This window comes from Photobacterium profundum (genome assembly GCF_003026285.1).
Classification (GTDB): Bacteria; Pseudomonadota; Gammaproteobacteria; order Enterobacterales; family Vibrionaceae; genus Photobacterium; species Photobacterium profundum.
Genome location: NZ_PYOD01000004.1, coordinates 346,030 through 403,700, shown reverse-complemented (window position 1 = coordinate 403,700; position 57,671 = coordinate 346,030). Strand labels below are relative to the sequence as shown.

The following is a 57,671-nucleotide window of genomic DNA, read 5'->3' as shown; positions in this document are numbered from 1 at the left end:
TTTCATACGGGCTTTCACCTCATCACGCAGAAGCTTTTCTAAAAGCTCAACGGCAAGGTTTTTCTCTTTCATGTTACGAACATCTTCCAAAAATCCTTCCGATAATAAGCCTATATTTGGCTTATCCAAGCCAACCATATTGAAGATATCATCAACACCATTAGCAATTACTGCATTATCAAGGATTTGCTTCAGAGCTGTATTACGCTCTTCATCAGTACGTTTTTTATCTACCGTAGAGTGCTTGATAAACGCTGTTTTGATTGCTGAGTAGAACGCTATTTCGTTCTTATAGCCTTGTGTTTCATCCATAGTATTACACAGTGAATAGGCTTTCGTTAACGCAGCCATCACATCAAGAAAACGGCGTTTACCATCACGTTGTTCTTTACCGTTACTTTGGGGAGTGGCTAAACCAGACAGATGATTCACGGCTCCCGGAAGTAATCGTAGTGCTTCCGTTTCAAAGTCAGGTCGATAATTGAAAACATTTCCATCAACGGGGGTTGCGAACATACCACGAATGATGTCGACCTTCTCCATAAGCACTGCGAACGCTTCTGCCGTATCAACCGTTGGTTGACCTTTACCTTGGCTGTTGGTGTAGGTTTTAAGCGCATTCTTAAGCTCATTGGCAATACCGATATAATCGACGACTAGACCACCCGGCTTATCTTTAAACACGCGGTTAACACGGGCTATTGCCTGCATCAGGTTGTGGCCTTTCATCGGCTTATCGACATACATTGTATGGCAGCATGGCGCATCAAAGCCTGTTAACCACATATCTCGAACAATGACCAATTGCAGCTCATCATCGGTATCTTTATAGCGTTTCTCAAAGAGTTTCTTTGTTTTCTTATCGTGGATATGAGGCTGCATTTTCTCTTTGTCGGAAGCAGAGCCTGTCATCACAATTTTTATCGCGCCTTTATCGGTATCTGGATGATGCCACTCCGGTTTAATTGCAACGATTGCGTTGTAGAGGTCAACACAAATCTCGCGGCTCATTGCCACAACCATGGCCTTACCCGGAAACGTACTTGTACGAGTCGTAAAGTGCTCAACAAGATCTTTAGCCACTTGCTCGATACGTGGCTCTGCACCAACAAGCTTCTCTAACGTTGCCCACTGAGATTTAACCTTTTCACGATCGGCAGTTTCTTCGTCTTCACCAATCTCTTCTTCAACTTGGTAGTTGAGTTGTTCAATCTCATCTTGGTTAATATCGAGCTTGGCAAGACGTGATTCATAATAAATAGGAACGGTAGCACCATCGTCGACAGCATCTTGAATGTCATAGATAGATACGTATTCACCAAAGACACCACGAGTATCTTTGTCATCCATAGCTATAGGTGTACCTGTAAACCCGATAAATGAGGCGTTAGGTAAAGCGTCACGCATATACTTGGAGTAGCCGAATACGAACTTGTGACCCGTTATCGTGCCATTTTTATCCTTTATCTCAACCATCTTCGACTTATTACCGTACTGGCTACGGTGCGCTTCATCGGATACGACGACGATATTGCTTCGCTCCGATAATCTTGGGTGTTCAGTTTCTTCGTCTAGCAAAGCGAATTTTTGAATCGTCGTAAAGATGATGCCGCCGGATTGACGATTCAATAGCAGTTCACGTAAGGCGTCACGGTCATCCGCTTGTTGCGGGATCTGCTTTAAGGTCTCTTGCGCCATGCCGAAGGTGTTATAGAGTTGCCCGTCCAGATCATTTCGATCTGTCACCACCACAATAGTTGGGTTATTCATTGTGGCTTGCTGTAATAACTTACTCGCATAACAAACCATAGAGATGCTTTTACCACTACCTTGGGTATGCCAAACAACTCCCGCTTTACCACTACCTTGTTTGATCTTTCCTAATGCAGGAGTCGTCGTTTCTAGGAAGTTACCTGATGTGTTTGATGCTCGAACGGTGGCTTCTACTGCCGCTCGCACTGCATGAAACTGATGGTAACCTGCAATTTTCTTTATGATTTTGTCGTTATCAGTCTCGAACAACACAAAATATCGAATGTAATCGAGCAGTAGATCTTGCTTGAAAAAGCCACGAACCATGGTCTCAAGCTGAAACTCTAGTAATGGCTTATCATCTTCAGCAGATATGGTTTTCCAAGGGAGGAAACGTTCTTTATTTGCTGTTAACGATCCCACACGCGCTGTCCAACCATCGCTAACTATCAACGCTTCATTGAATGCGAATAGATCGGATATTTCATCTTTATAGGTTTGCAGCTGGTTGTATGCGTTCCAAATATCAGCATGTTCATCCGCTGGATTCTTCAGCTCAATTACCGCAATAGGCAGACCGTTAATAAATACCACCACATCAGGGCGACGGTTGCCTTTGGTTCCCGTTATAGTAAATTGGTTGACGACCAAGAACTCATTGTTTTCTGGGATAGCAAAATCAATTATATGAGCATGGGTGTGCTTAGAAATGGTACATCCATCTTCATCAACGCTGGTGTACTCAACAGGTACACCTTCAATCAAGTACTTATGAAAGACTCGGTTGTTCTTGATGAGGATTGGTGTTTCTAGTGTTGAAATCGTATTAACTACCTGAGCTAACGCCTCTGCGCTAAGCTCAGGGTTAATGATTTCTAGCTGGCTCATTAAGCGCTGCTTGAGAACAACTTGATGATAATCTTCACGCTCTGGGGTATTACCATCAGGCGCAATATCGTAGCCGTTTTTGTATTGATAACCTTGCTCAATAAACCATCGAAGGCATTCTTGTTCTAATCGATCTTCGGTGATCATCTAGTGCTCCCCAAACTGAATTTTTTATTAGCTACATCAATAGAAAGTAATAATATCTTTTCAAGCATGGAGTGATCCTGCTCTACAACTTCGTACCAGATAGGTTTGATATTTATGCTTAATAATCGTCCCATTTTTTCGGCTTTACTTTCTTGGTCGCAGTTTGCCAAAAGAGCATAGTGACACGGTATTTCAAAATGACCTTGTTCAACTACGGATTGAAACAATTCTAAAGTCCGATCCTGTTCTAACGAACAGCCAATGAAAACCAGAGAATAGCTGATATATATTTGCCTTAGTGAACGAGGCAATTGTTTTTTGAAGTCAATATCAGTATCACCATAGGCATCTCTGTATTGTGAATTAGTAAACACATATGATTGAGCTTGCTCTGAGTCACCATGCAATTTCATCAAGCATTGCTCACCTTTAAGCAGTTGACTGACGAACCCATTTTGTTCTTGTTTACCATACATATAACCAGTTAGAGGTTTACCATTAATTAATTCAAATTTCTTTTCGATAAGACGATCAAAATTTGTCGTCACCACACAAGATTTAGATAACTGAGGTAAAAGGTCTATAATTGGAGGAAAAATTGGTTTGTCGTCTTCTTGAGCGGCTTTAAGGCGAAATTCTGTCTGGACGAAATTTTTAAATAAATGTTCATTGTACTGATAAAGTGTTTCCGCAACCGCTAGATAATGATAGTTATCTAAATCATCTTTTATTTGAGCAGAAACATCTCCTCCCATTTGTTTAGCTAAACGCTCTAAAGCATTCCCCCACAAAGGGTATCCCGCAGGTAGGGAGACTCCGGCACCAATAAATGGAGCAACGCGTTGGCGTTTTATCGCATCGACAAAATCTAAAAACATTGGCAATTGTTCAGATTTTTTTAAGAAATCTAATGCATCTCTATGTTTTTCTTCGAGCTTAATACCATTCCATTTTGATAATTCATCAAAATAGGTATCACGCTCTACCCAGTAAAGTATATCGCTAACATCATACTGAAATTTAGTATCTGAATCGGATAAACTCGTGATATTGACTTTTGGGCCTTCAGTCGACACTTCAACCGAAGCACTCAAGTTCAACTCTTCATTAAATTCTGCATTTTCTTGGAGCTTTGTATCTAAATATTGCTCCACTTTCTCTATGATATGGCGACTATCATGCAATGGCTTATTCATCTATAGAATCCCCAGAGTTTCTAACTCGATTTCGCCGGAAAGCAATTTAGGAAGCAGGGTATCTCTCAACTTAGATAGCTCAATGTTTTGTTGCTTATAGTTAGATACAGTTACGAAGAAAGATGTAAATATTTCTTCAAGTTTTTGACACAGCTCATCACTAGGAACAACAACCATTAGGCGTTCAAAATCTCGTGGATAAATGTGAGGCTGAGCCGCCCCCGTTTGCATATCGTAAATCTTTTTCTGGTTGAATTTGAGAGCTACATATTGCAAGAAAAACAAAGGAGTGGCTGCTTTACTAATATAAGAGGAGTCTGAAGCCCAAATGCTTTCATAGTATAAATTGATAAACCCAGCATTCGCACCGGATGCACTGATTGTTATTGCAGGGCCTTCAACATTATGGGTATTATGAAAATATGCTGGTTTCAAGCCACCCGCAACAACAGGAACATCACCTTCCACAATTGTTTTTTTCGTAATATTTTTACCTTTGGTAATTTTTACCCAATCAGAGAATGCCTTAACTTCCCACCCCTCAGGAATTACCCCAAACTCAGATTCAACTAGCTTTTCAGGGAAAAGCGAGGCAGTGGCTTCGTCCATTCCTTCTAGTTGCTCGCCGTTCATCTTCGCTTTCACCGGATCGAAATCGACAAACCATGATTTGAAGATGGCTTGTGTTATTTCTTCTAATGTTTGGTTTAACTTAGTGTTTACCCTAATCTTCTTGATAATAGGATAATATCCATTAACTACTTCGACTTGCTTCTCATAGCTTGGTAAATTTAAAGGCAGAGAGCACAAAACCGAATTATTTAAATTCGGCATCGTCGCCCCAATAGCGTGGGTTTTAAGCCAAGCTAAACTTTTAGCGGAACTAACAGCCAAGTGCAAATACTCAGGTACAACTAGATCTTTCTTCAATACTCTCAAGTAAATAAGACCTGTGCCAGCAATGCTGCCTTCCTCTTTATCTCCGACCAAAGCAGAACGACCGCATGCTTGTGCCCCTCTTCTAGCAAAAACAATGTCCCCTTTCTGTAATCGATACCGCTTTAGGTCTTGAGCTTTTTCCAAAGTAATATGATTAAAAGTGGTAGGGTTTAACCCATCAGAAAATATTGCTTCTGCTGGAATTACACGTACTCCTTCATCAATGTATTCATGCTTGTGTAAGGCACTTCCAAAAGGGCCTGTGAATATTTTTATGTATCCCTTTGTTAGCAGGTCACCTAAAGAATTACAGTTCATAGCCTAACCCTAGCAAGTTCTTCTTAATGTCAGCTTCTAGCGTCGCTGATTCCACGAATTGCTCACTCAACTTAGCGGTTAACGTTGCCATTTTCTCGCCAAAGGGCACACCATCGTCTTCTTCCTCAGCCGCGCCGACATAACGGCCCGGAGTTAGAACAAAGTCATGTTTGGTGATTTCTTCTAAAGTTGCAGATTTACAGAAGCCAGCTTGGTCTTCATAAGCGACACCATGAATTTCTTCGCCAGTTTTCCAAGCATGGAATAGATCGGCAACTCTCTTGACGTCATCAAAGCTGAAATCACGCAATACGCGGTCTTTCATGTAACCAAGGTTACGTGCATCAATAAATAACACTTCGCCTTTACGGCCACGTAGCTTACGACCTGCTTTATCGACACGAGGTTTTTTGTTCTTGGTTAGGAACCAGATACATGCTGGAATTTGGGTGTTAGTGAATAACTGACCCGGTAGCGCCACCATACATTCGATTAAATCGTTCTCGATTAACGCCTGTCGTATTGTACCTTCGTTATTGGTGGTTGAACTCATTGAGCCATTAGCCAATAGCAGCGCCTGAGATCCTTCTGGTGCTAGGTGATGAAGCATGTGTTGCATCCACGCAAAGTTGGCGTTGCCCGCTGGCGGTTGACCATACTTAAAGCGAGGATCGTTATCATCAACACCCGTATTCCACTCTTTCATGTTGAACGGTGGGTTAGCCATGATGAAATCAGCTCGTAAATCAGGGTGCTGCACGTTGGTGTAGGTACTTGCAGGCTCTTTACCAAAGTCGTAATCCAAACCACGGATTGCCATGTTCATCGCGGCTAGTTGCCATGTTGTGTGGTTGTATTCCTGACCGTAGATAGAGATCTTCTGCTTCTGCGTAATCGCATCCACTTGCTTCTCGTTAGCGTGACGCTCAATAAACTTTTCTGATTGAACAAAGAAACCACCGGAACCCATTGCTGGGTCATACACACGTCCTTCGAAGGGTTCAATCATTTCTACGATTAGCGTTACGATTGATGCAGGCGTATAGAACTGACCACCTTTTTTACCTTCGGCAAGGGCAAACTGACCAAGCATGTATTCGTATACGTGACCAAGGATGTCTTTACTGTTTAGATCTGCGTGAACAAACGGAATCGTAGCGATCAGGTTGATCAATTCATTCAGCTTAGCTTGGTCAATTTTCAATGATGAGTATGACTTGTTTAGAACACCTTTCAGTTTCGGGTTGTCACGCTCAATGCCTTCTAGAGCATTATCAATCAGGTGTCCAACAGAAGTAATTTTCTTCGTCTTACCGTCGACATCCAATTCAGCACCACCGATTACTAGTGGGCCATTGTCTTGCAGGAACTGCCAGCGTGACTCAATAGGTAACCAGAACACGTTTTTCTCTGTGTAGAAGTCACGCTGTTCAAGTTCAATCTTAATTTCTTCTAAAAGCTCTTCTTCGCTGAAATCAACGGGATCTAGGTAGTATTCGTGCTCTGGGTTTGCGAGGTCTGCTTTGATTTCGTCTTGGCGTAGTTTGAATGCATCTGAAACGTATTTTACGAAGATAAGACCAAGTACGGCATGTTTATATTGTGCTGCGTCGAGAGTTGAACGCAGTTTGTCGGCTGCATTCCAAAGCTTGCCTTCAAGCTCTTTCAAGAACTGTTGTTCTGTTTGATTCATTTGAGGTTTTCTTGATCTAGAAATATTCCGTCAATCATACCAAACCAACAGCGACTGTTCTTGATTTATACCTTACTTAATAGTGATTTTTATGAAGTGAGGAGCACATTATGGAAGCATGGAATAAAGGAAAACGAGTTGGGCAGAAGAAAGTCTTCAAACTTGAAGACATTTGGCGCATTCGTATTCGGCTAGAACTCGAAGAGCGTTTGTTTGAGTTGGCTCTGTTTAATTTAGCCATTGATTGCAAACTTCGTTCTTGTGATTTACGCAACCTGAAAGTCCAAGATGTCAGCCGCAGTGGTTACGTGATGCCGAGAACCATCGTCAAACAGCAAAAGACTCAGCAAACACTTTCACAGTGGATCATCAAAAATGCATTGGCACCAACAGACTTCCTATTCCCAAGCTCACGCCGTGAAGGGCAGCCAATCTCACATTACTACACCACTATAGTAAACCGATGGGTGACTGATATTGGTTTAGATAAAACACAATACGGTACGCATTCACTGCGTCGTACTAAAGCTTCTTTGATCTACGCCAAAACCAAGAACTTACGCGCTATCCAGCTTCTTCTCGGTCATGCTAAGCTCGAAAGCACTATCGAGTATCTCGGTGTCGAAATCGAGGATGCTCTGAGGATTTCCGAGAATTGTGAGACGTAATTTTTCATATAAGTACTCTATATGAAAAAGCCCCGCTAAATAAATAGCGAGGCCATATAGGGTGGCCAAGACGACTGTGGGACAAAGCACCAATCCAGAAGCGAGACCAATCTTTCGGTTTATCAACTAGTTAATCTAGAACTAGCTAATTAAATTCTGTATTCTTATCAGGATTATAGCAAGGCTAACCATTAGGAGCAACTCTTGAAAGTTGATACTGGCATTTTAAACTCAAACTTAACAGTTCCCGAAGCATTCTTTTTAGGTGCATGGTTTAACATGACCCATGAACTGAGTTTAGATAGTGAGAGAGCTAGTTTCCTTCATGCAATTAATGGTTGTCAAGAATTACTGATACTTCTTGACTTTGGGGAAGCATACGGTGGAGCCAATAAGCGTTATGTCGTGGCTACTGAATTGCATGAAATCTTACAAGTAGATCCTATTGTTAAGACTCCTGAATTTGAAAAGTTGACTCAGAAGATGTTAGCTTTAACGATCCCTAATGAGCAAGGAGAAAGCGAAGCTTCAGTTAATAAGTCAACAGAGTTAATGCGTTCACACATTGAAGAGTACCTAACTCATTTAAATGAGCATTATATAAAAGTTGGACTTAACCACCTTGAAAGCTTGTTATTTCCAGAAGTACCAGTTGATAGCAACGACCATCTTAAAAAGATACTGACTGCCACAGAGTCGATTGTTTCTGGGCTAATCGCTTCTGGGTTAAGCATGAACGAACTTCACAATTACTATCGACATGTGCTTACTAAATTTGTTGATAACGAGCCCTTCTCAGCTCGCTATCAATATCTTAAGGCTGTCTTATTAGAACATAGTAAATACTACTTGATTGAGCTGACTGTTACCAACCGAGAGCTTACTGAGCGTTTGGCACAAGGAACTGAATGGATCTTTGGTTCATTAACATTAAAACGAACTGAAGAAAATGACAAAAACCTGATAGCTTCGGTGACAATAAACGCGAAATCACGTATTTCTGCGGGCATGCAAGCCAATGAACTACTAGGTGAAGTTCTTGATGCACTTAGTTTTGCAATACCAAATATTAATCTTTCAATAAATAAATCATTTAAGTCAACGGACCTCTCCACAGGTATAGAAAAATCCATTCGTCTTCATTCCCCAGTGCCTAACCATATACATAAAATGAATTATGAGGAGCTTGAACGATTTATCTCATCTCTAAATAACTCAATTACTGATACTAAATTAGCTGGGGCATACCGTCAGTTACGAATCAATGCTTCTGCTGATAATATTGAATCTAGATTTGTCGGAAACTGGACAGCCTTAGAAGCCCTAACACGAGATGTGCCTTTGAAGACGAATCGACCGGGAGATGATGAGAGAGTGATTCTCGCGGCAGTATCACCAATTGCAATAGACTATGTAATAAAAAGACTAAGAACATTTAAAATAACATTGGTCAATGTAAACAAAACTGCCTTTGCTATCGAAGGTGGAGATAACTTTCATATCGATGATGCTAACGTCGAGAATATGTTTTCCGTTCTAAGTTGCCCACTAAAGGCTAATGCTATTTTACAAAGTCTCGATAACTTTCCATTCTTCAAGTATCGCTTGAGTTTGTTTACAAAACTTTGCCAAAACTCTTTAGAGCTAGCCAAAAACATTGAGAAACATGAGCAGCGAGTATCATTGCAAATTAAGCGCCTTTACAGAGCGAGAAATCTTCTTGTTCATGATGGAGGGCGAGTAAAAAACCTCGAATTACTTTGTGCATACTCAGAGCATTATTTGAAATGTAATTTAACTGCGATCACCGCTATCATATCCTCCAAGCCGACGATCACAAATAGTCAAGTTGCTTTATTACGACTTGCAGATACACTCACGGATACAAAATTGAGTTTAAACCCAGCGATTAAAGCCCTAAGAAAGAAACAAAAGCAAGGTGCTAAAAGTCCAGAGAAACAATATCAAGATCAAAATTATAATAACGCTGAAGAACTCAAGGAACTAATCAGGTTATTTGATCAACCATCATAACGGGCTAATGATGGTTCCAAAGTCAACCTTATAAGCCCCTTCTGAGGCGCTTTTTGTCCCTGAGGGAGTCTTGATTCCGGGCACGTGACACATCTCTTGGCAGATATGTGCTGGGTGGGAACTCCATCTGCACCACTGTAAAAAGTTATATCTACTTAATAAAAGTTATATTTGCCCTACTCAGTACCATAAAAAGTTAAATTTCTGCCGATTATTTAACTTTTTTGCGTTCTGCTATGTATCGATATAAGAAAATTCGCAGAACCAAAACGAAGCTCTCTGAAACGTTTGAGGGCACAAACGTTTTAGAGTTGCCACTCTAAGGTGCTTTTGTCCCTTTGTGGCCCTCCCCCCTCCAAAAGTCAAACGCTGTACTTCTCACTTATCGAGAAAGATCTCCGTCTGGTTTTCCAAACTGAATCTATTCATCAGAGGATCAAGCCAGCGGAGCTATCAACAAGGATCTGGACAAAATATACAGGGAAGTTCTAGACGATCGGATAACCTCAAGTTACTCCAAACCACGTGAATCGCCCTCCAATGGATGACTAGTTTCGATCACCGTCACTCACTAGTTATAATTACTACCTCCAGATAGAATACGATCAATCCGCTCTTTCATTAGTTGGTAATTTTCCTCCACAGACCGACCACACTTTTCTGATGTATCAATCTCTACAATGGGAATATCAAACCACTGAAAGACCTTTTTGTAGGCTGTTTCTACACAATTATTTTGCGTTACCGCATCACCGTACCACTGTACTGGGCCATCTCTGGCTTCTATTCTTTTGTTGATAGTTTCAGCATCAGCCTTTACAAAGACGATAACTTCTGGAAGAAGAATATTTTGGGTAGTGTTAAGTGTATCAACTATATTCTTGACGATACTTTCACTTAGAAGAGCTGTCTGGTACGCCAAGGTTGAAAAAAAATACCTATCTAGTATGACATCTCCTGATTCTAATGCCCCTGCGACCTCATGACTCTTTAAGTAGTTGTTCATCAGGAAAAAGAGCAAAGCGCTCTCCTTTGATTGGTAGGAGTCAATAACCTTTCTCAGCCCCAGAGCTTCTTCCACTACCGCAGAATGAACAACGGATTTTCTCTCTTTTGCGTAGAGTGAACTCAATGTTGTTTTCCCGCAAGCATCTAGCCCTTCATAGACGATAAATTTATTCATTTGTTCCTCATTTTTTTATATTTTGATGTGAAAAAATTTTAGTACTAAGTGGCGTAACATAAGTTGTGCCCCAAACATCTTTTTGTATATTGGTTTTCACTAAAGCTCTACAACATCGACATTGACTGTTTGATACCTTGAAGCAAAGGTTTTAGGATTAAACTCTATTTGGGAAAGAGCTTTGTTTACACCACATGAATTAATGCTTTCACTGTATTTATATCCGGCTTTATTGGAGGAATTCTGGTAAAAACAGCCTTGAGGATTAATCATCAAATATGATTCCGTCATAGTAGAATTAGACTCTGGGAATAGAGGTAACCCCAACCCGCTGTGCCTTAAAACGAACTTGTCGAACTGTGTCTTAGAAATAAGTAATTCATCATTACCATATGGCATGACATGCAAAATTTTCCATTTGTAGGGGGCTAGATCAGTAATAAGCTCAGAAAAGTCTTCGTCTAAATTAAGACTATTCACTACAGTATTTATCTTTGTTTTAATGCCCCTTTGGGACTGCGTAAGGTTCGCTAATGCCAGTTTCAGGTCATCAGCACCGAAAGAGTTTCCTTTCCTGTCTTTTCTTCCTATTTTATTCCGTGTGTCTAAGCTCTGACTGTCAAAGCTGATTCCAATCATATCTAGCGAGTTATTAGGCAAAGCCAGCTTACCGTTAATTAGATAATGCCCGTTTGTTATAGTTGAAGTTTTAAAGCCTTTTTGTTTCGCCAGAGTCAAAGCGGTAACGAAGGTATCTCCAAGCATCATTGGCTCGCCACCTGCAAAGTTAAGGCGGACACTCTCGTAACCAAGTTCCTCTTTCAAGGTCGAAGTACCTTTGATGAAGTAGTCAGCTAGGTTATCTAATAACTTAACTATTTCTTTCTCGGAACGATGGAGTTCATTCGGGCGACCCCATTTTGCGAAGCAGTATTTACAACCATAATTGCAGACTTCAGTCACGTGCCAATTGATTACCAGTTCTATTGTTTTGTCAGTCTGGATTTTTGTCATGCCATCTCTCCTTTTTGTTAATGACAACGACATTATGATTGAAGGATTAGCGATATTTGGGTATATCTAGAGACAATCGGAGACAAATGAAAATTGTAATGAACAAAAAAAACCAGAAAATTGAAGAATTTAAAGTTCTATTAAAATTCATGGATTGGTCTTCTAAGCAATTCTCAGATATATATCTGAATGAAAACTCTCTCTATGACTTAGATGAAAGTGAGTATAAAAAGCACCATAACAAAGTGAAAGGCCAGCTAAAAAGAGCTTCTAACACTGAAAAATCCACGGCAATTTTCATTACTTACATCAATTTCATTAAAAGCTCAGATGAGTTTGCGATGAAAAGTAAAGAGCACAGCTTTAAAACTTTTTCGTCTGAATTCTTGGCCTCGATTGAGACAGTGGTATCAAAGAAGCAGCTTAAAAAAGTGGATACCATATATTATGAAGGCCATGGAAATTCTTCATGGTCTGCAAAAGAAATGGAGGACGTTTTAGGTTGCGCATTACAACACGCAGAAACGATCGGTTCCTCTTCACATGACTTTCAAGTTGTCAAACTCTGTGATGACGGCATGCATGCTGATTACCTAGTATTTTGGGCTGGAGATATTGGATTTGCAGGTGGTTCCGGCACTTGGGGGCCTGCTTATTGTCTAGTAAAAAGAAATCATTGGGGAAATTACAATATTGCAGCACCGGGAAGAGCTTTTTATGAACACTTAAAGATAATTGAAACTGTGGAGTTCATAGAATCCATATTGCACATTAGTGGGGTGACTTATGGGCCAACCTGTCATCAACGAAGTCCAAGTTACAAGCTCGAATTGCAGTTCCGGGTCGTTGATAGTTTCGTTGGGACTGTAGATTTGGAGCTTGTTGATAAGAAGGAAATTGGCTACGAAGATGCGTCTTAACATCACATCTTTACCGCAAGTGCAAACTCGCTTTTGCCCCAGAGTAGCGGCTAACGCCTAACAAAAAGTAGCCTCCCTCTCACATCGACTTAATTAGGCAAATATTTTGAGGGAAACTTATATATGATAGATAAACGGTAAGTATTGGATTTACTTTTACTAGAAGGCAAAGTCTATGACTACAGCTTACATCTCAAAATATGATTCTGTAATGGATCTTGTTTCTATCGACAAAAGCCATAGCGTAGCAACTGATAAGTGCAGCATCCACATCCTAGAATACTCCAGACTGCGAATCATAGGGGTCTTTTACTCAGACAACTCCACCCTCGGCATAGACCAAGTAATTTTAGGCTGTCCGTTTAAATCAGAAAAAGTGAAAGAGTTTTCATTTAATAGTTGCGTTGTTGGGAAGTATATAGAATCAAATATTTTCAAAGAATTAAAGCATGCACAAATATTTACTCGTGATGAGTATGGAGTTATCCAAAGCGAAATGCTAACCCCTTTTCTCCAAGCTCAAAACATCGATATATCCCAATATTTTTTAGGTTTCGATAAATGGGTTGACGGTGTGTGCCTAGATGTTGGTGAAAGCCCTACACTTGAGGCTCTTTTCCACAATGATTAGATTAAAACCTCACTCTCTGAGTAGCTTCTGTTCCCAAACGTGGTGCTGCGATACTATGTTCACCAAGAGGCTCTCTCATCATCTGGCACAATAAACAATCATTAATAAGGCATTGGTTATATGAAAACAATTCTCATGCGGAACTTGGTTGTATTCTTGATAACCTTTAGTCTTCCATTGTTTTCTCAGGATACGATAAACAATGGAAAATCAATCGCAGATAACTGTCGTGAAGTAGGTAAAATAGCACAGTCTTTCATGACTTTTCGACAAATGGGAATGGAATACAACGCGATGGAAGAAACCCTAAAGGCGACCACAAAAAGTATTGATGAGTACATCCGTGGTAAAGTTATTTTTGAGGACGTATTTGAATACCCAATAGTTCAAGGTAAAGAAGAAAAACAACAAATTACTGTGCATTATTCAGAATATAAAGCAGGCGAGTGTTTAATGGGTTATATCAAGTAACATCATCCAATTCTTGTCACTAAGGTGTGATATAAACTGCTCTGCTAATTTGCTTTTGTCCTCAAGCTGCCAACTAAAACGCAGGTACTGCCGCAGCATCATACTTATTTTGTTGTAGACCCTAGCTCAACTAGAAGTTGGCTGTACTCATCAGCATGGCTGCCTTTGAAGTTTGCCATTGTCGGTTTAGTAAGAACTCCCCGAGAGCCTGTAATGTGACTTTTTATTACTTTCTTTGGCCTTTCACTCCAAGTTAGGTTGAAGGCAGCTAGCTTAGGAAAGAAATACATTTCTGAGTATTCTGGTATATTGTCATGGATCCACCAAGCTAATGCTTGCCAATGGTTGGTCCGTTCGTAGTATGGAATAAACGAGTTCACTACGATACAAGCGGTAGCCCCTAAACAACCATCTTTATCCCGGTAATCCCAGATATGCTTTCCATAGTTCCTATCATTGCTGGCACAATTGTATTGGTTGCCATTTTCGGCACCTTTAGCATTCACTAAAGGAGACCGATAACCAGAGCGTATCGAAACCCGCCCAAATACTCTTTCAATAGGCTCAAGTAATTGAGAACATAAGTGTCTTCCTGCTTCAATTGCAACATCTGGATGGTCGGGTATGTTGGGGATTCTCTCTATCTGAGAAATTTCAGAATATAGAAAGTCTCGCATGAAATAGTTTTCTGAAAGTTGAACCCGCCCCAGATCTTCTAGCTTTTTGACTGACGTTGGTGATTTCATTATTGCCCTCCTAAAGCTATGAGTTTAGACTCATTTCAAAGGCAAAGCCCAGTATAGATTAGATTTTATCCAAGCCGTGGGATGGGTTTTCTGAGTCGCTTTTGTCCCAACACAACTTAAACATCCCTAGAAAACAAAGGATGTAACATCTAACTGCGTTCCTCTAACTCTTAGTAAGTGGCTGTCACCATGAGCCTCAACAGCTATGACACTTTGCTCTAAAAATAGCTTGTCCAAAGAGGTTAGTTTCATTAACTCCGTAATCTTGAAGGAAATAGATAGCGGCCTTTCTACCAATGTACCAGTAATGGTGAGTTGGTTTGAGTTGTTAATACGTTCTATTCTTTTAACTTTTACATAGCCTATGTGCTTGATGGTCGGGGATGAGGAACTGATCTCCTCTCTAGTTTGTGGCGCGAAGGATTTCGACTTTTGATAGTTTATCGATGTGTTGACAATTGTTACGTAGTAATTTTTTGAGCTTTTAGCAATTCTATACCACGCAGAGGTAGCACTCCGATCAGCACTGCGTAATTTACGAACAAGCTTGGCGCTATCTTCTATGAACTTATATTTTTGACCATCGATATCCATAGTAAATACACATAGGTCTTCTTCTGTACTGATGGTAAAACTGATGTTCTTGTTTTTTTGGTCAATTAGGCGCTGTATCGGCTCTCTTACATCGTTCTGTCTAAGTGTTGGCTTAATGTGTTGTTGGCGAGCGTCTCGTTTTACTCTACCAAACATAATCCAGTCAGATAGGCCAGATGTAACTGCGATTTCTGCCTTATTATCTCCTACGGGGCGGCCATATAACAATAAAGACTCTATACCTTTACGTTTAAACTTCTTTTGCTTCATCAAAGCTGGCTTAACATCAATTTCAAATGTATCAGAGGTACCAGTAGCTTCAGCTTGCACTGTATATCCTTCTTGGGTATCAGAGCTTACTATGTCCTTGATGAGTAGAGGTTCCCAGCCAACATTCTCTAACATCGGCTTTTTATTGCTCTTTGACTGCGGAGCCATCATTGTAGTCGTGCATGGATGTTTAGGCCAAGGCGGTCCCAGCGAGTCAAAAAACACTCGAGCACCATTTGGATGTTCGTAATAGTAAACGCTAGCACCGCACTTTGGGCAAGTCGCATTCGGTATAGTAAATGCTTTTGATGTGCCATAGTAAGCGCTACTTGAAACAAAGCCTTTAGGCCGTTTGAGTTTAACTACCTTAGCTTTGACTGTATCAGTTTGCTTTCCATTCTTAATCGGCACGATACGGCCATCAATAGTTCTGAATACAGTAGACATTTTCACCCTAAACCCATGATGATTATTTGTAAGAAAAAGAGTAACTAAGCTTCGGCTCGTAATTGTTGTCTTAAATCACAATTAACTTAAAATCTTCGATGATATACAACAGAGAAAGTGACTAGATGGAAAAACTCCGACCACCTGAACTGGGTGATTTAGAATCATTAAAACTAACGCGCTTTTGTCCCGCTGCGGGTCAGAAATCCCGGAATTGTAAGATGGATAGTCCCAATAATGACTTCATAAAGAGGAATCATGGAAATTCAGAAAGCCGTCAAGGAATTGCTCAAAATTGTCGAAGCACTTCAAAGCCAATATGACAAAAAGAAGTTTACTTTAGATGGACGATTGGTTGGAGATTTAGGTGAGATCCTCGTTGAGCAAGACTATGATCTCGATTTATACAGCGGCCTTGCAAAACATCATGATGGAGAAACACCCGATGGCCGAAAGGTACAAATCAAGACTACGATGAAGAATTCTCTTACTTTTCCTGTAGATCACATCCCACATTACTATATCGGGATCAAGATTCATTCCGATGGTGCCTACGACGAAATCTTCAACGGCCCCGGTTCTATTGCTTGGGAGGCAATCAAGAACAGAAAACCGACTAAAACAAATCTCCATTCAATCACGCTTTCAGCACTTAAAAAGTTAAACGAAAAGGTTTCTGATCAAGATAGAATTCCGAAGAAAACAAAATCTAAAAGTTAGTGAATTGAACTTTTCCTCTCACCCTATAAGGTGCTTTTGTCCCAAAAGATGACTAATGATAAACTCAGCGTTAATGCAACTTCTAGTGATGTAATACCTAAAGTTAAATGGATATGATAGAACAACACAATACATATAGCTGGCACAATATCCAGCATTTGGCAGAAGAATATTTCCAATTTTGGAGCACTAAAGAAGATCTTCGCTGGTGTCGCCAAGTGTGGGCTAATTTAAATGAAGTGAACTTTTTCGATGAACTTCCTTATCCAGAAAATCACACATACGAAGCTATAGTTCCTTTCCTAGCATTAATTTATCAGCATTTTTCTTTCGATGGGGCTTGGGATGAACATTCTCTTTTTACTAAGTTAAGCAAAGAAAAACTGACTAAAATGCTTTGTACCCTCCCCTTGAATAGTGAAGAGCTATTCAATGAGCTTGCCGAAGAGCTAAAAAGTCATGTGGATAGTTTGGCTCCCGAATTATGGCTCAGTTATGAAGAAGGTAGCGGGGAAGAGGTATATACCCAACGTTCACGAGCAAACAGATACGAATTTCTTTTAAAATGTACCCATGATCTCTACCTTTGTCCCAACTTTCATGATGTCTGCCTTTCAATGTATGGCTACAAAGGACGCTCTGGAAAGCTAAGTTTCGCTGCTATCTCTGAAATATTCAATCTAGAAGGGCTTATCGTTCCACTTCGACCAGACTAGCCAAAATCAGGTCACTTAAATCTAAATCGCTTTTGTCCCTGAGGGGACCAGCATATAGGCCTCTGGATTTGTGATAACCAAGCGATTCTGGATTAAATGTTATTAAATAAACAAATCTGACTTCTCATAAGGCTTTGTCATGAAGAGCAGTCTATCTAATGTAGAATAACCTTCTAGTACACCAGTTGAAGCGTCTACTATCGTTACAGAATTTGACGTTGTGCCTATATATGCGTCAAAAGTTTTACCAAACATACTAAAGTTAACTATTACTACCTCGTAATCGTCATCTAGAAAGAAGTCATTTAGATCCCTGAGGTTAGCCAGTTCTATGTCGTACATCTTCACGGAATACATGGTAGCCATTTTAAGGCACATATTAGCCACCGTCATCGTTTCTCGTAACTCACAGCCGTTAGAATAGTCAGTTATCATTTAGAAAAACCTCTTTTTGTGCCTCCAAATAGGCACATATGAACTGATCGTATAGGACATTAACCAACATTCAAATACGTATTGAAGAAGCAGAGCTTTAAATTTTTGGTTTTATGCCGCTTCTGCCCTTTAGATAGATATTAAAAACTTTTATTTAATAACCGAGCGAGTAACTTACTCTGCCCCTTAAGTCGCACACAATGCATCCATTGACTACCAACACACCTCCATCTAATTTCTGATTTCAGTTATGTTATTTTCAAGTCAAATAAAAGGAAATAACAATGAAAATAACGCGCAACGAAACACAATGGCAGACCTTAATACAAAATCAACAAACCAGTGGATTAACTATTTCAAAGCAGATTGCTGAAAAACCGAATAATATTGACGCATTACTGCCATGGAAGATTAAGCATAGCTAGGTGTCGTTGCCCAGACTCTTACCTTCAGTTTTGGATGTCGCTCAAGTTGTTCATCTATCAATTGTTTATCAACCATAAGTGATACCTAGAATAAGTACGGTTCTTCAATATACACCATGAATGTTTATTAATTTAAACTCTCTGAGATAACTATGATCTAAGAGAAAGCGATTGAATGCAGCTCCAAAATGAACATTTATACTCTTCAAGAAACCAAAAATGCCGATATTACCCGCTGTCTAAAAGCCCCAAGCCGAAGTTCATCAAACGCACCAAGTGCTCCATCAATATTCTCAGTGCTGCTTATCGTGCCATTCCATACCAGCTTAGAACCTACTTCTTCTCGCTCTTCTAGTAACCCTTTTTCGACCAGACAGTTGCGCTTAGTGTCTGACTCGACTTCTGCAAATTTTTTCCACCTTGCATATATACACGACTCAGGAATATCTTGTTCAATCCTCTCAGCAAACTCAATCAGACTTTGCTCTGCAAAAGTGAATAACCACGCTTGTTGGGTTGTCGTGCCATTCACTCGAAGTATTCGCCCAAGCACTTGTCTGAAGTACAGTTCGGTTTTGACCGAGCTCATATGGCAACATACTTGAAGGCGCGGAATATCTGTCCCTTCACTAATCATCCCTACGCTAACAATCCACTGAGTTTCACTTTGTCTGTAACGTTCAATCTCAGTTAAAGGTTCTTCATGCCGATAGGTCACTATTGAGACCGATTGAGCGTACTTTTCAGAAAGTACCTTTTTAATTGTTTGTGCATGCAGGACTGATGCAGCAACAACTAATCCTCCAGCTCCGGGGGATAGAGAGCGGATTTCTGCGAGTTTTTTGCAACCCAATCCAAGTAAGTGTTCCATTGCATCCTCATTATGAATGACGCTTTGATAAGAGGTCTTAGTCTGCTTAATCATTTCCAATATTGAGGAAAAAGACTCCATCTTCTCATCGTTACTTACGGTCAAATGTTCGTTATCAACCAAAACAATCTTTGGGGCTCTGCAAACCTTATCGCTAATTGCTTGCTTCAGCGTGTATTGATAATCAACTAAAAGCATCCCGTCTGGATCGCTGTACTCACCCAACACTATCGGTAAAGAGTCCGAACGCCAGGGGGTTCCTGACATTGCAAGGGTATATGTGGCGAGTCCTTGAATCTTAGTAAGGACTTGTTGCCCCCAAACATTCGCATTTTCAACCTCTGTACCAGAGCAATGGTGTATCTCATCAAAGACTACAAATACTCGATGATTTCGCAGTGTCAGCCAAAATTCTTCATTCAGGAATTGAATCGACTGATAAGTGAGAGATCGCCCAATAGAACCTAATCCACCATTAAAGGTACAATTAAGAGTTTGTGAAAAGGTTTTCTTTATTCCGCTTGAAACCGTTAAAGAGGGTGAGAAACACAATACAAGGTCGATCTTGTTCTCTTGAAGTAGCCTTAAAGCGACCGTCGCAGCAAACACGGTTTTTCCCGCACCTGGGGTGGCTTGGCAGAAGAAGTGCTGCTGGCTTGAACTGTATTTCTGCAACGCCTTTTCTGAGCATTCTACCTGCCACTGTCTTAGCACGACCGGTTATCCTCAGAGAGTGTTTTGAGAACATTAGTTAATACATTCACTCTTCCCAGTAACTGCGCTGATTGTTCTTTTGCTTGCTCAAGAAGTGGAATTAACCTCGGTTCTAATTCTGGAAAGCGACCACAGAGAGATTGATACTCATTAATCTCCCCAAAAACAATCTCTAGCTCGCCTTTGTATTGATTGCGTTCATACCTTAATACAGAGTAATCAGACGCGGCGGAAAGGGTAACGTTAGTATTTTCTGACGCAGTATCGACTTGAAGACCTCTAAATAAGTCTGTTTGAAAGTATCGTTTCTGTTGCCCCTTCCCTTCAACCCGAAGCCAATTGTTCTTCACCAAACGCAGGAGTTGTCGGTAAACCTTACGACGAGCATCATCCAGATCAACGTAAGAATTATCAATTGAAACAAATGCATCTCTTAGCTCAACAACTAAAAATCCATCCATCTCTTTTTCAATCAACAACTTGTGCATTTCATCACTGATTTTTATAAAACGCTTCATGTACCACTTATACTACTCAAATACTAAGGATTGCTTAGTATACAGAAATCAGTAAAACTAAGAAAATCTTAGTTACCGTGAGATCAGAGATATGAAGATCAAGTGTCATTCGATAACCCAATTCCAGTGCGGCTCAAAGAAGCTCGCAAAAAAGCAAAGCTCTCTCAAAAAGCGTTGGGAGTGCGCATAGGTATGGATGAAAGCTCTGCAAGCCCTAGAATGAATCAATATGAGAAGAGTAAACATACTCCAGACGTACGCACCTTAAAGCTATTGGCCGACGAATTAGGCGTGCCTTTAAGTTATTTTTTCTGTGAAGATGAAACCTCTGCAGAAATAGCGTGTTTAGTGGCTCAAATGACGGAAAGAGAAAAAAAGGAACTTATCTTGTCATTAATCCAGACCAAAACCTGAAACCTAACAGTATTTTCTATGTCTAGGGCTCGACAGTTCTGGGCATTGATTAACTTGTTGTTCCGAGCTCTACGACACAGAGCAATCATCATGGATGCTGTTTCTTGAATATCTTGATAACCTTGAATTTACCACGTCGGAAGAAACTGAAATGATGATGGAAACCTATGAGTACATCATCAATGAGTAATATCGTTGGAGTGAATGTGCAGCGCCAAAATATGCGGAAGATAAATTCGACCATAACAACGCATTAACGGATGATGACCTAATCGATTATATTCCCGTACATAGAAGGCTCTAAGAAACATGCTAATAATGCCATTGAATACAAAATTGGAGAGATTTTTAGTGAAATAAATAAACAAGATTCAAAGTTGATAATCAAAGGGTGATGCACGGAAAAGATTGATGAATTAAGTTTTCGCTCACAGGAAGAAAAACACAAATTGATCCAGCTATAAGAAGCTATAATCAAAACATGGGGAATGCGGGTCGTAACGGTGGCAAATACACCACGCCATTAATCCGTGCGATGATCTACATAGTACAATCTAAGATTAGTGAATCTATTTACGATAGCGCGACATGCTCAGCAGACTTTCTATGTGAAGCTTATAACTATTTACGTCAAATTGTCGTGACAAATTAAATGGTAATAGGGTAATACTACTCCCTATCAGGATGGTTCATATGGGATGTTCGGACCGGAATAATTGTTGCAGAAAGGTATGAGTAAGGTAATACTTTGCTGTACTACAGGCTTTGTCTTGGTAAAATACCGTACGAAATGGGCGATTTTTATTACTTCAGCTGAAAACCAAGCGCCAAGCAACGTGTAATAAAAATCAATGCACAACCTTATGGTGGTATGCGCCCACCCAAAGCATGCCTGCGATGGCACTGAAAACAATCACAATCACGCCTGAGATCAAAATGGCACGCTGCTTAACGCGTTGGCGTCCAATTTCGAAAGCCTTTTCTACTTCATTAGAGAACGACTCTCTTTCTTGCGCTTCGTGACTGTAACTTTGAACGGTCTTAATGTGTTCAATAGCTTCACCCGCATAACTCCCAACATCGGCCATCGAATCTTGACTCTTGCGTGACAAAGCTCTCACACGGCGTCCGTAAACCAGTATCGGTACAAGAATAAATGGCACCGATGCTAATACAATTAATGTTAGTTTTATGTTGGTTGCAAATAACATGATGATTGCACCTACACACATTAATGCACTGCGCATCGCCATCGAAAATGAAGAACCAATAATGCTCTGTAGCAAGGTAGTATCAGTGGTGATGCGCGACATGATGTCGCCACTACCATTGATTTCAAAATAGCTGGGATGCAAGGTAATGACGTGATTGAACACCGCGAGCCTTATATCAGCACTGACTCGCTCCCCCACTGAAGAGACTAAATAGAACCGAAAGAATGTACCGATTGAAATAAGCACCGTTATCGTAAGAATAAATTGAATAGCACGTTCAAGATCGTGTATCGACTGTTGGATGAACCCTTCATCAATCAGGATTCGCACTCCATGCCCTACAGATAAAGTAAGGGAAGCAGTAAAGATTAGCGCGACGAGTGCAGCCAAGACTTTCCCTTTATAGGGGCGAATAAACATCACTAATTCGAATAAAATACTTAGATTTTTGCCTTTTGCATTTGGCTGAGAACTTGTGATTTGAACTGTTTCATTTGACGTAGGTTGAGTTTGCATAGATACGCCTTTCGTTTTGCCCGCTTCAATTAGGACGGATGTTGGAATTGGATCTTTGGCTTAATCATTAGCAAGCAAAAGTACAATTAATAGGCTTATCATTGGGGTATCAGTAAAAAATAGCAACCTTCACTTCAGCAAAAGGATAAATTACCGATAGATTACGGGAGATAATATAGCCCCAAATTATAATGATAAAATGGAGCTATTTTGTATATTCTAAACGTAAATTTTTTCGCCATATTTAACAATATGGACAGATTTATGCAGCTGTTCTTTAATCACTTCTTTAAACACAGCCTGCTTGTCAGGCTCGCCGTGTATTAAATAAATTTTCTCTAGCTGTTCAAACTCACTCATCCAAGCTAGCAGATCGCTTTGGTCTGCATGCGCTGAGAATCCGCTGAGCATGTGTATTTGGGCATTCACATTAATTTTTTCATGATAAAGCTGAATAGACTCGGCCCCGTCGATCATTTGCCGTCCCAGCGTGCCTTTCACCTGATAACCAACAAAGATAACGCTGTTACGATCATCCCATAAGCGGTGTTTAAAGTGATGTAAAATACGCCCACCAGTACACATTCCGCTACCAGCAATAATAATACAGCCACTTTCCTCATTATTAATGAGCGTGGAATCTTTAGCTTTTAGTGAATATTGCAGATAAGGAAAGTCAAAAACAGTGCCGTCGCGTAACAATAGTTTGTCGGCGGAAGCGTTTAATTCTGCGTGGTAATTGTTATAGATCTGTGTTGCACGTATCGCCATGGGCGAGTCTAAAAACACTTTACAGACGGGTAACTCTTTGTCGTAATACATCTGCTTAATAAGTAGCAGAATCTCCTGCGTCCGTTCAATCGCAAAGGATGGGATCAGTACATTACCTTGGTTTTCTAAGGTATTGATAATAATCTCTTTACACTCGTCGATAGTCTCTTTTAAAGGACGATGTTCACGATCGCCATAAGTCGATTCAATATAAAGTGCATCGGCTTTTTTAACAAAAGAGGGAGATGTCATAATAATATCTCGACGGCTGCCAAGATCACCACTGAACACGAGCGATTTTGTGTACCCCTCTTCGCTTACTTCTATTTGAATAGTTGCAGAGCCAAGAATATGTCCCGCGTTTCTAAAGGTAACCTTAACGCCAGGCACAAGCTGAATGGCTTTATTGTAGTCAGCGTATTGAATGATTAAATCAAACACCGCTTTCGCATCGTCGCTACTATAGATAGGCGGAGGAACCTGTTTTTCGGAACCTGTTCTTTTGGCTTTTTTCAATGCAGTTTTATAATCTTCTTCTGCAATTTTGGCGCTATCCATTAAGATAACCTCAGCCAAATCCATTGTCGCGCGCAAGGCGACAACTTTACCGTCAAATCCTTCTTTAACAAGTTTCGGAACGCGTCCTACATGATCCAAATGAGCATGGGTAAGTAAAACAATATCGACATCTTTAGGATCGAAATCAAAAGGCGCATAGGTCTGCTCTTCATTTTCACCTTGAAAATAGCCGCAATCGACCAGTATATTAGGCCCGTTTTTAAGTTGTAAAAAATGGCAGGAACCAGTAACCGTCTCTGCGGCACCAAATGACTGAATGAAAGTCATAAACACCTCCCTAGTGATTGGATTTTAACTATAGCACTGCTTAAATTCCCAAATATGGGCACATGTCAACTAAACAACATCTCTACCAACTATGCGATAATCTGCTGATATAACACAGGTATGTACCTATACCCTAGTCACCTCAAGATGCAGGATTCAGAGTGAGTTAGATTTTTGGCACAAAACTGTTTGTTTGGGAATAAGTTGAGTTTGTGCAAAACGATATATGCACCTTGAGTCGCTTTTTTGTATCTACGTTAGGAAAATATGTGTGCCTAGCCACCAATAGTGATACTGTACTGTACAGTTTTATATAGGCTAGGTGTTGTTATGCGAGCTTCCACTCAGAAGAAAAGGATCCGAATCATCGAGGTAGCTACAGAACTCTTTATTGAGCAAGGCTACAAAGATACTTCACTGGACCAAATCGTTGCTATTTGTGGCGGTTCGAAGCAGACCTTATATCGCTACTTCTCTAATAAAGAAGGGCTATTTGTAGAGGTCTTAGCACATAACACCAAAACCAGTTTGGAATCAGTTTTCCAACTCGCAGAAAGGCAAAACGAATCACTGCCAGATACTCTTGAAGATTTTGCTAAGAAATACCTACGTGGCATTTGCTCTAACCCAATATTATCGCTCTACCGCATCATTTCGGCAGATTTTAATAAACACGACTCGGTTCCGAACCAGTTCTGGCAAACGGGGCCAATGCGTATTCATCAGTACTTGATTGAATTTCTAAAAACCGATGAAGTCAGCCAACAACTCAAGATTGACGATCCCGACCTCGCCTGTGGGCAGCTTCTTGCGCTTATCAAACTGGATTACCAAAACATGGCGTTAATGGGTTTTAAATTTCTCAGCGACGACCAATTAGACACTCATGCACACAATGCCGTCAGTGCCTTTCTCTCGCTATATCAGCGATAAGCAGAAACGAAAAAGGGAGTGTCATCACTCCCTTTTTAGATCTACTTGGTTCAGAGCCAATCACTTCTAGCATCTCAAGGAAATAAAGATTCCCGACTACGCTCCTTCGTCGCTAGCGGGAATGCCCCCAAAGAATCGTCACGTCTAATTTGCTTCCTGTTTGGCTGCCAATTTCTTACCAATCAATAAAATTGGTGTAAGGGAAAAAATAGAGAAAATAAATATTATGAGCGAGTTGTTTAGTGCTAACGTAGTCGCTTGCTCTTTCACTATCCCGCTAATTTGGCTCATGCCCAACGACGGGGTTGGCAAACGACCATGAGTCAAAATTGCATTGCCAAGGGCATGTTCATAAGCGGCAAAAGTGTGGCTTGATCCATCTAAGGTTCGGCCAATTTCTCCTGAAGCTTGTGCACTATGGTTTTGAATCACACGTGAGAAAAACGCACCACCTATCACTCCCCCCATGGTTCGGAATAAATAAAAATTTGCGATCCCCTCAAGTCGGTCATCGGCCTTAAAGTACATCAATACAGCTATGGTTACGGATACGTTCAGCATACCCACACCGAAGCCGCGCAGCAGCATTGGTAAAGGCAACGATTCAGAACCAACAAAGCTTGGCAACTGACTGAATTCATAAACCGATAGCAAGATCATCAACACTCCAAACGGCACCACAGCATCAGAGAGTGGGCGCCGGAAATAGAACACCAACACACTCACCAACATGCCTACTAACATGGCGTAAAACGATGGTAATTGCGCATAACCAGCATTGAGGTTGTTGTAGTGCATCGCCATTTTTAGGAAGTTACCAAACAGCATTGTACTTGCCATCACGGCAAAACCAGCCAAAAAAGCGTTGTACATGAACACGTTGGTTTTCAACTTACCGTGTAGCTGCATGGATGCGGTATTCAACTTACGCGTTCTCGTCAAAAGATATACTGCGCACAAAACGAGCGCTGCGGCTACAACCGTAAGTTGAGAGAACCAAATCGAATCTAGCCAGTTATAGAAGCTGCCGCGCATCAAGAGATACACAACAAGACTAATAATTACTGCCAGCACTGAGTAAACCACAGTGCTTGATTTTGGTTTGACTGCAATTTGAATTGGCGTTGGTTTAAATAGGCTCACCATAACCAATGCTGAAAAGTACAACCATGCCGACACGACACAAAACACGGACCAATCAAACACTTCCAATAACTCTGCCACCAGCCAAGGATAGGCCCCCATAGGGATCAACGTTGAAAACACTAAGGTCAGGGCAATAATTGCAGGTAGCCAACGCTCCTCAAATTTATCGAGCAAGAAGAAGTTCACAACCACCAGTAGCATGCTCATAAAAAAACCACAGCAAAGCCAAGTGATGGCAAACAACCATTGATTTGGCACTTGCCAGTACAGCACCATATTTACGGTAAGCCCAACGAATAATGACGTCACCAAAGGCAAATACGCACCACACTGACGAACCAGCATCGGAGTTAATATAAAGCCCAGTAGTTGGGTGATCATAAAGCCGATTTTAACCAGCTCGGTTTCGTCCAACGAAAGTCCGGTCGTTGCTGCCATTTCATGAGATAACTCAGTGAACATCACCGAATTAATGCCAAACGCGGCAATCGCAAACAGCGCCAAGATTAACAAAGGAGTGTGTGTTTTCATCGGCCATTACCTTGCTTTGCCGTCTCAATCGACACTTCAGCAGATAGCCCCGGGTAGATGCGTTGTTTCAGCTCCGCCGGAATATCTAGATCAATACGCACAGGCACACGCTGAACAACTTTAACGAAATTACCCGTCGCATTTTGTGGTGGAAGCAAGCTAAATTGCGCCCCTGTTGCCGGCGTAATTGACGTTACTCGGCCATGCAACAACTGATTAGGGAACATGTCTAGTACCACTTCTACATCTTGCCCTTGAGCGACATTTTCTAACTGTGTTTCTTTGAAGTTGGCTTCCACCCAAACGTAGTCTGGCACCATCACAATCAGTCCCATTCCCGGCTGAACAAACTTACCCACTTGCACTTGTCTATCCGCAACAAAGCCAGAAAACGGCGCTTTCACCACGGTTCTTTCTAACGCAATATTAACCAACCGAAGATTCGCTTCAGCTTGCTTTCTTTGCGCCGTCAGTTGTTGCCTTTCCGTCAGCAGTACGTCGTACTGTTTTTGCTCCGCCGCTAACGCCAGCTTGGCCGTTTCTAGCTTACTGCTCGCTTCAATAGAACGTGTTTTTTGCGCTTCAAACTGATTTTTACTCACTAATTGCTTTTGTACAAGGCGCGACAAACGCTTGAGCTCCGCCGCTTGATGTTCGGCATTAGCGCTTGCACTATGAATGGTTTGCTTTGCTTGCTCGATTTTCACCAATTGCATTTCGGTCTTGGTTTGACTGGCTTTTAATGCTGCGTTTGCCACATCCAACACCGACTTTGCAATTTCTTGGTTGGCGATAAAGTCTTCATCATCAATAGAAAACAATGGAGCGCCTTTGCTTACCCACTGATTGTCTTCAACAAAAAGTTGGCTAACCTGACCGCCCACTTCTGGAGAAATCGCTGTCACATCAGAGTGAACGTAAGCATTGTCAGTTGAAACCGTATTAGGCTGGTACAGGGTACAACCGACAGTAAACAACGAACCGATAACGAGCGACAACGCGATGACTTTCTTCTTCATTTTGAAAACCCAAATTAATGACCTGCCACAAACTGTACTGTACGGTACAGTTTTGGTAAAGCGATTTTTTATTTTACCTTAAGGTTTATTCGTGCACTTTTTAATTAGGGGCCGATTAAATTACAATTTAGAAAACATTCTCTACGGCATCGCTATCAAAACGCTAAACTTCAAGAAAACCAATACAAGAAGGTAGGCAAGTCGATGAAAATACCCCAACGAATACGTGGGTTAATACTTACCCTTTTGGCTGTGAATACCGCTCATGCATATGAAGCCGAAAAAGTGACCAGTGGGTTAAACGTACCATGGGGATTGGCCTACATTGACGACAGCACTATGCTCATCACAGAGAGAAATGGAGCAATTAAACACATCAATCTAGTAACAGGTAAGCATCAGACTTTGGCTGAGATTCCAAACGTTTGGGTTAAAGGGCAAGGTGGGCTTCTTGATGTTACTCTCTCCCCTTTCGATGAAACCAAAATATACGTTACTTACAGTAAAAGCATCAATGGGAAAGGCGTCACAACGCTTGCATCGGCGAAGTACCGTAACGAGGCACTCTCAGGTTGGGAGGATGTCTTTGTTTCAATCTCCCAAACCGATACTAGCAGGCATTTCGGCAGTCGAATTACGTTTGATAATAACAGCCTCTATTTCTCGATAGGTGACCGTGGCGAGCGAGAAAATGGTCAGAACACCATGAATCATGCAGGCTCAATCTTACGCTTGAATCCAGACGGCAGCACACCTAAAGACAACCCCTATGTAAACAACAAAGCGATATTGGATGAGATATGGAGCTACGGGCATCGAAACCCTCAGGGCTTATTCTTTGATCATAAGAGTCAGAGACTTTGGTCAATTGAGCACGGGCCGCGTGGAGGTGATGAAATTAACTTAATCAAAAAAGGATCTAATTATGGCTGGCCTATTACTTCTCACGGTAAAGAATATTGGGGACCAGTCAGTGTAGGCGAAGCCACTGAAAGAGAAGGCATCGAATCGCCAGTTAAGGTTTACATACCCTCGATCGCTCCTGGCAGTTTGGTATTGTATCGAGGCGAAAGATTTCCAGAGTTAAAAGGGAAATTATTATCGGGGGCGCTAAAGTTAACCCACATTAATATAGTCACCCTTAATAACGAGGGTAAAGCTATTGCTGAAGATCGGATCCTTTCAGATCTCGGCGAACGTATCAGAGACATTGAAGTATCACCTGAAGGGGAGATCTTCTTCAGTACAGATAATGGTAACCTTTACAAGCTCAAGCGATAAATGAGGTCGAAATCGTGACCTCAACCTTTCGATACTAATGGGAATGAGTCAGCAATGATTTATACCAAGCTAAATAAGTATCTGTTCATTCTTGTTGGTTAAAATAGCTAATAACGTCGTTAGAAATTTTATAATTAGAACCACTAGTTACTTCAATTTCTGCCTTGTTCTTACCCATTTTTCCTGCACAAATTTATGACCATTTACTTATCAATATTGGTATTACTGACTCGGTTCTAAACAGAAATGTGTCACTGCTTATTTATAAGCGAGCTAATTGCGATTTTCTTTTCTTATTAACAACACAGAAATTGCCACGTCTTGTGCGACATTTTGAACACCTTTCACACTCAACTGGCGTTCTGTTACCTTCTTTCCAACGCTTAATTAAATGCGGTTCAGACAGCAAAGGTCGAGAGAGGGCAAAGTATTGAATATTGGTATTATTCGCAATCTCTTCTATCGCATCAATATCCGTTAATCCGCCAACGGTAATAACGGGTACATTCACCTCTTCGCTAATAACATGCCCATATTCATGAAAATAGCCTTCTTGTTGAATGGTATATCCATCAAAAGCCTCACCAATCATGGTATTAGCCTTACCATGGATATTACCTGAGATGATGATTGCATCAACGCCGATCGCTTCTAATTTTTGACAAACGATACGTGTTTCATCAAAAGTTAAGCCACCCGCAAAAAACTCAGATGCCGTCAATTTGACTAATATTGGATACTCATCACCGACAAGCTTTCTTATTTCAACATAGATCTCTAATAACAATCTCATTCGATTATCTAGGCTGCCACCATATTGATCTTCCCTTCGATTGTAATAAGGGCTTAAAAACTGATTAATTAAATAGGTATGTGCTGCGTGTATTTCGACCCCATCAAAACCTGATTCTTGGGCTCTTCGGCTTGCGTGAGCAAATGCCTGAATGATGTAATCTATCTCATCCTTAGTCATCGCTTTGCCTAATGTTTTTGTGCCTTTTTCGCACACTTCACTCGGCGCATAGATCACCCTTTCACCAACATTATGCGTGGTTTTTGTGCCACCATAAGCAAGCTGCATCACTATTTTAGAATCATTAATGTGGACTAACTCGGTCAGCTTTTTGTATTCATCGATAAAGGAATCATTGTACATTCCCATCATGCCTGCATTTGGCTTCTCTTCTTCTACAATATTCGCATAACCCGTTACAATTAGGCCCACTTCCCCTTTAGCAAGCTCTTCATAGATAGCGTATAATTTATCCGTCATATGGCCATCTTCTGTTGCCATATTTTCCCACGTAGCGCTTCGAATAAATCGGTTTTTTAACGTCATGTTGCCAATACGGGTTTCTGTAAACAAAGTGCTCAAGTCCAATCCTCTAAAAATCGTTTTTCGTCTTATTCATCTGCTTTATAACGGAATAAAAAAGAACAGCCATACAATAAGCATGGCTGTTCTTTCTGTGCATTTTTTATGTGCGATGAGCAATAGTAAATATTACCGACAATATCTCATTTTTCTAGAGCAAGATCCTTAATCTGGATTAATATTGTGCCATCAAGACAAGTATTGACGGCACAAACACTTTGTATGTTCAAATGGGTTAATTACTTGCTTGCTCATGATGCTTGGTGAGTTGCTTATATAACATGTCTTTTAATTCCACACGCTTAAGCTTTAGGTCATTCATGTTGTCATCATCAATCGGACTACCTGATATCTCCAGCTGGCGGATATCGTAATCCAGTTGATGATACTGCTGAAGATCGGCTTTGAATGTTGGATCATCGTGGTTGAGCTGAACAATGTCTGCTGTAAGTTCAGGAAAATCTAAGATAAAAGCATGATTTTCATTTAGCATCGGCATTCCCTCTTCTGTCGGATTACTCATTAGTATAGAAGTAATTTGTTGAAAGAAATGTGGCGTAAAACACAAAGCAATCAAGTAAGCAGTAAGCGAAAGTATCTCACGCAGTATTACCAACAAAGGTAATTAGCAAGGCGCTTATTTAAGAAAATCAATTTGCTCTTCATTAAGGTAGCAAAAACTCCCTTTCTATCAGTTTTTATCTAAAAAACTTGGCATAATAAAAAATTGTCCATTCAATATATTCAAGGAAGAACAATGAAAGACGAAACACTCTCGATCCACTTTGGTTATGAAACCGACCCAACAACTAAATCTGTCGCAACGCCAATTTACCAAACTGTCGCTTATGAGTTTGATAACGCTCAACACGGTGCTGACCTTTTTAATCTAGAAGTACCAGGGAACATTTATACTCGTATTATGAACCCAACCAACGATGTGCTGGAAAAGCGTATGGCAGCACTAGAAGGAGGCATTGCTGGATTAGCGGTAAGTGCAGGTAGTGCAGCCATCAATTATGCCATTCTAACGTTGGCACAAATTGGCGATAATATCGTTGCGACACCACAGCTTTACGGTGGCTCTTACACCTTGTTTGCTCATATGTTGCCAAATCAAGGTATTGAAGTACGCTTCGCGAAAGACGATAAACCAGAAAGCTTAGCTGAACTTATCGATGAAAAAACCAAAGCGATATTCTGCGAAAGTATTGGCAACCCCGCGGGTAACATTATTGATTTAGAGCGAGTAGCAGAGCTTGCTCATGCGCAAGGTGTACCTGTTATTGTCGATAACACCGTCGCAACCCCCGTACTATGTAAACCTATCGAATTTGGCGCTGATATCGTTGTGCATTCTTTAACAAAATACGTCGGGGGCCACGGAACAACACTCGGTGGCATGATTATCGACTCAGGTAAATTCCCTTGGGCTGAGCACAAAGATCGTTTCCCTGTTTTTAACCAACCCGAACCGTCTTATCACGGCGTGGTATACACTGAAGCATTTGGTGAAGCAGCCTTCATCGGGCGAGCGCGCACGGTACCATTACGCAATACTGGCTCTGCTCTATCCCCTATGAATGCATTTATGCTAATACAAGGCTTAGAAACCTTATCGCTTCGAATGGAAAGACATACCGAGAATGCCCTTAAAGTCGCAGAATACCTCAATCAGCACGATAAAGTGGAGTGGGTTAATTATGCAGGCCTTCCTGATTCAAAGCATTATTCTTTAGCTAAAAAGTACATGAAAGGTCAGCCATCTGCGATCCTCTCTTTTGGACTAAAAGATGGGTATGAGGCTGGCGTTCGTTTTTATGATGCACTGAATATCTTCAAACGATTGGTCAACATCGGGGATGCAAAATCTTTAGCCTGTCACCCTGCATCAACAACACACAGACAACTCAGTGAGCAAGAACAAAAGCAAGCGGGCGTATCCCCTGAAATGATCCGTCTATCTGTCGGTATAGAACATATCGATGATATTCTTGCTGATTTAGAACAGGCACTTAATGCATAAATCGATTTAGCTTAACTGCTATTCGATACTCCATAAATAAAGGCCTGCCGCTGGTAGGCTTTCTGTTTTATTTTACTCAGAAATAGACAGGTACAGATCCTATATCTAGTATTCAAATATCGCCGATGACACTGCGGCTTCTAAACTAGCTAAGACTCGATGGTATTCGTAAAAATTTGAGTTGCACTGATTGTGATAACAATCACAGGAACACACCACAATATCGTTACTATAAGGCACATCATTTATTGACACTTTTGTTATATCTCCATTGATAACAAAAGGTTTGTTTTAATAGTTATTCTGTAAAAAGCTAGGTAACGAGTACATGACAACAAAAATTATTTTAGATACCGATCCTGGAATTGATGATGCAATGGCAATCTTATTTGCCGAAGCACACCCATCATTAGATTTAATTGCAATTACAACAGTTTATGGCAATGCAACTATCGACAATGCCACCCGTAATGCGCTTTATTTAAAACAGAAATTCAATTTCACAGCAGATATCGCAAAAGGGGCAAGTAAGCCGCTTCATCGCCCACCTGTTGGCGCAACCGTTGTTGTACACGGTGAAACTGGATTTGGCGACCTCACCGCACCTGATGACATTACAGAGCAAGCAGACCCTCGCCCTGCTTACCAATACATAATCGACACAGCTAAAGCTAACCCCGGCGAAATTACATTAGTCACCGTGGGTCCATTAACCAACATTGCCCTAGCACTTGAAGCTGCACCCGAGATTGCAGACTTAGTCAAAGAAGTTGTCGTAATGGGTGGTGCATTTGGAATGAATGATCACCGTGGCAATGTTACTCCGTATGCTGAAGCCAATATCCATGATGATCCCCATGCGGCCGATATTGTATTTTGCGCCTCATGGCCAGTCGTTATTATTGGTTTAGATGTTACTGAACAAAGCTTTTTCACTGGTCAATATCTCAATGAACTACGTGATGATGCCGGCGAAGTGGGTCAATTTATTTGGGATGTAAGCCGTTATTATTTACGTTTCTACTCTCAAAAAGTTGGGCTCAATGGTTGCCATGTTCACGATCCTTCTGCCATCGCGTATGTCATCGATCCCGAATTATTTACATTACGTAAAGGCGCTGTGCGAGTTGTAACAGATGGACCTGCTGAAGGCATGACAATTCAAAAATTTGATAACCGTAAATATATGAATGATGAATGGTCATCAATGCCGAATCAAAAGGTGGGCATTGCCGTTAACGATCAAGCGCTTTTAAAACTGTATCGTGAAAGCTTAATCACATACAGCCAACAATAAAGCGTTATAATAAGCTAATCTAAGCTGATCATCGATCGAATGATTAGCTTATTCCTTTTACCAATACAATAAAGCCTTTCATCACTGCTGATTATATCGGGTATATACACCTTATTTTTATGCAACACTGCCTGCACTTTTAGACACTCAATATTAAAAAATACCTCTTTAGTGGGATAATTATCCAATCAAAACAATAATAATTATCTAAAGACATTAAGTTGGAAAATATATGTTTTTTAATCGTCAGCTCAAAAATGAAAATACGCTTTTAAAGCAAAAGCTTATTACTCAAAACGAACAGCATCAATCAGAAATATACTCACTTACCGAACAACTGAATATAAGTCGAAATGAAACTCAACAATCACAGCAACACAATCAGCTCGATACCGCTGTTATGTCGAGCCATTTACGTGGTGGTTCACTGCTTGAAACCATTCGACAAGGGTTAGCCAGCAGTGCAGAAAATTTAGTTGAGGAAAACGAAGAACTCAAACAACTTGATGAAATGTTTACACAAACTCATGCCGCGCTTTCTCGATTAGAAAACCGTGCTGAAAAAATAAGTACGCAAGCCAGTAACAGTATGAAAGCTGTCGCAACGCTTGATACAACGGCCGCATCTATCGGGCAACTGGTATTAACAATTCAAGAAATATCAGCTCAAACAAACCTACTCGCACTAAACGCTGCCATTGAAGCAGCACGAGCTGGTGAAGCAGGTAGAGGTTTTGCTGTTGTCGCCGACGAAGTTCGTGCATTAGCAGGAAAAGCGCATGATGCCAGTGGAAAAATCGAGCACTTAGTTAACCAAGTATTGAGCCAAACAAATGACATTAAAGCTACGATTACAGAAAATCAACAATGCGCAGAAGAAGTGTCAGCATCATCAGAACAAATTGATGCTGTCGTAACGAATGTACTTTCAAAATCACAACATATGCAGGAAGTCATCAGAATTGCCACAGCCCGCGCTTTTCTTGATACCGTAAAATTAGATCACGCCGTATGGAAGAATAATGTGTACAGCATTATTGAAAAACGGAACTTTAATGCAGCTGTCAACGCGCATACAGAATGTCGATTAGGCAAGTGGTATTTTGAGGGTGATGGCGCGAAACACTATAGCCATTTACCACATTTTAGCTACATAGATGGTCCACATAAATTAGTCCACGATTCTGGACGTTATGCGCTTGAGGCAGGGGTAAAAGACGACCAAAAAACACTGATAACTCACATTAACGCAATGGAAGATGCCAGTGAACAGGTTGCAGCAAACATTGCTCGTCTTTTAGATGATGTAATTAAATATAAGCACTAGCCCCTTAAGTAAATCGATTAAGGCTACATAAGTAGCCTTCCCTATTCTTCAAGTAAACAGGTTAGCGCATCGGCTAGCCACGTTAAAGCAGGGCCTTTGGCTTTTTTCTTCGACATCACACGATCAATGGGAACGCGCCAAGGTTTATGGTCGAAGCTTAAATTCAACCGAGCCATCTTCCCCTCTGCTACTCCCTCATCAGACATATGGCTAGGAATATACCCCCACCCGATACCATTTTTAACTAACTGATTTACCCCATTAAATGTATTACCCCACCATAAGTGCGCCGAAATCATAGGAAAATGAGACAATTCTTGCCCCTCAATACCTTTAATCAACAACTGACGGTAAGGGATTAAATCAGCCGCTTTTACAGTTTCTAACAAAGCTAAAGGGTGCGAAGGGCTAACAACACCATGAAAAGGCAAGCTACCCACGTAACAAAGATCAACATCTTGAGGGAAACCACTGTTTGCGAACATTAACCCTATATCTGCCCTGCCCGAATGCACCAATGCATATACATCAGGCGTAGAAACAGTATAAAAATCTAAGATAGTGGCAGGAAATAATACCGAAAAGTCAGACAAAATTTGCCATAACGCAGGCAATAATAATGCATCGTCTACCGCTAATTTTAATTGGGTTTCATTGTTTTTATTCAACGCATTTGCCGCATTTTCTAATTCATTCGTTTGCTGCAAAATAGCCTGTGCGAATGATAATAAACGTTGCCCCTCAGGCGTCAGTGATGGCTTGCGGGTGCTACGGTCAAAGAGTTGCGTATCTAAATCAATTTCTAGTGTTGCTATTCCTTGGCTAACTGCTGATTGCACCTTCCCAAGTTTACGCGCGCAAGCTGAAAATGAACCCAACTGTGCTGTAACCACAAACATTCTTAGCTGTTCTAAATTCAACATATCACTTTTCCTGATAATAACTAACTATCAATCATCTTATTTATTGATGATTATATACCACATGATTTACCCATAATGTATAGAAGGTTTCAAATGTCATTTAAAGAACGTATTTTCCATAGTGTATTATTCGAAATAATTGCACTACTTTGTTTCATGGTAGCCGCATCTTTTGTAACGACAGCAGACACTAAATCTGTTGCTGGTTTAGCCATCGGGCTTTCTATGATCGCAATGACTTGGAACTATATCTACAACCTTATTTTTGACCGTGTGTACGGTGAAAACCGTGCATCTCGCGGATTAAAGATGCGAATTGGTCATGGTCTTGGTTTCGAATTGGGCTTAGTCTTTGTTAGTTTTCCGCTGATGATGTGGGTACTGCAGCTCGATTTTTGGACGGTATTAATAATGGATGCTGGCGTGGTCATCTTTTTTCTTGTTTATGCTATTGTGTATAACTGGTGTTACGACACTATCCGCTCACGATTCATTCCAATGGTTGCCGCATCGTAATATTTATACGCTTATTCTTTACTCGTCACGTTTGACTATCTAGGATATAGCCTTTACTTATATCCAAAATGGTTAAACGTGTAGGTATGGATAAAACCTTGTTACTCGAACAGATGATTTCCGCATTAGAGGAAACGCATCAAGGTGCTGTTGAAGCGGCATTGCGTGCTTACAATACGGCAACGAATGATGAAAATGTGGCTGAAAATCAATATGACACATTAGCGTTAGAAGCATCGTATTTAGCGCATGGTCAAGCTCAACGAGTAGCAGAATGTGAAGCCGATATTCTTGCCTTCAAGAAGCTTAATATAGCAGATGATACAGAAAAGAAAGTTGTCACTTTAGGGTGTTTAATACAACTTATCGATGAAGATGATAACAACAAATACGTCTTTTTTGCTCCATCTGCTGGCGGTTTAAAAGTTCGCTTTGATGAAAAAGATATTATTGTTGTTACCCCTACATCTCCGTTAGGGGAAGCGTTAATTGGGCGAGAATTACACGACGACGTCGATGTGCATATTGGCAATCAAATCATCAATTATGAAATTGCACTAATTAGCTGATTGATCTTGCCTTCACCGCTCGTGTGCTAGCAATCGCGATTTTCAAACACACTTCATCAGCCGATGCCGATGAAATGTGTTTGTGCTGTATCGGTGAATATATTCTCAAACTACATCTACACCTTTTAATAATCAGATAAGTCATAGATTTTCATTTATCACAACATGGCTTGTTTGCTTATAACGGTACTCACTACTTTTGCCGCTATGCGTGCCGTTTGATCCTCGTAATCAAACTCTGGATTTAATTCAACAACGTCTAATATTTTCACTTTTCCGCTGCTGATAATTCGCTTAAGCGCATACTCAATAATAGACCACTCAACCCCTTGAACCCGCGACAAATTAACACCTGAAGCGACAGTTGCAGAAAAAACCGACAGATCAAAACTAATATGTATATAATCAACCTCGCTCAAGAAACGATCAATTTTGTTCTGCACAATCTTTTTATTCCGCATCGTCATTTCTTTATCTAATAGCCAATGGCAACCTAATTGCTCAGCATATTCAAATGATGATTGTGAATTAGTTCGATTGCATATACCTAAGCCTAAATAATGAAAAGGACGATGATGTTCTGTACAGTAACTCGCAATAGAATGGAATACGGATCCGACTTTTGGTGATAATGTTGGTCGTAATTCGAAATGTGCATCGAAATTAATAACCCCTACTCGAGCCTGGCGCCCTTTCTCTTCATTATTATCATGAACCTGATGTGCAATATGTTTTGGTTGATTAACGTAATCAGACAGTGCTTGATAACTAGAAATAGATATTTCATGCCCACCACCTAATACGACAGGGAAATGCCCTTTCTCGAAAAAACCGACTATTTTCTGATATTGCAAAGCTTGTAATTCATTAAATTCAAGCCCATCTAGTTCATCAATTATGCCCGCATCATACAATGGAAAAGAAGGTGAACCTTTATACTCTTTCTTTAGTGCCCGGCAGATGCTTTCAGGTCCATCACTGTCACTTAAACGGCCACGAAAACGACCAAGACTCAAGTCTGAAGCGACACCAAACAACACCGCCCCAACCTGAGACTGTTCAGTGTAAGAACGGAAAGATGTTGAGTTATGGTAGCTATTAGGAATAACTCGAACAAACCACTGATTTAACTGTTTAAAAAACATTGTGCCTCCTAATATAGCCGGACTATTGCATTACCATTCAGGAGGCAGCATTCGAGCAGCTTGTAATACAGCAAATACGATGCTGTTTTTTTTATTATTAATGCGTTCTGTAGGTGCCATTACACTAATCGCACCCACCACTTTTTTATTCAAAAACACAGGAGCACTCACACTGGATACACCCAGATCAAATTCAGACGTACTTAACGCATAACCTTCTTTTTTAATACACCGCAACTCATTAAACCACTTTGCTTTTTCATGCTCATCCGCAATGCCGAAATGCGTTAACGTACTAAGTAATCGCTTCTCATTAAATTGCGCTAATATCACTTTTGATGAAGCGCCTAAAATAAGCGGCTGGCTTTGGCCTTGCTGGTAACTACACCTTAACGCATAAGGGCTATCTACCATTTCGACACATAAAGCATTAAACCCAACGGGCACCATATAGGCCGACATCTCGCCAGTTTGATCTTGTAAGCGCTTTAGTACAGGTCTAACACCTTCCGACAAGGGCGAAAACGTGTGAAAGTTACGCATGAGTTGCAGTGCAGCAGGACCAACCGTATAACGCTTACCACTCGGTTGTTCTTCAATAAAGTTCCATTCACGCAGCGTCGCAATATATCGATATACCGAGCTAACCGGCGTATCTGTCTGTTCACTGATCATCTGTGCTGATAACGGCGCTGAAGATGAGGAGATCGTCAGTAAAATTTGTAATAACCGTTGGTTTGGGCTCAAGAGATTTCCACTCAATGTTGTCTTCTCCAACATTTTTAATCCTCTTTAAAACAAAACACAAACACAATTCTCACTCAGTGAGAATTTTAATGTTATTAATTCCATATAATCTCAGTTTATGAGAATCCATATGAACTAACAAGATATGGGAATGGTCAAAAAGCAGGTCGGTTGACTCGATAATATCATTACATCCACGAATATTTTTTATACCAGTAAACACATAAGTAATCGCATGACTATTCAAATAATCCTCGCAATGATGAATTATTATTTCAACCATTGAAATTGAACAATAAATATATTAACTGCTATACGTTAAAATAATTGTACATTGTTCATCTTATGCTATTATCGTCAAATACTTGACGGACCTCTATTGTAACTACTGTGATTAATTATTTAATAACAATAACGTTAATAACAAATATTAAAATAAGACGCTGGAATGGCTTTCACCATTTCAATAAGGGATATACATGCTCAGGTTAATTATCGTCATTATCGTTTTAGCAATAGTCTCTATTACTGCCTATATAAAAATGCTCAATTTTCAGTCTGATACTAGGCGTGCGGCATTAAAAACAATTGTTTCTACTATGCACACTATGTCTGGGATAGTTTATACAAAGTCATTGCTCCGTGGTGTCGACTCTAGCTGCTTTGTTTACATAGAGGACATCTATACCTGCGGTGGTTACCCTACAGCCCATATCGATAATATAAAAAGGGCGTTTGATATTGATGAATCGCTAAATTTATCAAACAACGGTACGGACGAGAATGGGCGTACGGCTACTTTATCGTTTAAGCAAAAAAGCCGCTGTTATATTACTTATAGCGATATGCGGGTAACAGGTACGTATGAAGTGAAATTAGTAGATAGCGATTGCTGATGAATAGTGGATTAAATTGTATTCATTCAACCCAAGTACACAGTATAATAGACGGAGATCACGCTATAAATACCCGTTTTAGGAATCGCAATGATAGAAGAACAACAAAACAACCCGTTACATGGCCTTAAGTTAGAGGTTTTACTAACAGAACTTATCGACTTTTATGGCTGGGAGATCCTTGGAACTGCTATGCGTTTTCACTGCTTTAACACCAACCCAACCCTAGAAGGTTGCGTTAAATTCTTTCGTAAAACAGAATGGGCTAGAGAGAAGTTAGAAAACTTTTATCTATCTCGCTTTAAGCGTATGCCAAGAGCAAGCGAAGCAGAGTTTTCATTACCGCCTCGTAAGCGTACTTTTGCAGTAGGCATCTTGCCACGAGAGCCAATGGTGTTGACTGTTGAATCGATTGAGCTTTCTCAAGCAAAAGCGGCTTCTGCCCATAAAGAAAGATCACGTGGACCTCGACGTCGATAGATTGATCTGATTACGCTAAGTACTCAAGACTTTAAAATACGCTGACCATCTGGTTGGCGTTATTTTCCCCTCCCTCCTTATTTTTACCTCTTCAGTCTCGAGTCCAATCGGTACTATTTGCAATCATCAAATAGCTTAATGGTCAGATGAGTTGGGCATTATGCGATCTTAGGGCTATTATCAATGTTCAACTAATAATAAACCTAGAGTGTGCCCCTTTTACGATGAAACTACATAAATTAGACGGTTATATTCAATCCATTTATTTAGTTGAATACCAAGATAAACTTCTCTTACTCGATGGCTGTAGCCGAGCAGATATACCTGTTTTAAAACACTTTATTATAAGAATACTACAAAGACCAATGAGCGATCTTAACCTGATCATTGTTACCCACATGCACCCTGATCATGCAGGGGCGGCGCATAAATTACGCACTTTAACAGGCTGTAAAATTGCAGCAGCGAATGTACCAGGTCAATGGTATAAGGGGTTTGAAGGGGTACTCATGCATTTAACCGACATGCTACTTGCTAAATGGGTGGCAAAGCGCATGAAGAAACCGCGACGCAATATCTGGTATTCGAGTAAGCTAAAAACAGACTATAAGCTTAATGATGGTGATGCCTTGCCAAACTTTCCTGACTGGGTCGCTCTTGCTACTCAAGGCCATACCGACAGGGATATATCGTTACATCATGTACCAAGCAACCGTATTTATGTGGCTGATTTAATGGTAAAAGTTAAAGGGAATTATATTCCGCCCTTCCCCGTTTTTTACCCTAATCGTTACCGTAATTCATTACATAAAATTATCGCCTTAAAGCCAGATTCCATTATTCTCGCTCATGGTGGTGAAGTACAACCTTCAGAACAAGAATTCCAACACTTATTGAATTGCGCCCCCAAAGTACCCAAAACTCACTGGCGATCGGTAAAAATGAAAGTAAGCCGAGCACTAAAATTAAAATACCCTGTTGAGTAATATTATTCTGGATAAGTACAAAATCACTGATCTATTCTTTCGTGAGATGGCGTATAAAGGTAAATAAAGGTTCACCGAATTGGGCAAACTGCACCTGTCTGATAATTAATGTTTCGGAGAATCAAATGAAAAAATATATTCCTATTCTTGGTCTTAGTGCGCTTTTATTAAGTTCGTTTTCATCTCAAGCAGCCCTATTCAGTGATGCCGCAAAACTAGGTGCAAATGCTGGTGCAATGGAATATTGTAAAAATATCGACTCTAGCGATTCTTCTAAATACAACTTGCTGAAAATTCGCACATTAAAAGAATATGATCGTTTAGACAGTGGCGACCGAGCTAAAGCCCTTATTTATCGCAAAAGTGCCGAAGATAAAGGTATTTACCTCAATGATCCTTTAGATAAAAAGCGTTGCCAATCAATACGACGTACCCTGCATATTACGCTTTATTAGCCCAACGCTTTTAATTGATAGCGTTCTTTATGAATAACGTTCTTTTGTAGATAGTGCTCTTTTAATGCTGGGAGTTCTATTTATGTTTAGTGCTTTTGCAATACTAATGATTTAATTCATACAAAGCACATTGGGCAGATGGATATTGCCCCTTTTCTTTAACTCATGGTTAATTTATACCAAAGCGATGGAAACGTCACTCCCCCGTCAAAAAGATATCATCGCGAATAAGCTTCTTACATAAAGACAGAATCAACCCTCGTTCTTCCCTTGTTAGCGGTGAGTAAAAATCGTCGACAAGCGTACTCAGTTGCTGGTGTGCTTTGTCTTTCACTTCAATCCCTTTAGGCGTTAATACAAGGTAACGGGCTTTCTTATTCAGCTCACTCTTATGCACCTCAACCAAACCACGTTTAATGCAATTATCCACTAAACGCTTAGTTACCGAGCGTTCACGGCGTAATGCTTCTGCTAATGCTTGCTGAGGTACTTCACCCAAATGCGCCAGTACGCGCAATGCACCCAACATTTCCAATGTGATATCACACTCTACCGCCAATGTTTGGTTAGCAATGGTTCTAAACTGTTTATAGGCTAAACCCAGCATGAAAGATGTGTTGTTCTCTAACTCAGGAATCATGGTAATTGGCTTGATCATGGTAATCTCATACATCATTAAGTGTTGCGACGTTATGCTAACGAAGCATTTTGATTCACGCGCGTTTTTGTAAGCTGATAAACAACAAATAATATACCTAAAGTTACGGTAAGTTCCCATGCTCGTAAGAAGGTACTTTCCAAACCTAGGGTATTATTTCCGATATACAATTGAATAGGCAGCATAGTGGCCAATAATGCATCACCATGAATATCTCTTGATACGCCTTCAGAGGTTGTCATTAATTTCGCGATAATAAAAACGGTTAACCCTAATCCTAATGCGTAATACCCAATGATGTTTTGATGCCCAGCCATTAAAAGCGTGAAAATAGCCGCGACAGCACAACCGCCAACCTGAGTGATGAAACGACGTTCAACAACATCAATGAATTTACTGCGTGAAAACTGCGTGGCGGCTGCAATAACAGGCACCATGCAAAAAGTGGCAGAGATCAAATCTACAATCATTAAAAAGCCTAAGCCACAGCCAATTAACCCCATTGATACCAAACGGTTTTGATACGTAACATATTGTGGTGTAAATACTGGCGGCTTATTGCTTTTTTTCATGGGAAATATCCATATCATCGCTTTTGTCACGATAATCGTAATGATCATGGATAAGAGTATTTCTCGGATACGATCAGGCATATCCATCGTCGTTGTTTGTGCAAATACGACAACCAAAATCCAGTTAAATGTCGGCATTAACATTCCACCTAACTTTGCAGGTGTATTTGCACGACGTCGTAACTGATCGATAAAAATAAGGCTAATTGTCCACACAATAAAAGGATGATCTTGGAACACTTCAACAACGAGTAACGCTGTTGATGCAGCAAGAAAAGTGGGTGAGAACAATTTAACTAACCCTTTAAACGAATAGTCTTTTGCTTTTGTCATCACAATTGATGGATATAACGCAAGGTATACGGCTGAATCTAAATCCAACAATTTACCCGCCAGCATACAAATAGTAATGGTAATGGCGATTCTAAGCGCTTCATTTGTGCTGGCGCTAAAGCCACCAGCAACACTCAAATGCATCATTATCTTTGGCATTACATCCCCTTAAACACACGTTTTACAATTAATAGATGTAGCGAAAGTAAGCGACAAGTTGAATCCAGCTATGACCGACTGCATCAATCAAGCCATTGCCATTTTTAACAATAACGCTTGCCTTAGAACCTGAAATTAACGCAGAGTCGACGCCATCAACCTGAATACGCGTACGAATTTTTTGTTGCTCTCGAATCCAACGGCTGTCATTGGTAACGTCTGATAACATACTGTTCTGACTAGATGCATCGTAAATAGCACTATCACGGTTAATAACCTGCCCTTCAAACAATTGGCCGGGCATTGCATCAAAAGCAACGAGCACAGGGGTACCAACAATTAGGTGTGAAATGCCTTTTTCATTAAAATCGGCTTTTAACCAGCTATTTGCTTCATTAACTAAAAACATGGCGACAGTACCTTTATTCATATAAGTACCCGCTTGAAGCTGTAAGTTACTCACTGTGCCATCAATTTTTGCTACAACAACCGCATGTGATAAATCTAACTGTGCTTGTTCTAGCTTGGCTTTTGCCAATTCAACCGCAGCATTATTATCTTCCGTCGCAAGCTCTGCCTGAATACGTAAACTATCAGCACGCGCAGACTGAACAACCCTTCCTGCAACGCTGTCATTCATTTGCACATCATCAAATTCTTGCTGGGTGATCAAACCTTTAGATAAAAGCGATTGGTAACGCTTTAATTTCGTTTTGGCGTTCTGCCATTCGATATTTCGCTGTGCTAATGTTTGATTAGCCGCTTGCAGTTCTTGCCACTTTGCTGAATTCGATTCTTGTACTTGGTGCAACTCAGCTTGTGATTGACGTACCGCTAATTCATAACTGCGGCTATCAATTGAAAACAAAACATCACCCGCTTTTACTGTTTCACCATTTTCAACATTGACCTTCGTAACAACGCCAGTTACTTCTGGGGCAATATTTGCGACCGTTTTCTGCATACTTGCTTGAGTTGTAAAAGGAGCAACATTATCAGAAGTGATAAGAAAAGCAGAAAACCCAATGGTGATACTTAGAACGACATAGATGGCGTATTGATAAATTTTATCTTTTTCCATTTTTTGTTACCTATACAACAATATTTCGATATGGAAAGTGTACTCTTTTTTGTTGCAGATGCAACAATAATGGGTAATAGAATCACCAGTAGTAACCATGAACAAAGCAGTATGGGATTGAGAGTAGGATTAAATAGAAAAATGAATCATGAAGTAAAACGTTAATAATCAAAGTGATGGTTATATCCATCACTCTAAACCTATAAGAAAAATAATTAAAAAAAACAGTCACAATCATGCCGACAATCACATAAATATTTCGCCTTTCATGTACGTTTTAAGCATTGAGCACACCGCTTGAAGTACAGGGCCAGATTGATGTCTTCTCGAGGTAATGCAATCTATTGTGTTGATCCAACCATTCGGTTCATATTCTAGGTTTAGCGAAACCAACTTCCCTTCTCGTATGGCAGAAGCAGCCAAGCTTTCAGGAATAACTGCCCATCCGATACCTTGCTTAGCAAGATGAAGTAGCATTAAATGGTTACTCGCATACCAGGCTTTAATGCTTATTCCATAGCTGAACCAGAGCTCTTTCCCTTGAGAAGATCGCTGTACAATTTGACGATAATTTCTTAAATCCGTATCTTTCACACTTTTCAAGCTTGATAACGGATGGCTGGGTGACACAACCGTAATAAAGCGGTTATAGCCCAGCGTGAAAAAATCCATCTCGTTTTGCATTTTTCCATCAGCATAAATAATACCGACTTGTGCAATCCCTTCACTCACCATCTTTTCAACATCAAAAGTAGAAGCAGAGACTATCTCAATATTGGTGATAGGAAATTGATCGGCAAGTTCACTTAACTTTTCTAACAGTTTTGCATCCACTAAACTTTCTTCAATGGCGAGTACTAATTCGTGCTCATGTTGCTGATCGAGCGATGCTACCTTTTGATCAAAGTGAAGCTGTTGATGCAAGATAGATTTGGCAATTGGCAATAATGCCGTGCCTTGTACAGTAAGCACTGGAATATTACGGCTACGGTCAAACAACTGTTGGTTTAGTGCAATTTCAAGGTTAGATACCGACTGACTTACTCCCGATTGTGCGCGCTTTAACTGCCTAGCAGCTGCCGAAAAAGAACCACACTCACACACGGCTACAAAGATTTTGAGTTGTTCAAAGCTATACATTTCTTCACCGTCTATTTTGAGTTACGACTGATATTACATTCTTTTACTGGCGGCATTTCGCAGCATATTATAAAAACATTTTGCTGCTAGCCCAGTTTTCACTCCCTTGGGTAAGGTTAAGTGCAAAGGAACTTGGTAGCGCTCAGCATTTTCAATCTTCAGTACCACTATTTTATCATTCGCACGACTTTTCACTATGTGCTCAGGTAAGCGACAAAATCCTACACCTTGCTCAATGGCACGAAAAGCATGATCGAAATTGTCTACAGTAATACGTTGCTGTGATTTGAGCCAACCAACATCTTGCTTGCTGCTTGTGTCTGTTTCGCTGCCTAAATCCCTGATCACAATTTGACTGGTTACAGACATATCAGTAAGGCTAAGGGAGGGGTTTTGCGCCAACGGATGATGTGCCGCAACCACAGGAACCATAGTTGTAATACCAAAAGCTTCTGCAGGGTAATTAGTAATAGGCAGATTAATAATAGCGATATCCGCTTGTTCACTGGTAACCATTTCTGTGGTTTTCGACAGTGACGTTTCCACTACCTGAATCGACGTAGTGCTATTTTGCGCTAAGTATTCCGCCATAGGCTGATACAACCATTCCTGATCGCAAAGGTGATCGACCGCAATAGTGATCTCAGATTCAATCCCTTTCGATAGTTGCTCACTTATCACTTCCAACTCGTGCGCTTGATCCAGCAAAGTATTTGCACGACGCAATAATGACTTACCGTCTTCTGTCAGTACAGCTCTGCGCCCTTGTACTTCTATCAGTGATATTCCCAGCTGCCCTTCAAGCTTTTTGACCGCATATATCAGCGTTGTATGGCTTTTGTTTAATACCGCAGCTGCAGCCTGAATACTGCCTGAGCGATCAATTTCATACAGTGTCAGCCACTGGTCGAGCGTTGTCTTTAATCTCATCGGTCTAAATTTTCCACAGTTAATGGCAATATTATGAACTTTTCTGTTTATTTTTTATAGGTAAGAATAGACCCAACAGCAGAAAATAACGCCGATAAGATGGCAGACTAAAATACGGAGAGACAACAATGACAAAATTACTACAGGTTGATTTCGAGTTTAACGGCCCATTTGGTGAAGATATGGCAAATGCCTTAGTTGAACTTGCCGAATCAATTAACCAAGAACCAGGCATGATCTGGAAAATCTGGACTGAAAGCGCCAAAGATAAGTTGGGTGGCGGCATCTATCTGTTTGAAGACGAAGCAAGTGCACAGGCATACCTGCTAATGCACACCGCGCGTTTACAGCAAATGGGAGTCGGTGAAGTTCGCGGACATATTTTTGACATCAACCAACCGCTAACAGCAATCAATAACGGCCCTATCAACTAGGAATAAAACCATGAATAACAAATCCTTTTTAACCCTACATGGTGGTATATACCTGCTATTCGCACTAGCACTGTTCTTTATACCTGATCTGATATGGCCTATGTATGGCGTAGAATTAAATGACCAATACGCATATTTCCTGTCACAACATACCAGCATCTTTCTGGGCGGTATCGCCGCTATTAGCTTGATGTTAAGAGACATAGAGCAAAAGGTGGTCGCGAAGAAGCTGCTGATCGCTTTGATCATCACCAATGTTCTCGGTGTGATTATTACCGTCTATGCAGGTGTTAAAGGGATATTTGTTGGTTTTGGCTGGAGTGATCCCGTTTTCTTCACATTGCTTGCAATACTCAGTTTTCTACAACTGAAAAAGCAGTAAAGCTAAGCGCTAAAACGAAGGGAAAACAGATAAAGCCTGCCGTTGAGTTCATATTTTTCACTAGACGGAATCTAGAAAAAGAACCCATTGCAGGCTTTAAGCGCCCTTAACTCTACATTAGACGTATTTCGTTACACTTTTCCCCAGTCACAACCCTACTTACGCTTTTAAAAATGATCGTCGTCAATAAAAATCATTCTCGTTTGCGTTCTAATAATGAGAATTATTACTCCTTGAGCGTTAGGTTTATCTGACAATGCGTTTTTCTTCATACCTAAAAACACTGACTCTTTTTAGCATTTTCACGTTAAGTGCTATAGCGCAGGCTGAAAGCATTACCATCGAACATTCACTTGGCAAAGTAACTCTTGAAAACACTCCCCAGCGTGTTGTAGTGGTTGGAGGACATGGCAGTTTAGATACATTAAATCGTCTGGGTATTCAGCCTGTTGGCGTTGTTACTAACATGCTGCCAGGATACCTAAAGGAATACGGCGAAGGTGAAACAACGTCAATAGGCAGCATGAAAGAAGTCGATTTTGAAACCATTTTCACGCTAAAGCCTGACATTATTATTGCCGAAAGCCGTATGGTTGATTCCTATTCAACCCTGTCTTCTATTGCTCCTACGGTCATGTATATGGTGGATAATGGTGACTATTGGAATGACACTCAAAAAAATTGGCGCATGCTAGGCAAAATCTTCGACAAAGAAGAACAAGTTGAAACGATTATTACCAATACGCAATCGCAGCTTACGCATACTCGTGAAAAAATTGAGAGCCAAAACCTCAAGACATTAGCCATCATGAATAGCGGTAATAACATCTCTATGTTTGGACATAAAAGCCGTTTCTCTGTCATCTTTGATGAATTTGGTTTTCAAGAAGCGCGCACTTCTGAATCGCAAAATCCGCATGGTAATTTGATTTCGTTTGAGTTTATTGCCGAAGCCGCACCTGACGTTATCTTCATACTTGATCGCGAAAGTGCCATTGGTCAAAGCTCGGGTAAAGCACAAGTTTTATTCGATAACGTATTAATGAAGTCAACACCCGCCTATAAAAATAACCGTATCGTTTATTTAAACCCTAGCGCTTGGTATCTCACCATTGCAGGGATGGACGCGACTCAAATCATGATTGACGATGTCAATTCTGCTAATAAATAATCATAGAATGCCCAGTTTTTCTGGGCTCTTACACATTATATAACCTATGTATAACATCAAAATTTTATCTGCTTTTATCACGTTAATAACGCTAAGTATAACGTCACTCTTCATTGGTGTTGCAGACATCAGTTTTCAAGGCGTGATCAGTGGCGACCTTCAAAATCAAACAATTTTCTTTTCAAGTCGTCTACCTCGCTTATTATCTATTGCGCTTGCTGGTGCTGGATTAAGTGTTGCTGGCCTTATCATGCAGCAAATTTGCCAAAATCGCTTCGCCTCCCCCTCTACCACAGGTACGGTTGATTGTGCCCTACTTGGCTACGTAATAAGTTTGGTCTTTTTTACTGGTGCAAGCCAATGGGCAAACCTTGGCATCATTTTCCTTTTTTCTGTGGTTGGCACATTAATTTTTGTTCGATTTCTGCAAAAATTAAAATTCAAAAACACAGTACTGGTTCCACTTATTGGCATCATGTACGGCAATGTCGTATCTGCGTTAACCACTTTCATTGCTTACCGATTTGATCTAGTACAAACAATGTCTGCATGGACGGTCGCTAACTTTGCCTCGGTGTTACAGGGTAACTATGAGTTTCTGTATCTTGCACTGCCAGCAGGAATGATTGCCTACTATTATGCTAGCCAATTCAGTGCAGCTAGCGTTGGTGAAAGCTTTGCAAAAAATATAGGGCTCGATTACCAGAAGATCATCTTAATCGGTGTTTTGATCGTCGCAGTTCTAGCATCTTCGGTTGTGATGATTGTGGGGGTAATACCTTTTCTTGGTCTTATTGTACCGAATCTAGTCGCTATTTTTATGGGTGACAATATGCGACGAAACCTACCATGGACCGCCTACTGGGGTGTGATTATGGTACTGGCTTGCGACATTCTTGGACGCGTCCTTATCTTCCCTTATGAAATACCAATTTCGATGATCATAAGTATATTCGGCGGTGTTGTATTTATTACTTTAGTGCTAAGAGACAAGTCGAATGCGTGATTCATATAAAGTACTTTCATTGGCTTTAATCAGCGTATTAATTATTGTCTATTTCATCGGCCAAGGGCTTAATGCGCAAAACTATGCTTTCTTTCTCTCTCTAAGATTGCCGAAAATACTCGCGATTATATTGGCAGCAGTTGCGATTTCTACGTCTTCACTGGTATTTCAAACCATTACCAACAACCGTATTTTGACACCGTCAATTCTGGGCTTCGACTCACTCTATGTCATGATTCAAGTCATTATTGTGGTTATGTTCGGTAGTATGAGTGTTTGGTTTATTGATGCAAAAATCAACTTTCTAATATCAGCTGCCATTATGAGTGGTTTCTCTATGCTGTTATTCAGTCTCTATTTCCGACGTCAAAACAGCAACGTATTTACACTCTTACTGATTGGTATTGTTTGTGGCAGCTTGTTTAGCAGTGTGGCGAATTTCTTTACCATGCTGCTCGACCCTAATGAATTTGCCAACTTACAAAACACAATGTTTGCAAGTTTCAATAACGTTAATAGTGATCTCGTATATTGGTCTATCTTGCCGCTTGCACTTTGCCTTGCCTACCTTTACCGACTTTCCAATAAGTTAGATGTATTCTGGCTGGGTATTGATAACGCAAAAAGCCTAGGGGTAGACACGCATAAAGTCACTATGCAGGTAATGATGACGATTACCCTAATGATTGCAATATCTACAGCATTAGTTGGTCCTATTTTATTCTTTGGTTTGATTGTTGTTAGTCTGACGCGCCAAATGTTCAGCCGTTATCACCATCGCTTTTTAATGCTTGCTTCTAGCTTGTTGTCTATCGTTTTACTCGTTGGTGGGCAATGGTTAATTGAAAAGGTTTTCGCCTTTGATACCACGATTAGTGTGATCATCAACTTTGTTGGCGGTGGCTACTTTCTCTTTCTTTTAATGCGTAATAAGTTCGATTAAACATGATTAAATTAACTGGATTATCAAAAAAATATAACGATACTTTCGTTGTTAAAAATGCCGATGCTTTATTTCCATTAGGAGAAGTCACCTCTATTATTGGTCCTAATGGCGCAGGTAAAAGTACGTTGCTATCAATGGCTAGTCGCTTAACAGAAAGCGATGCTGGCGAGGTGCTGATTGCAGAAAAGCCCTTATCACAGTGGGATACCCAAGCATTATCTAAACGTTTAGCGGTTTTACGCCAGTCTAATAACGTTAACATGCGCTTCACTGTTCGAGAATTAGTGGCTTTTGGGCGATTTCCTCATTGCCAAGGACGACTTAAAGCGGAAGATAATCGTATTATTGATCAAGCGCTTAACCATTTAGATATTGAAAATATACAAGGTAAATTCCTTGATCAACTCAGTGGCGGTCAACGTCAGATGGCTTTCATTGCTATGGTTGTAGCACAAGACACTGACTATATTTTTCTGGATGAACCCTTAAATAACCTTGATATCAAACACTCGGTCGAGATCATGCAAACGCTGCGAAAACTTGCTCACGAGCTTAAAAAAGCCGTGGTTATTGTTATTCACGATATCAACTTCTCTTCTTGTTACTCCGATAATATTGTCGCGATGCGCAGAGGTGAAGTGATTAAAAGTGGTAAAGTACATGAGGTAATCCAAAAAAACATTATGGAAGATATCTACAATATTCCTTTTGATATTCAAGAAGTGAACGGTAAACGTATTTGCCTTTATTACGGAAGCTAGTGTTCTTATTCGTTCAGCTTAATATTTCGGCTTAATAATGATAATTAAGCCGAACTATTACCATTCAAGCCTTATAGCTTCGTCTTATTAAGGTCTTCATTATCTTGACGTTTAATCACTTTGTGTCCATCTTCGGTAACGCCACTTTTCCAATAACTACTAAAATAGCACTGCGCCCTTTCAATACCTTTATCGGAATTTATGTAACTACGCATTTCACGCATCATGCTGAATTCACACGCACACCAAACAGACACATCACCGTCTAACCAGTTAAGCGTTTTTACTTTTTGTGCAAGGGAAAGAACCTCAGCGGTACTATGGACGACAAGCTGCATGCCCGTTGGCATATTCGCAAGTGATTGCATGTCTTCTAACACTTGCACACTCACCACAACATAGCCTTTTGCGTGTTCAGGTAATTGACTCAATTTCACTTGCAACGCAGTAAGCGACGTCATGTCCGCAACCATTAGGAACCAGTCAGCATGTTCAGAAAATCCCTGAATTGGACGTGGACCGCCAACAGAAATAACATCACCTTTCACAGCTACTTGTGCCCAACGAGCCGCATAGCCACCAGCATCGCGGCTCAGCGGCTGAGTACTATCAATATCATGACGCACTAGATCTATTGTCATCGACTGATTCAGAAGATCAAAGCTACCAATGGTGAATGTTCGTATTACTGCTTTCTCATCTTCTGCAAGTATAGAAAGATCGGTGCCACCATTAGAAGCGAACATTAATTTAACGTACTGCCCAGCACAATCAGCAGGAAACAAGCTGACATCATCACCGCCTAAAGTAATTCGCTGCATATTCGGCGTAACAACTTCATTAGAAAGTACAACAAGTGTTTTTGGTAAATTCTTCTTCATTTTTTACTCTCTTATTCTTTATTTTCATTCTGCTTATTGCCTTCATTTTGGCAATGTCCAACATGATGATGCTTATAGCGTCGTCGCAAATCACCCACTTCGCCTGCTTCTGATAACTTGGCTTTCACTCGTTTTACTGTAGAGATACTGGTCTGCGCTTCGTCTGCAACCACCTGCAATGTTTTGCCTTCAAGCAACAAGGCCGCAATTTTCTGATGGCGCGTTTTATCTGCACGCCGCCCTCTAAATTTTGCCTTCCATTCTTCAGGATCATCACGTAATGCCTTACGACCAAATTCAGCCGCTGCGCGTCGATATCTACTTTCTGCTTCTGCATAACCTTGTACTAATTTCATTAATACATCGGTCATTACGCAATCAGGAGTAAAAGATAGACTTTGGTTAATCGTTTGAATATGAACACCCTTAGCTAAAAGGGTTCGCATCGTGTTGTTGCAGCATTCAAAGTCACGCCCCAGCGCTGAAATCCACCATACTACAAGGGTATCCCCAGCTTGTAGTTGTTCATCAAGCGATTGAAAAACCGGGCGTTCTTCAGCGGGTACATAGCCTTTGATACCCGTTTCTGTAAATAGTTTTACATTTGGATATGCATCTTTTATCTCTGAAACATGCGCTTCAAAATCTTTATATTTTGGTGATAACCGAACATAAGCGACAACGTTAGACATATTCATCTCATCACATAAATGGTTCATTAAGTTATGTGGTCCATAATAATAGCTAACAATCGAGCATTACAAGTGTAAACATTGATATTATGTTAATTAGAGAGGAAAGCTAGGCGTGTCGTGTACTGGTAAAAATGTAATGCTGATGCATATAAACGAGCCCTCAAGCAAAGAGCATGAGGGCAGTATACTATTCTAAGACTACATTGAGCTACTTAATTACTTTTTGCATCGTAATAATAGAAGGATTTGAAATAACACATTTATAACAACAGAAAAAGAAAGGCTGAAATTAATATACCTCCCCCAAGAACTAAGGGGTACATTAAGCTACTAACGTCTTTTGCAATGGGTTGAGGTGCTTGTTCAGGCTCATTTTGTTGTTCTTTAAGCTCATCTTCACCACCAAATAACGTTATGACATCATCAGTTGTTCGCGATTGCAGTAACTGTTCACGAAAGTCATCATCAACTAATGATGATGTTAACGTGGTCAGCAGTTCCATATGAGTTGATCCGGCTTCTGCTGGTGGAATCGCTAGCAGAAAGATCATGTTAACTGGCTCATCACCATCAAGCCCTTGCCACATTAACTCTCCTTTAATCAAGGCACAAGCAAACACAGGTTCTGTAACGGCTTCTGATTTACCATGAGGCACAGCTAAATATTCACCCAGTGCCGTTGGACCTTCTTCTTCGCGTTTCAATACGGCATCAAGGAACATCTGTTTATCAGTCAGCTTTCCGCTTTGTTCAAGTTTATCAGTCAGTACATTGATCGCCTCTAAACGATCTTCGAACACAGCATCAAGAAGAATGAGATTTTTTGAAGTCAGTTGTGCAAGTTTCATTTCATATTCCTAATGGCTGTGTTAACCAAACAAATTGATACGGTTTAAGGGTAAATTGAGCATCCTTTTTAGCATCAGATACTAAATCGTAACCTGCCACGTTGAGATCTACGCTTTGATCTGAAGACGTTAAGTTAACCACAAAGCGGATAGCTTGCTCGCCTGCACCACGCTGAAGACCAAACAAAGCATCGCCCAAGGCTAATACTTGTTGCGCCGAACATGGTGAGAATGCTGAGTATTGTTTGCGTAACGCTAATAAACGCACCATTCTCGAGTATACTTTTTCACGCAATGAGCCAACTTCAGCCAACTCAGTTTCTAGCTCATCAAGGTTGAATTTCTGTCGATTAATACGACGATTAATACCTGAATCAACCATACCCTGTACGTCGTTCTCGCTGCCAAGCAGGCTATGGTAATAAATCGCAGGCACGCCGATAAACGAAAGTAAAATAGATTGTGCAGCTAAAAATTTATCCGCTTTTATTACATCGCTGTCATTGGGTTCAGTAATCGCACTCAAATAATTGATATTTAGCTCGTACGGTGACTGTGTTCCATCTCCATTATCTTTGTAATTAACACGCCCGCCTTTGCGTTCAACCTGCTGACACATCATTTGGCGATCGTAGTTAGTTAAAATCCCTTCTGTTGGGCGTACCCCTATACCGTCGTGGCTCGCAAGAAAGTTAAAATACGTATTTTTTCGCCCTGCATTAAGGCTTACCATTGCCTCTTTCGTTAAGGCTGTTGCCCATTGAGTCAGTACTTGGCTATTTTCACTCAAAAATGCATGTAACGTGAGCGGCGGTAATGGAAACTGATACACCATGTGTGCTTCATCATCACTACCAAAATACGCAATATTCTCTTGGTGCGGCACATTGGTTTCAGTAATTAAAAGTGAACCCGGCATCACTTCATCTAACACTATTCGCCATAATTTTATAATTTCATGAGCTTGCGGCAGATGAATACAACTTGTTCCCAGCACTTTCCAAATAAAGCCAATAGCATCTAAGCGGATTGAACGCCCACCATTGGCTGCATACATCAGTAAGATATCAATACTTTCAATCAGAATTTTGGGGCTCTTAAAGTTGATATCGATTTGATCATCAGAGAATGTCGTCCAGACATGAGTAACATCACCTGACGCCTTTTTAAATGGCGTTAAAAGTGGCAAAGCGCGGGGGCGCGTAACACTTGAATAATCAAAGCTGGGATCAGACTCAACAAAGTAATCTTTGTAATTTTTATTACCCGCTAAATACTGCTGGAACCAATCACTACTCTTCGATATATGATTAATTACACAGTCGTACATTAAATCGAAATGTGTAGAAAGTGCATTCAGATCCGCCCAGCTTCCAAGATTAGGATCAACTTGGCGATAATCGACAACACTAAAACCATCGTCAGATGTATATGGAAACATAGGTAATATATGGATATTACTGATTGCTTCTTGTAAATATTTTTCAGCAAACACTTTCATTGTAAACAGTGTTTTTTCATCACCACGACCAAAGCTATCCCCATAAGTGATGAGATAAGAGGTGCTTTCATCGACCCAATTGGGAAATTGAGCAGCATGTGGTTTCCATTTTTCTATGAGTGTAATAATGTCATTAGTGATCGTTTGCGCATCAGGCTCACCATACAACTTAGCGACTTTATTTAAAATTGCTTGTTCAATCATGATAACTAAACTCCAGTCGTTAGTGGGTCTGAAAAGTAAGACGTAAATCAATGCTGTTATTAGGTCGAACGACCATATCGTCTTCTATCAATTGTTCACGGTAATTCACTCGTTCGACAAGAGAGAAATGATCAAAAGAAGATAACGCGAGATCAATATTACTATCCGTTGCATTAAATAATCGTAGAATCACAGCATTATCGCGATAGAAAGAATGACCAACACTAGAAATCTCCAGCGACTGTGCCACTTCAAATAAGCTGACGCGGTTGACGCTTTCACGCTGATCAAATCGGACTTGGAAGCGCTCTAAACGATTTTCAAAATTATTTAGACTCTGTTTTTGATAGCTAAAAGGAGCATCAAGGTATTGTCGTTCTTGTTCTCGAACAGTACCGTGGCTTGCATTGCGGGTAAGGGCAATCGCAAAACTAAATTGCATTGATTTTTGCAGCTGAGCATCCGGCGTATGTACAACAGTATTGTTGATACCAGATGCCCGCCCAGGACGCCATAAAAGGTCATCTTTACCTAATGCGCCTGTCGATTTAAATAGCGTTAAGGCTACTTTATCGTTTTGAGCACCTTTAAGGATTTGAAACTCTTTCAGCCCTCGACCATTCACAACCAATGCTCGGTCTTGCTGCTCGATAGCAACAGCTCCGTCTGTCGTCTCAATATCGATAGGACATTCACGATACGTATCGCGCCACCCATCAATACTTGGTGCAACAGGACGTTCCATCAATGCAAAAGCTTGCGTGCTAATAGATGTACTGGTTTGAACATCAGAGTTAATCAGCACCCGTACACGGTGATCTTTGGCTTGATTGAGGGTAACAATATCAACATGAAGCTGAGAGTAGCCTTGCACTAGCGTTAACTGAATATCGAATACTGCTTGGGTTTGATTATGCTTATTTTCACGGTTAGCTAAATCTACTGGCACATCTAGAGCTACGCGCAACCTCATTACTTGTTGTGTTTCACCAACCTGTGTTTCAACCCAATCGATAGATTGATTATATATTGGTGAGTCACTCTCCAATGGAGAGAAATCATACGAGTCCCCATTATCGGCTTGCTCTTCAAATGTCAGCAATTGCGAAATAGTGCGCCCGCTTTGCTTATCTTGAAGGTGAATTTGCCCTTCTTTCCACTCCACAAGCAGCAACTGATTTTCAATTACTTGTTGCTCACAAACCGTGACCTGAACATTTGATTCAGAGCCTTCAACAAGTTGGAAAACCTGATACCCCATTGCAGGTAACCTATCAACCGTCACATTCAGTTCGAAGCGATAGTATGGTGGAACCGGAACTTCTTTCTCACCATCTTTGGTTACTTCTATCACCTTACCGCCATCTAGTGTCTCGCGGCTCAGTACTTCAATAGGCAGTATTTTATCGCCATCTGTCAGCAAAATATTGTCGCTGTGGCTAAATGCAACAACCTTAACAAGGCCAGAATATGCAGTAATTTGACCGTTGAAAATCATCACGTCATTGTCATGACAAGTGCTCGCAATTTCTTTAACAACTAAGTTGAATAAACCATGACAAATCTCTTGTGCTTGTTTTAAGCGGTGCATGATATCTGCGTTAGTCGCATCACTATTACAGCCGCCGATACTATCATGGGCATGGCACTCAAGAATCTTCTTCCATGCAAGATCTATTAGCTCAGTGTGAACGGTAATCCCCTGTGACTTAGCAATAGCTACCACAACTTCAAGTTTTTTCAGTAAGAATTGTTCAATTTCAAAATTAAGCTTTTTAATATCATATCGCACTGACGCAATCGTCTTGTGAATTCGAGCATAACGTGGCGCTTTAAACTCGCCTTGATAAGTTTCAAAATCATCACTGTTATGTCGCAAGAAATCGATGAATGCTTCCATTGAAGAAATCGCATACACATCACCATTTGGTGAGCGTTCAGTTGCTGCAGCAAGGGTTTCTGGTAATGCAGGATCAATATTAACTTGGTCACCACCAGAGGGAATTAATACCTCGTTCAAGCCAGACAGTGATTTGATTTTCTCTATCATCGGGAAGATTTTTTTATCTAAATGTTCAGGCGTTGCTACAATATTTTTTGCCGCACCATACCCATGCACCAAGTTATAAGCATGAATTTGATCACCACCAGTCGATTGCCAGAAAAAGTGTGACTTATTGATATGCTGGTCGTAATCAATACCACGCCAAAAAACAATATTGTCGATACCCATTCCTTTAAAAAGT

Annotated in this window: 55 protein-coding genes and 1 pseudogene (2 of these 56 only partly in view); 27 read left to right on the top strand and 29 right to left on the bottom strand. The window is 40.5% G+C overall.

Features of this window, described 5'->3' with window-relative positions:
- The 4 genes in view from C9J48_RS13900 to C9J48_RS13885 are tightly spaced (each overlapping or abutting the next) and all read right to left on the bottom strand, a layout consistent with a single transcriptional unit that may run on beyond the window.
- Positions 1–2,787, bottom strand: partial view of a type I restriction endonuclease subunit R gene (locus C9J48_RS13900; protein ID WP_006230228.1) — the 5' portion only. The gene continues 444 nt to the left of window position 1, outside the view; only the first 2,787 of its 3,231 coding nucleotides appear in the window; it begins with the start codon at positions 2,785–2,787; its stop codon lies beyond the left edge, outside the window.
- Positions 2,784–3,983, bottom strand: coding sequence for an SIR2 family protein (locus C9J48_RS13895; RefSeq protein WP_006230229.1), 1,200 nt, complete (start codon positions 3,981–3,983; stop codon positions 2,784–2,786). The genes C9J48_RS13900 and C9J48_RS13895 overlap by 4 nt, the downstream gene beginning before the upstream one ends.
- Positions 3,984–5,240 carry a restriction endonuclease subunit S gene (locus tag C9J48_RS13890; RefSeq protein WP_006230230.1) on the bottom strand — a complete coding sequence of 419 codons (1,257 nt, stop codon included), beginning with the start codon at positions 5,238–5,240 and terminating at the stop codon, positions 3,984–3,986.
- Positions 5,230–6,933, bottom strand: a complete 1,704-nt coding sequence (locus C9J48_RS13885; protein WP_006230231.1) for a type I restriction-modification system subunit M — start codon at positions 6,931–6,933, stop codon at positions 5,230–5,232. Before C9J48_RS13885 ends, C9J48_RS13890 begins: the two co-directional genes overlap by 11 nt.
- Positions 6,934–7,043: 110 nt before the next feature.
- Here C9J48_RS13885 and C9J48_RS13880 point away from each other — a divergent pair, with 110 nt between their 5' ends.
- Positions 7,044–7,601: a tyrosine-type recombinase/integrase gene (locus tag C9J48_RS13880; RefSeq protein WP_006230232.1), complete on the top strand. Its 558-nt coding sequence runs from the start codon at positions 7,044–7,046 to the stop codon at positions 7,599–7,601.
- Between the two features lie 204 nt (positions 7,602–7,805).
- Complete coding sequence (locus tag C9J48_RS13875) at positions 7,806–9,635, top strand: hypothetical protein (RefSeq protein ID WP_006230233.1); 1,830 nt, start codon at positions 7,806–7,808, stop codon at positions 9,633–9,635.
- Positions 9,636–10,206: 571 nt separating this feature from the next.
- Here the strand turns inward: C9J48_RS13875 and C9J48_RS13870 are convergent.
- Positions 10,207–10,818, bottom strand: coding sequence for a dTMP kinase (locus tag C9J48_RS13870; protein WP_006230234.1), 612 nt, complete (start codon positions 10,816–10,818; stop codon positions 10,207–10,209).
- Positions 10,819–10,917: 99 nt separating this feature from the next.
- Positions 10,918–11,832: a viperin family antiviral radical SAM protein gene (locus tag C9J48_RS13865; RefSeq protein ID WP_006230235.1), complete on the bottom strand. Its 915-nt coding sequence runs from the start codon at positions 11,830–11,832 to the stop codon at positions 10,918–10,920.
- Between the two features lie 86 nt (positions 11,833–11,918).
- Between C9J48_RS13865 and C9J48_RS13860 the strand changes: the two genes are divergently transcribed.
- From C9J48_RS13860 to C9J48_RS13850, 3 genes are all read left to right on the top strand, one after another.
- Entirely contained in the window at positions 11,919–12,752 is an 834-nt protein-coding gene (locus tag C9J48_RS13860) for a hypothetical protein (RefSeq protein ID WP_006230236.1), read from the top strand.
- A gap of 175 nt (positions 12,753–12,927) precedes the next feature.
- On the top strand, positions 12,928–13,383 hold the full coding sequence (locus C9J48_RS13855; RefSeq protein WP_006230237.1) for a hypothetical protein: 456 nt from the start codon (positions 12,928–12,930) through the stop codon (positions 13,381–13,383).
- Positions 13,384–13,503: 120 nt separating this feature from the next.
- Entirely contained in the window at positions 13,504–13,854 is a 351-nt protein-coding gene (locus C9J48_RS13850) for a hypothetical protein (protein ID WP_006230238.1), read from the top strand.
- Between the two features lie 104 nt (positions 13,855–13,958).
- On the opposite strand, the gene C9J48_RS13845 is transcribed toward C9J48_RS13850, so the two are convergent.
- Together C9J48_RS13845 and C9J48_RS13840 are read right to left on the bottom strand one after the other, a co-directional pair.
- A complete protein-coding gene (locus C9J48_RS13845) occupies positions 13,959–14,600 on the bottom strand; it encodes a hypothetical protein (RefSeq protein ID WP_006230239.1) in 642 nt (213 codons plus the stop codon).
- A gap of 126 nt (positions 14,601–14,726) precedes the next feature.
- Entirely contained in the window at positions 14,727–15,911 is a 1,185-nt protein-coding gene (locus C9J48_RS13840) for a hypothetical protein (RefSeq protein WP_006230240.1), read from the bottom strand.
- Positions 15,912–16,169: 258 nt separating this feature from the next.
- Here C9J48_RS13840 and C9J48_RS13835 point away from each other — a divergent pair, with 258 nt between their 5' ends.
- The 3 genes from C9J48_RS13835 (at position 16,170) to C9J48_RS28270 (ending at position 18,207) form a co-directional block, all read left to right on the top strand.
- Positions 16,170–16,631 carry a DUF6998 domain-containing protein gene (locus tag C9J48_RS13835; RefSeq protein WP_006230241.1) on the top strand — a complete coding sequence of 154 codons (462 nt, stop codon included), beginning with the start codon at positions 16,170–16,172 and terminating at the stop codon, positions 16,629–16,631.
- A 113-nt stretch (positions 16,632–16,744) separates the two neighbouring features.
- Positions 16,745–17,347 carry a hypothetical protein gene (locus C9J48_RS13830; protein ID WP_006230242.1) on the top strand — a complete coding sequence of 201 codons (603 nt, stop codon included), beginning with the start codon at positions 16,745–16,747 and terminating at the stop codon, positions 17,345–17,347.
- Positions 17,348–18,066: 719 nt separating this feature from the next.
- The gene (locus tag C9J48_RS28270; RefSeq protein WP_006230244.1) at positions 18,067–18,207 is read left to right on the top strand and encodes a hypothetical protein; all 141 of its coding nucleotides are present in this window, start codon (positions 18,067–18,069) and stop codon (positions 18,205–18,207) included.
- A gap of 205 nt (positions 18,208–18,412) precedes the next feature.
- Here the strand turns inward: C9J48_RS28270 and C9J48_RS13815 are convergent, their stop codons facing one another.
- Positions 18,413–19,792, bottom strand: a complete 1,380-nt coding sequence (locus C9J48_RS13815) for a DEAD/DEAH box helicase (RefSeq protein WP_107281154.1) — start codon at positions 19,790–19,792, stop codon at positions 18,413–18,415.
- Positions 19,786–20,310: a VspR family transcription factor gene (locus tag C9J48_RS13810; RefSeq protein WP_107281153.1), complete on the bottom strand. Its 525-nt coding sequence runs from the start codon at positions 20,308–20,310 to the stop codon at positions 19,786–19,788. The genes C9J48_RS13815 and C9J48_RS13810 overlap by 7 nt, the downstream gene beginning before the upstream one ends.
- Positions 20,311–20,412: 102 nt before the next feature.
- Between C9J48_RS13810 and C9J48_RS13805 the strand changes: the two genes are divergently transcribed.
- Both C9J48_RS13805 and C9J48_RS28425 read left to right on the top strand, forming a co-directional pair.
- A complete protein-coding gene (locus tag C9J48_RS13805; RefSeq protein ID WP_107281152.1) occupies positions 20,413–20,724 on the top strand; it encodes a helix-turn-helix domain-containing protein in 312 nt (103 codons plus the stop codon).
- A 481-nt stretch (positions 20,725–21,205) separates the two neighbouring features.
- The gene (locus C9J48_RS28425) at positions 21,206–21,376 is read left to right on the top strand and encodes an N-6 DNA methylase (RefSeq protein ID WP_006230248.1); all 171 of its coding nucleotides are present in this window, start codon (positions 21,206–21,208) and stop codon (positions 21,374–21,376) included.
- Positions 21,377–21,599: 223 nt separating this feature from the next.
- Here the strand turns inward: C9J48_RS28425 and C9J48_RS13795 are convergent.
- Positions 21,600–22,454 (bottom strand): annotated as a pseudogene (locus tag C9J48_RS13795) (ABC transporter transmembrane domain-containing protein); the annotation flags it as partial.
- A 219-nt stretch (positions 22,455–22,673) separates the two neighbouring features.
- Positions 22,674–24,071: an MBL fold metallo-hydrolase RNA specificity domain-containing protein gene (locus C9J48_RS13790; protein ID WP_107281151.1), complete on the bottom strand. Its 1,398-nt coding sequence runs from the start codon at positions 24,069–24,071 to the stop codon at positions 22,674–22,676.
- A 330-nt stretch (positions 24,072–24,401) separates the two neighbouring features.
- Between C9J48_RS13790 and C9J48_RS13785 the strand changes: the two genes are divergently transcribed.
- Positions 24,402–25,004, top strand: a complete 603-nt coding sequence (locus tag C9J48_RS13785; protein ID WP_006230252.1) for a TetR/AcrR family transcriptional regulator — start codon at positions 24,402–24,404, stop codon at positions 25,002–25,004.
- Between the two features lie 144 nt (positions 25,005–25,148).
- On the opposite strand, the gene C9J48_RS13780 is transcribed toward C9J48_RS13785, so the two are convergent.
- Positions 25,149–26,681: an MFS transporter gene (locus C9J48_RS13780; RefSeq protein WP_107281150.1), complete on the bottom strand. Its 1,533-nt coding sequence runs from the start codon at positions 26,679–26,681 to the stop codon at positions 25,149–25,151.
- Positions 26,678–27,700, bottom strand: a complete 1,023-nt coding sequence (locus tag C9J48_RS13775; RefSeq protein WP_107281149.1) for an HlyD family secretion protein — start codon at positions 27,698–27,700, stop codon at positions 26,678–26,680. The genes C9J48_RS13780 and C9J48_RS13775 overlap by 4 nt, the downstream gene beginning before the upstream one ends.
- A gap of 204 nt (positions 27,701–27,904) precedes the next feature.
- Here C9J48_RS13775 and C9J48_RS13770 point away from each other — a divergent pair, with 204 nt between their 5' ends.
- Positions 27,905–28,981, top strand: a complete 1,077-nt coding sequence (locus tag C9J48_RS13770; RefSeq protein WP_006230255.1) for a PQQ-dependent sugar dehydrogenase — start codon at positions 27,905–27,907, stop codon at positions 28,979–28,981.
- 262 nt (positions 28,982–29,243) lie between these two features.
- Here C9J48_RS13770 and C9J48_RS13765 read toward each other — a convergent pair whose 3' ends face one another.
- Together C9J48_RS13765 and C9J48_RS13760 are read right to left on the bottom strand one after the other, a co-directional pair.
- The gene (locus tag C9J48_RS13765) at positions 29,244–30,356 is read right to left on the bottom strand and encodes an NADH:flavin oxidoreductase (protein WP_006230256.1); all 1,113 of its coding nucleotides are present in this window, start codon (positions 30,354–30,356) and stop codon (positions 29,244–29,246) included.
- A 235-nt stretch (positions 30,357–30,591) separates the two neighbouring features.
- Positions 30,592–30,849 (bottom strand): HP1242/YdcH family protein, encoded by a 258-nt coding sequence (locus tag C9J48_RS13760; protein WP_006230257.1) that lies wholly within the window; start codon positions 30,847–30,849, stop codon positions 30,592–30,594.
- Positions 30,850–31,113: 264 nt separating this feature from the next.
- Between C9J48_RS13760 and C9J48_RS13755 the strand changes: the two genes are divergently transcribed.
- The 3 genes from C9J48_RS13755 (at position 31,114) to C9J48_RS13745 (ending at position 35,006) form a co-directional block, all read left to right on the top strand.
- Positions 31,114–32,382, top strand: a complete 1,269-nt coding sequence (locus C9J48_RS13755; protein ID WP_006230258.1) for an O-acetylhomoserine aminocarboxypropyltransferase/cysteine synthase family protein — start codon at positions 31,114–31,116, stop codon at positions 32,380–32,382.
- Positions 32,383–32,710: 328 nt separating this feature from the next.
- On the top strand, positions 32,711–33,679 hold the full coding sequence (locus C9J48_RS13750; RefSeq protein ID WP_006230259.1) for a nucleoside hydrolase: 969 nt from the start codon (positions 32,711–32,713) through the stop codon (positions 33,677–33,679).
- A gap of 232 nt (positions 33,680–33,911) precedes the next feature.
- The gene (locus C9J48_RS13745; protein ID WP_006230260.1) at positions 33,912–35,006 is read left to right on the top strand and encodes a methyl-accepting chemotaxis protein; all 1,095 of its coding nucleotides are present in this window, start codon (positions 33,912–33,914) and stop codon (positions 35,004–35,006) included.
- A 41-nt stretch (positions 35,007–35,047) separates the two neighbouring features.
- Here the strand turns inward: C9J48_RS13745 and C9J48_RS13740 are convergent, their stop codons facing one another.
- Positions 35,048–35,929 (bottom strand): LysR family transcriptional regulator, encoded by an 882-nt coding sequence (locus C9J48_RS13740; protein WP_006230261.1) that lies wholly within the window; start codon positions 35,927–35,929, stop codon positions 35,048–35,050.
- A gap of 93 nt (positions 35,930–36,022) precedes the next feature.
- Between C9J48_RS13740 and C9J48_RS13735 the strand changes: the two genes are divergently transcribed.
- Together C9J48_RS13735 and C9J48_RS13730 are read left to right on the top strand one after the other, a co-directional pair.
- Positions 36,023–36,445, top strand: a complete 423-nt coding sequence (locus C9J48_RS13735) for a PACE efflux transporter (RefSeq protein ID WP_006230262.1) — start codon at positions 36,023–36,025, stop codon at positions 36,443–36,445.
- Positions 36,446–36,531: 86 nt separating this feature from the next.
- Complete coding sequence (locus C9J48_RS13730; RefSeq protein WP_036803124.1) at positions 36,532–37,014, top strand: GreA/GreB family elongation factor; 483 nt, start codon at positions 36,532–36,534, stop codon at positions 37,012–37,014.
- 158 nt (positions 37,015–37,172) lie between these two features.
- Here C9J48_RS13730 and C9J48_RS13725 read toward each other — a convergent pair whose 3' ends face one another.
- On the bottom strand, positions 37,173–38,159 hold the full coding sequence (locus tag C9J48_RS13725) for a formimidoylglutamase (protein ID WP_006230264.1): 987 nt from the start codon (positions 38,157–38,159) through the stop codon (positions 37,173–37,175).
- 30 nt (positions 38,160–38,189) lie between these two features.
- Complete coding sequence (locus tag C9J48_RS13720) at positions 38,190–38,936, bottom strand: IclR family transcriptional regulator (protein ID WP_036803126.1); 747 nt, start codon at positions 38,934–38,936, stop codon at positions 38,190–38,192.
- Positions 38,937–39,385: 449 nt separating this feature from the next.
- Here C9J48_RS13720 and C9J48_RS13715 point away from each other — a divergent pair, with 449 nt between their 5' ends.
- The 4 genes from C9J48_RS13715 to C9J48_RS13700 all read left to right on the top strand — a co-directional run bounded on the left by C9J48_RS13715 (position 39,386) and on the right by C9J48_RS13700 (position 41,723).
- Positions 39,386–39,802, top strand: coding sequence for a hypothetical protein (locus tag C9J48_RS13715; protein WP_006230266.1), 417 nt, complete (start codon positions 39,386–39,388; stop codon positions 39,800–39,802).
- A gap of 90 nt (positions 39,803–39,892) precedes the next feature.
- A complete protein-coding gene (locus tag C9J48_RS13710; RefSeq protein ID WP_006230267.1) occupies positions 39,893–40,282 on the top strand; it encodes a VF530 family protein in 390 nt (129 codons plus the stop codon).
- Between the two features lie 224 nt (positions 40,283–40,506).
- Positions 40,507–41,268 (top strand): MBL fold metallo-hydrolase, encoded by a 762-nt coding sequence (locus C9J48_RS13705; RefSeq protein ID WP_006230268.1) that lies wholly within the window; start codon positions 40,507–40,509, stop codon positions 41,266–41,268.
- Positions 41,269–41,393: 125 nt separating this feature from the next.
- The gene (locus tag C9J48_RS13700) at positions 41,394–41,723 is read left to right on the top strand and encodes a hypothetical protein (protein ID WP_006230269.1); all 330 of its coding nucleotides are present in this window, start codon (positions 41,394–41,396) and stop codon (positions 41,721–41,723) included.
- 196 nt (positions 41,724–41,919) lie between these two features.
- Here C9J48_RS13700 and C9J48_RS13695 read toward each other — a convergent pair whose 3' ends face one another.
- From C9J48_RS13695 to C9J48_RS13675, 5 genes are all read right to left on the bottom strand, one after another.
- The gene (locus tag C9J48_RS13695; RefSeq protein WP_006230270.1) at positions 41,920–42,381 is read right to left on the bottom strand and encodes a MarR family winged helix-turn-helix transcriptional regulator; all 462 of its coding nucleotides are present in this window, start codon (positions 42,379–42,381) and stop codon (positions 41,920–41,922) included.
- A 32-nt stretch (positions 42,382–42,413) separates the two neighbouring features.
- Entirely contained in the window at positions 42,414–43,445 is a 1,032-nt protein-coding gene (locus C9J48_RS13690) for a DUF2955 domain-containing protein (protein ID WP_006230271.1), read from the bottom strand.
- 28 nt (positions 43,446–43,473) lie between these two features.
- The gene (locus C9J48_RS13685) at positions 43,474–44,526 is read right to left on the bottom strand and encodes an HlyD family secretion protein (protein ID WP_006230272.1); all 1,053 of its coding nucleotides are present in this window, start codon (positions 44,524–44,526) and stop codon (positions 43,474–43,476) included.
- A gap of 246 nt (positions 44,527–44,772) precedes the next feature.
- A complete protein-coding gene (locus C9J48_RS13680; RefSeq protein WP_006230273.1) occupies positions 44,773–45,666 on the bottom strand; it encodes a LysR family transcriptional regulator in 894 nt (297 codons plus the stop codon).
- A gap of 33 nt (positions 45,667–45,699) precedes the next feature.
- Positions 45,700–46,596 carry a LysR family transcriptional regulator gene (locus C9J48_RS13675; RefSeq protein ID WP_006230274.1) on the bottom strand — a complete coding sequence of 299 codons (897 nt, stop codon included), beginning with the start codon at positions 46,594–46,596 and terminating at the stop codon, positions 45,700–45,702.
- 128 nt (positions 46,597–46,724) lie between these two features.
- Here C9J48_RS13675 and C9J48_RS13670 point away from each other — a divergent pair, with 128 nt between their 5' ends.
- The 6 genes from C9J48_RS13670 to C9J48_RS13645 all read left to right on the top strand — a co-directional run bounded on the left by C9J48_RS13670 (position 46,725) and on the right by C9J48_RS13645 (position 51,296).
- Entirely contained in the window at positions 46,725–47,030 is a 306-nt protein-coding gene (locus C9J48_RS13670) for a monooxygenase (protein ID WP_006230275.1), read from the top strand.
- A 10-nt stretch (positions 47,031–47,040) separates the two neighbouring features.
- The gene (locus tag C9J48_RS13665) at positions 47,041–47,412 is read left to right on the top strand and encodes a hypothetical protein (protein ID WP_006230276.1); all 372 of its coding nucleotides are present in this window, start codon (positions 47,041–47,043) and stop codon (positions 47,410–47,412) included.
- A gap of 256 nt (positions 47,413–47,668) precedes the next feature.
- Positions 47,669–48,583, top strand: a complete 915-nt coding sequence (locus C9J48_RS13660) for a siderophore ABC transporter substrate-binding protein (RefSeq protein ID WP_006230277.1) — start codon at positions 47,669–47,671, stop codon at positions 48,581–48,583.
- Between the two features lie 46 nt (positions 48,584–48,629).
- Positions 48,630–49,589: an ABC transporter permease gene (locus tag C9J48_RS13655; protein ID WP_006230278.1), complete on the top strand. Its 960-nt coding sequence runs from the start codon at positions 48,630–48,632 to the stop codon at positions 49,587–49,589.
- A complete protein-coding gene (locus tag C9J48_RS13650; RefSeq protein ID WP_006230279.1) occupies positions 49,582–50,532 on the top strand; it encodes an iron chelate uptake ABC transporter family permease subunit in 951 nt (316 codons plus the stop codon). The genes C9J48_RS13655 and C9J48_RS13650 overlap by 8 nt, the downstream gene beginning before the upstream one ends.
- Before the next feature lie 2 nt (positions 50,533–50,534).
- Complete coding sequence (locus C9J48_RS13645) at positions 50,535–51,296, top strand: iron ABC transporter ATP-binding protein (RefSeq protein ID WP_006230280.1); 762 nt, start codon at positions 50,535–50,537, stop codon at positions 51,294–51,296.
- A 71-nt stretch (positions 51,297–51,367) separates the two neighbouring features.
- Here the strand turns inward: C9J48_RS13645 and C9J48_RS13640 are convergent, their stop codons facing one another.
- The 5 genes from C9J48_RS13640 to C9J48_RS13620 all read right to left on the bottom strand — a co-directional run.
- Positions 51,368–52,177: a siderophore-interacting protein gene (locus C9J48_RS13640; RefSeq protein WP_006230281.1), complete on the bottom strand. Its 810-nt coding sequence runs from the start codon at positions 52,175–52,177 to the stop codon at positions 51,368–51,370.
- A gap of 11 nt (positions 52,178–52,188) precedes the next feature.
- Positions 52,189–52,869, bottom strand: coding sequence for a recombinase family protein (locus tag C9J48_RS13635; RefSeq protein WP_165481765.1), 681 nt, complete (start codon positions 52,867–52,869; stop codon positions 52,189–52,191).
- 263 nt (positions 52,870–53,132) lie between these two features.
- Positions 53,133–53,720, bottom strand: coding sequence for a fructose PTS transporter subunit IIA (locus C9J48_RS13630; protein WP_006230283.1), 588 nt, complete (start codon positions 53,718–53,720; stop codon positions 53,133–53,135).
- Between the two features lies 1 nt (position 53,721).
- Positions 53,722–55,425 carry a sugar phosphorylase gene (locus C9J48_RS13625; RefSeq protein WP_006230284.1) on the bottom strand — a complete coding sequence of 568 codons (1,704 nt, stop codon included), beginning with the start codon at positions 55,423–55,425 and terminating at the stop codon, positions 53,722–53,724.
- Positions 55,426–55,444: 19 nt separating this feature from the next.
- Positions 55,445–57,671: the 3' portion of a glycoside hydrolase family 38 N-terminal domain-containing protein gene (locus C9J48_RS13620; RefSeq protein WP_006230285.1), read on the bottom strand. The gene runs 398 nt beyond the window's last position; 2,227 of the gene's 2,625 nt are visible here — the last part of the coding sequence; its start codon lies off the right edge, out of view; it ends in the stop codon at positions 55,445–55,447.

What these genes read in the sequence shown, in the direction of transcription:
- C9J48_RS13655 (WP_006230278.1), top strand. Translation starts at nt 48,630, where the DNA reads ATGTATAACATCAAAATTTTATCTGCTTTTATCACGTTAATAACGCTA.
- C9J48_RS13670 (WP_006230275.1), top strand. Translation starts at nt 46,725, where the DNA reads ATGACAAAATTACTACAGGTTGATTTCGAGTTTAACGGCCCATTTGGT.
- C9J48_RS13790 (WP_107281151.1), bottom strand. Translation starts at nt 24,071, where the DNA reads ATGACTTTCATTCAGTCATTTGGTGCCGCAGAGACGGTTACTGGTTCC.
- C9J48_RS13635 (WP_165481765.1), bottom strand. Translation starts at nt 52,869, where the DNA reads ATGTCTAACGTTGTCGCTTATGTTCGGTTATCACCAAAATATAAAGAT.
- C9J48_RS13885 (WP_006230231.1), bottom strand. Translation starts at nt 6,933, where the DNA reads ATGAATCAAACAGAACAACAGTTCTTGAAAGAGCTTGAAGGCAAGCTT.
- C9J48_RS13710 (WP_006230267.1), top strand. Translation starts at nt 39,893, where the DNA reads ATGATAGAAGAACAACAAAACAACCCGTTACATGGCCTTAAGTTAGAG.
- C9J48_RS13865 (WP_006230235.1), bottom strand. Translation starts at nt 11,832, where the DNA reads ATGACAAAAATCCAGACTGACAAAACAATAGAACTGGTAATCAATTGG.
- C9J48_RS13650 (WP_006230279.1), top strand. Translation starts at nt 49,582, where the DNA reads ATGCGTGATTCATATAAAGTACTTTCATTGGCTTTAATCAGCGTATTA.
- C9J48_RS13890 (WP_006230230.1), bottom strand. Translation starts at nt 5,240, where the DNA reads ATGAACTGTAATTCTTTAGGTGACCTGCTAACAAAGGGATACATAAAA.
- C9J48_RS13685 (WP_006230272.1), bottom strand. Translation starts at nt 44,526, where the DNA reads ATGGAAAAAGATAAAATTTATCAATACGCCATCTATGTCGTTCTAAGT.
- C9J48_RS13690 (WP_006230271.1), bottom strand. Translation starts at nt 43,445, where the DNA reads ATGCCAAAGATAATGATGCATTTGAGTGTTGCTGGTGGCTTTAGCGCC.
- C9J48_RS13780 (WP_107281150.1), bottom strand. Translation starts at nt 26,681, where the DNA reads ATGAAAACACACACTCCTTTGTTAATCTTGGCGCTGTTTGCGATTGCC.
- C9J48_RS13705 (WP_006230268.1), top strand. Translation starts at nt 40,507, where the DNA reads ATGAAACTACATAAATTAGACGGTTATATTCAATCCATTTATTTAGTT.
- C9J48_RS13785 (WP_006230252.1), top strand. Translation starts at nt 24,402, where the DNA reads ATGCGAGCTTCCACTCAGAAGAAAAGGATCCGAATCATCGAGGTAGCT.
- C9J48_RS13680 (WP_006230273.1), bottom strand. Translation starts at nt 45,666, where the DNA reads ATGTATAGCTTTGAACAACTCAAAATCTTTGTAGCCGTGTGTGAGTGT.
- C9J48_RS13775 (WP_107281149.1), bottom strand. Translation starts at nt 27,700, where the DNA reads ATGAAGAAGAAAGTCATCGCGTTGTCGCTCGTTATCGGTTCGTTGTTT.
- C9J48_RS13870 (WP_006230234.1), bottom strand. Translation starts at nt 10,818, where the DNA reads ATGAATAAATTTATCGTCTATGAAGGGCTAGATGCTTGCGGGAAAACA.
- C9J48_RS13695 (WP_006230270.1), bottom strand. Translation starts at nt 42,381, where the DNA reads ATGATCAAGCCAATTACCATGATTCCTGAGTTAGAGAACAACACATCT.
- C9J48_RS13735 (WP_006230262.1), top strand. Translation starts at nt 36,023, where the DNA reads ATGTCATTTAAAGAACGTATTTTCCATAGTGTATTATTCGAAATAATT.
- C9J48_RS13730 (WP_036803124.1), top strand. Translation starts at nt 36,532, where the DNA reads ATGGATAAAACCTTGTTACTCGAACAGATGATTTCCGCATTAGAGGAA.
- C9J48_RS13840 (WP_006230240.1), bottom strand. Translation starts at nt 15,911, where the DNA reads ATGTCTACTGTATTCAGAACTATTGATGGCCGTATCGTGCCGATTAAG.
- C9J48_RS13640 (WP_006230281.1), bottom strand. Translation starts at nt 52,177, where the DNA reads ATGAAGAAGAATTTACCAAAAACACTTGTTGTACTTTCTAATGAAGTT.
- C9J48_RS13645 (WP_006230280.1), top strand. Translation starts at nt 50,535, where the DNA reads ATGATTAAATTAACTGGATTATCAAAAAAATATAACGATACTTTCGTT.
- C9J48_RS13755 (WP_006230258.1), top strand. Translation starts at nt 31,114, where the DNA reads ATGAAAGACGAAACACTCTCGATCCACTTTGGTTATGAAACCGACCCA.
- C9J48_RS13625 (WP_006230284.1), bottom strand. Translation starts at nt 55,425, where the DNA reads ATGATTGAACAAGCAATTTTAAATAAAGTCGCTAAGTTGTATGGTGAG.
- C9J48_RS13770 (WP_006230255.1), top strand. Translation starts at nt 27,905, where the DNA reads ATGAAAATACCCCAACGAATACGTGGGTTAATACTTACCCTTTTGGCT.
- C9J48_RS13850 (WP_006230238.1), top strand. Translation starts at nt 13,504, where the DNA reads ATGAAAACAATTCTCATGCGGAACTTGGTTGTATTCTTGATAACCTTT.
- C9J48_RS13830 (WP_006230242.1), top strand. Translation starts at nt 16,745, where the DNA reads ATGATAGAACAACACAATACATATAGCTGGCACAATATCCAGCATTTG.
- C9J48_RS13860 (WP_006230236.1), top strand. Translation starts at nt 11,919, where the DNA reads ATGAAAATTGTAATGAACAAAAAAAACCAGAAAATTGAAGAATTTAAA.
- C9J48_RS13745 (WP_006230260.1), top strand. Translation starts at nt 33,912, where the DNA reads ATGTTTTTTAATCGTCAGCTCAAAAATGAAAATACGCTTTTAAAGCAA.
- C9J48_RS28270 (WP_006230244.1), top strand. Translation starts at nt 18,067, where the DNA reads ATGAAAATAACGCGCAACGAAACACAATGGCAGACCTTAATACAAAAT.
- C9J48_RS13750 (WP_006230259.1), top strand. Translation starts at nt 32,711, where the DNA reads ATGACAACAAAAATTATTTTAGATACCGATCCTGGAATTGATGATGCA.
- C9J48_RS13740 (WP_006230261.1), bottom strand. Translation starts at nt 35,929, where the DNA reads ATGTTGAATTTAGAACAGCTAAGAATGTTTGTGGTTACAGCACAGTTG.
- C9J48_RS28425 (WP_006230248.1), top strand. Translation starts at nt 21,206, where the DNA reads ATGGGGAATGCGGGTCGTAACGGTGGCAAATACACCACGCCATTAATC.
- C9J48_RS13700 (WP_006230269.1), top strand. Translation starts at nt 41,394, where the DNA reads ATGAAAAAATATATTCCTATTCTTGGTCTTAGTGCGCTTTTATTAAGT.
- C9J48_RS13810 (WP_107281153.1), bottom strand. Translation starts at nt 20,310, where the DNA reads ATGAAGCGTTTTATAAAAATCAGTGATGAAATGCACAAGTTGTTGATT.
- C9J48_RS13630 (WP_006230283.1), bottom strand. Translation starts at nt 53,720, where the DNA reads ATGAAACTTGCACAACTGACTTCAAAAAATCTCATTCTTCTTGATGCT.
- C9J48_RS13760 (WP_006230257.1), bottom strand. Translation starts at nt 30,849, where the DNA reads ATGCTAAATGAAAATCATGCTTTTATCTTAGATTTTCCTGAACTTACA.
- C9J48_RS13855 (WP_006230237.1), top strand. Translation starts at nt 12,928, where the DNA reads ATGACTACAGCTTACATCTCAAAATATGATTCTGTAATGGATCTTGTT.
- C9J48_RS13715 (WP_006230266.1), top strand. Translation starts at nt 39,386, where the DNA reads ATGCTCAGGTTAATTATCGTCATTATCGTTTTAGCAATAGTCTCTATT.
- C9J48_RS13880 (WP_006230232.1), top strand. Translation starts at nt 7,044, where the DNA reads ATGGAAGCATGGAATAAAGGAAAACGAGTTGGGCAGAAGAAAGTCTTC.
- C9J48_RS13895 (WP_006230229.1), bottom strand. Translation starts at nt 3,983, where the DNA reads ATGAATAAGCCATTGCATGATAGTCGCCATATCATAGAGAAAGTGGAG.
- C9J48_RS13675 (WP_006230274.1), bottom strand. Translation starts at nt 46,596, where the DNA reads ATGAGATTAAAGACAACGCTCGACCAGTGGCTGACACTGTATGAAATT.
- C9J48_RS13665 (WP_006230276.1), top strand. Translation starts at nt 47,041, where the DNA reads ATGAATAACAAATCCTTTTTAACCCTACATGGTGGTATATACCTGCTA.
- C9J48_RS13660 (WP_006230277.1), top strand. Translation starts at nt 47,669, where the DNA reads ATGCGTTTTTCTTCATACCTAAAAACACTGACTCTTTTTAGCATTTTC.
- C9J48_RS13835 (WP_006230241.1), top strand. Translation starts at nt 16,170, where the DNA reads ATGGAAATTCAGAAAGCCGTCAAGGAATTGCTCAAAATTGTCGAAGCA.
- C9J48_RS13845 (WP_006230239.1), bottom strand. Translation starts at nt 14,600, where the DNA reads ATGAAATCACCAACGTCAGTCAAAAAGCTAGAAGATCTGGGGCGGGTT.
- C9J48_RS13725 (WP_006230264.1), bottom strand. Translation starts at nt 38,159, where the DNA reads ATGTTTTTTAAACAGTTAAATCAGTGGTTTGTTCGAGTTATTCCTAAT.